This window comes from Pseudomonas citrullilanati, from assembly GCF_030580855.1.
GTDB classification, from domain to species: Bacteria; Pseudomonadota; Gammaproteobacteria; order Pseudomonadales; family Pseudomonadaceae; genus Aquipseudomonas; species Aquipseudomonas citrulli.
In genome coordinates, this window is record NZ_JAUQOP010000025.1 from 1 (window position 1) to 57,453 (window position 57,453).

Genomic DNA, 57,453 nt, shown 5'->3' on the forward strand with positions numbered 1-57,453 from the left:
TTTTTTTTTATTTTTTTTTTTTTTTTTTTTTTTTTATTTTTTTTTTTTTTTATTCCCCCCCACAAGGGGGGGGGGGGGGGGGGGGGGCCGCCCCCCCCCCCCCCCCCCCCCCCCCCCACGGGCGGTTCCTGAGCCATGGCTCGGGTTACATGAAAGCTCCCGCGCCACAGATTTGCTGGAGGCAAAAAAAACGGCCCGAAGGCCGTTTTTCGTTTACCGCGACCGCTTATCCACCCAGGTACGCCTCGCGCACTTTCGGATCGGTCAGCAGGGCTTCACCGCTGCCCTGCATCACCACGCGGCCGTTTTCCAGCACGTAGGCCCGGTCGGCGATTTTCAGGGCCTGGTTGGCGTTCTGCTCCACCAGGAACACCGTCACGCCATCCTTGCGCAGCTGTTCGATGATGTCGAAGATCTGCTGGATGATGATCGGCGCCAATCCCAGGGACGGTTCGTCGAGCAGCAGCAGCTTGGGCTTGCTCATCAGCGCACGACCGATGGCGAGCATCTGCTGTTCGCCGCCGGACATGGTGCCGCCACGTTGGGTAAAGCGCTCTTTCAGGCGTGGGAAAAGGTGCAGGACCTTGTCCATCTGTTCCTGATAGTCGCCCTTGTCGGTGAAGAATCCGCCCATGGCGAGGTTCTCTTCCACGGTCAGCCGGGCAAAGACCCGACGACCTTCCGGCACCACCGCGATGCTCTTGCGCATGATCTGCGAAGAGTCCTGGCCCACCAGTTCCTCGCCCATGTAGCGGATGCTGCCGCTACGGGCCTGGGGCGAACCGCAGAGGGTCATCAGCAGCGTGGACTTGCCGGCGCCGTTGGCCCCGATCAGCGTCACGATTTCGCCTTGGCGCACCTCGACGTTGACGCTGTGCAGGGCCTGGATCTTGCCGTAGAAGGTGGAAACGTTTTCGAACTGCAGCATTTACGCTTCCCCCAGGTAGGCTTTGATCACTTCAGGATTGTCGCGGATCTGTTCCGGCGTGCCGTCGGCCAGGGGAGTGCCCTGGTTGATCACGACGATGTGGTCGGAAATGCTCATGACCAGCTTCATGTCGTGCTCGATCAGCAGCACGGTGACGTTGTGCTCCTCGCGCAGGACGCTGATCAGCGCCTTCAGGTCTTCGGTTTCCTTGGGGTTCAGGCCGGCAGCCGGTTCGTCGAGCATGAGGATCCGCGGGCGGGTCATCATGCAGCGGGCGATTTCCAGGCGCCGTTGCTGGCCGTAGGCCAGGGTGCCGGCGGTCCGGTTGGCGAACTCCTTGAGGTTGACCTTCTCCAGCCAGTACTCGGCGTACTCCATGGCCTCGCGTTCGCTCTTGCGGAACGACGGGGTCTTGAACAGGCCGGCGAAGAAGTTGGTGTTCAGGTGACGGTGCTGGGCGATCAACAGGTTCTCGATCGCCGTCATGTCCTTGAACAGCCGCACGTTCTGGAAGGTACGCACCACGCCCTTGAGGGCGATCTTGTGCCCCGGCAGGCCCTGGATCGGCTCGCCGTCCAGCAGGATGCTGCCACCGGTCGGCTGGTAGAAGCCGGTCAGGCAGTTGAACACCGTGGTCTTGCCCGCGCCGTTCGGCCCGATCAGGGCAACCACCTGCTTCTCTTTCACGGTCAGGGCCACGCCATTGACCGCCAGCAGGCCGCCGAAGCGCATGCTCAGGTTCTCGACTTTCAGGATCTCGCGGCTCATTTGCGCAGCTCCATGTGTGGGCGTTGCATAGGCAGCAGACCTTGGGGACGCCAGATCATCATCAGCACCATCAGGGCGCCGAACATCAACATGCGGTATTCGCTGAATTCACGCATCATTTCAGGCAACAGGATCATCACGATGGCGGCCAGGATCACCCCCAGCTGCGAGCCCATCCCGCCCAGCACCACGATGGCGAGGATGATCGCCGACTCGATGAAGGTGAAGGACTCCGGCGTCACCAGGCCCTGGCGGGCGGCGAAGAAGCTGCCGGCGAAACCGGCGAACGCGGCGCCCAGGGTGAAGGCCGACAGCTTGATCACGGTCGGGTTGAGCCCCAGCGCACGGCAGGCGATCTCGTCTTCGCGCAGCGCTTCCCAGGCACGACCGATCGGCATGCGCAGCAGGCGGTTGATCACGAACAAGGCGGCCAGGGCCAGCAACAAGGCAACGAGGTAGAGGAAAATCACCTTGTTGATCGAGTTGTATTCCAGGCCGAAGTACTCATGGAACGTCTGCAGGCCCTCGGCGGCCTTGCGTTCGAACGTCAGGCCGAAGAAGGTCGGTTTCTCGATGTTGCTGATGCCGTTCGGACCGCCGGTGATGTCGGTCAGGTTGCGCAGGAACAGACGGATGATCTCGCCGAAGCCCAAGGTCACGATGGCCAGGTAGTCGCCCCGCAGGCGCAGCACGGGGAAGCCCAGCAGGAAGCCGAAGGTGGCGGCCATCAGCCCGGCGATCGGCAGGCAGATCCAGAAGCTCAGGCCGAAGTAATGGGACAGCAGCGCATAGCTGTAGGCCCCGACGGCGTAGAAGCCCACGTAGCCCAGGTCGAGCAAGCCCGCCAGGCCCACCACGATGTTCAGGCCGAGGCCGAGCATCACGTAGATCAGGATCAGTGTGGCGATGTCCACCGCGCCGCGGGAGCCGAAGAACGGCCACACCAGCGCGCCGACGATCAGGGCCAGGATGATCCAGCGCTGGGTGGTCGGCAGGGTCAGGAAGTTGCTGGCCTTGGCCGGGATCACCGGCAGGCCGGGCGAGGACTTCCAGGCCGCGCTGATCCGGGTGCTGAACAGCACGCGCAGGAACATCAACAGTGAGCACGCGGCGATGGTCATCAGGATGGCCGGACTGGTGCCATGCACTTCCAGGTTGATGCCGACGATGGTCAGTTTGAGACCGAGTACCGGGTAGGCCACGGCCCAGACCAGCAGGGCGCTGAAGAGCGCCGATTTGAGATGCCTAGTCATACTTTTTCAACCTCCGGGCGGCCCAGGATGCCGGTCGGCCGGAATAACAGGACCAGAACCAACAAGCCGAACGCCACGACGTCCTTGTACTGGTCGCCGAAGATGTCGGCGCCAAAGGCTTCCGCTACGCCCAGCACCAACCCGCCGAGCATGGCGCCGGGGATGCTGCCGATACCGCCCAGTACCGCGGCGGTGAAGGCCTTGAGGCCGACGAGGAAACCGGCGTTGGGGTTGATCACGCCGTATTGCATGCTCAACAGCACCGCCGCGACGGCCGCCAGGGCCGCACCGATGACGAAGGTCAGGGCGATGATGTTGTTGGTGTTGATGCCCAGCAGGTTGGCCATCTTGATGTCTTCGGCACAGGCGCGGCAGGCGCGGCCCAGGCGGGAGCGGGAGATGAACAGCGTGAGGCCGAGCATGGCGAGCAGGGTCACCACGAACACCACGATTTGCATGTAGGAAATCAGCACTTCATGTGCGCCACCTGGCCCGATGGCGAAGTTGCCCGGAATCAGGTTGGGAATGGATTTGTCCTTGGAGTCTTGCGAAAGCAGAACCGTGTTCTGCAGGAAGATCGACATGCCGATGGCGGAAATCAGCGGAATCAGACGGTTGCTGCCGCGCAAGGGGCGGTAGGCGATCCGTTCGATGCTGTAGCCATAGGAACTGGTGACCACGATGCTCGCGATGAAAGCCGCGGTCATCAACAGCGGGACACTGTCGAGTCCCATCATGCTCAGCCCGGCGATGGCGATGAACGCCACGTAGGAACCGATCATGTACACCTCGCCGTGGGCGAAGTTGATCATTCCAATGATGCCGTAGACCATCGTATAGCCGATGGCGATCAGGGCATACGTGCTGCCAACGGTCAGGCCGTTAACCAGCTGCTGGAAGAAGTGATAGATGTCAGGCATTACAGCGCTCCTAAAAACCTGATACGCATTTCACTGGTGGAGTCATTTTCCCGCCCGGCCCCGTGGATCTGCATCCACTTCGAGCACGAGGTTTGCCAGCGAACCGCTGATGACGGTTTTGAGATTTTCAGGTGGGGAGACTGGCGGATCACGCCAGCGCGGCCCAATACATTCAAGACAAAGCCCACGGCACGCCGTGGGCTTTGTGGGCAGTCAGTCAGGCCAGGCCTTACTGGGGCGAAACTTCGGTTTTAGGTTTGCCGAAGTGCCACTCGTAGACCACGAACTTGAAGTCCTTCAGGTCACCCTTGTCGTCGAAGCTCAGGTCGCCGGTAGGGGTCTTGAAGGTGCCTTTGTGGATGGCTTCAGCCACTTTGGCCGGGTCTTCGCTCTTGGTCTCGGTGATGGCCTGGGCAATCACCTGGACCGCCGAGTAGGACGGGAACACGAAGGGGCCGCTCGGGTCTTCTTTCTTGGCCTTGAAGGCGTCAGCCAGGGCGATGTTGGCCGGATCCTGGTCGAAGGACTTCGGCAGGGTCACCAGCAGGCCTTCGGACGATTCCTTGGCGATCTGCGAAATGGAGTCGTTACCCACGCCTTCCGGACCCATGAACTTGGCCTTCAGGCCTTTTTCCTGGGCTTGGCGCAGGATCAGGCCCAGCTCTGGGTGGTAGCCGCCGTAGTAGACGAAGTCGACGTTGGCTTGCTTGAGCTTGGCGATCATCGAGGAGAAGTCCTTGTCGCCGGCGTTCACGCCTTCGAAGACGGCGACTTTCACGCCTTTCTTCTCCAGGGTCGATTTCACCGCGCTGGCGATGCCTTCACCGTACTGCTGCTTGTCGTGCAGGACCGCGACGACCTTCGGCTTGACGTGGTCGGCGATGTAGTTGCCGGCCGCCGGGCCCTGGGCGCTGTCCAGGCCGATGGTGCGGAAGATCATCTTGTAGCCGCGGGCGGTGATGTCCGGGCTGGTCGCGGCCGGGGTGATCATGACCACGTGTTCGTCTTCGTAGATGTCCGAAGCCGGCTGGGTGGAGCTGGAGCACAGGTGCCCGACCACGAACTTGACGCCTTCGTTGACGACCTTGTTCGCCACGGCAACCGCTTGTTTTGGATCGCAGGCATCATCGTATTCAACGGCGACGAGTTGCTTGCCGTTCACACCACCCTTGGCGTTGATCTGCTCGATGGCCATTTTCGAGCCGCTGAACTGCATGTCGCCGTATTGGGCTACAGGACCGGTTTTAGGGCCGGCGATGCCGATCTTGATGGTGTCCGCGGCGAACGAATGGCTGGCAACCCCGGCCAGAACCATAGCGGCAAACAGTTTGGAAATCTGCTTAGTAGCCTTAGTCATAGTGCTCCACTCATGCTGTTGTAGTTTTTATAGTCCTGGCGCCGTAGCAGCAGAACCGGGTCAGATATCTTGGATATCCTCGCGGAAAATGCCCCCGGCAACTGTACCGGTACAGTGTAGAGCGCCGATTGTTGGCAAGGGAAGCTGGCGCTTGGGGGCAAATCCTGAGGGTGTCGCTTTATTGAAAGAAAAAGACAGAATGGCGGCGAGGGTTCTCCGGTCAAATCGGTATTCCCTGGCGCCTGCTGCACTTTTCAATCAGCCCTCCTATTACTACCGGGTTTTTCTGCCGGACCACCGACGTTATCATTCGCGCCGATTTCTTTTCCGGACAGGCCCATGAACCAAGAACCTAGCACCCTCTATGCCAAGCTGCTTGGTGAAACCGCATCCATCACCTGGAAAGAGCTCGAACCGTTCTTCGCCAAGGGTGCCCTATTATGGGTCGACCCGGCACTGGATTTGATCGCCGCCGCCGAAGCCGTGGCCCAGGACGAAGGCGAGAAAGTCGCCGCCTGGTTGGCCGCCGGGCAGCTCGCGAAACTGTCTGAAACGCGGGCGCTGGATTTCCTCGGGCGTGATCCGCAGCTGTGGGCGGTGGTGGTTTCACCCTGGATCATGATCCAGGAAAGGGCGTCGAAATGATCGATGCACCAACTTGGTTCGTTGTCGTGGCGGGCGAAAAGTGTGTAGGTGAGTAGCGTGATGGCATCCTGCCGTGGTGAAACGCCACAGGAGAGGGTGACGTATACGTAACGGGAACAGTTGATTGAGCAGCCTTTGGGCTGCTCAATTGTTTCTGGATGTTGTTCGGGTGCAGGCCTCAGGGCCGCTATCGCGAGCAAGCTCGCTCCCACAGGGTGCTGTGTATACAGACCCACTGTGGGAGCGAGCTTGCTCGCGATTGGAGGCAACACGGTGTTACGTCGGCCTCAGTAAGTCCGCCCAGTATGGTTATTGAGCGAAATGACCTTGGTCTTGCCAATGCGATGACGGTAGATCTCGCGCAGGTACTTGATGGCCTTCTTCACGCAGTCGCGGGACAGGCGGATGTCATTGATCGAGACGAACTTCTCCTTGTCGCTGATCAGCTCGCGGTACTTCTTCTCGTACATCGGCTTGATGGCGTACCAGTTGGTATCGAGGATCTTCGCCGGGTTTTCGAATTCGTTGAGCAGGTCGTCGATCCGTTGCTCGTCGAAATCCTCGTTGATGATGAAGTCCAGGATCGAGTTGTCCAGGGTGTCGTCGAAGCGATACGGAGTGCGGGCGAAGCAGCGCTTGATGAAGGCCACGATCAGGGTCAGGAAGTCATCCGACAGGCACGGGCTCTTGGCGATCAGGGTGGTCAGCGACAGGTTGGCCGAGGCGCCGATCACCAGGGCGTAGCGCTTGAGCGTGGTGTTGGGGAACAGGCTGTTGAGGTGGGTCTTGAGCCGGTTCAGGTCCATGTAGGACAGCTTGTAGTCCTTGGGCAACGACACGATCGACACCACCGACGAGCAATTCTTGAAGAAGTGCAGGTCGTGCAGGGCCGCGGCGTCGTAGCCGGAATTCTTGTACTGCTCCAGTGACGCCCGGTAGCGCTTGGACTCGATGGGCAACAGGCTGATGCCTTCGATGGCCTGGGTGACCTTGTTGAAATGCGGCAGGTCGATGGAGCGGAAGAACAGGTCATCGATGTTCAGGCGCGGTGGTTCTTTGTCGAACACCTTGAACTTGTCGCCGCTCGGCGCCGGGGTTTCCGGGACCACCGATTCGGCGTAGGCAATCGCCACCGGGCCGGCCAGGCTCATGAACAGGTCGTTGGCGTCCAGGCGAATGGTTTCGCCGATGTCGATGCCGGCCCGGCGGAAATAGTTCTGGTCGTAGTCGGTGGTGACTGCCTGGGCCGTCAGGATGTTGAAGATCTGCTGGGAGATGTACTGGTTGGCGTGCTTCTCCATGGCGTTGACGTCGATGTTCTGGATGTTGCCGTCGTCGCTTTCCTCGGCATAACGCATGATGTCGTTGGAGATCAGCATCATCGCGTTCCAGGGGCGGATCCGGCCCATGACGCTGGCTTCGCTGCTGTCTTCGTTGGCGAAGTTGTACGAGAAATCCCATTCTTCCGACAGGTACTTGCACAGCAGGCGTCCGGCGTTGATGTGCAGGGCCTCGGACATTTCGCTGCGGTGATCGGAAATGTTCGGCAGTACGCAGATGCCGCTGGTGAAGATCGGTTCGAAGACGAAGGAATGACCGCTCTTGCTGTCGTGTTCGTCCATCGGCTTGGTGTCGAACGTCTTGTTCATGTACGAGTACTGCTGGGCCAGGCCGAACTCCGAGGCCATGCCCGAACCGGTACCGCCGCCGGCGCTGAAAATCGAGAAGTACAGGCGCGACTGGTTGGCCTTGATGCCGCAGCTGTCGATCAGGTACGAGTGGATCATTTTCCAGTCGGGGCTGGAGAACCGCTGGGTGTCCTTGTTCAGGATGATCTTGGCCAGGTACTGGCCCAGGATCGGCGCGTTACCGGCGCCACCGGCGTGGACTTCAGACAGGTCCATGATCTTCATCTTGCTGTAGTCGCGCAAAAAGCCGCTTTTCTCGCCCTTGCGCGAGAAGCGGATGCGCCCGGCAATGTCCTTGTCCAGGTCGCCGAGCATGACCAGCGGCTCCACCAGGAACACCGGTTTGCTGGCCTTGCCGTTGCCCAGGCGCAGGTTCTGGCGGATCCACTGCGCAGGGCTGTAGCCCTTGTCGTAGTGCTTGTCTTCGGCGTTGAATTCGTTGAGGTAGAACTTGCGGGCGTTGTAGACCAGCTCCGCCACATCCAGGGCGATGTTGGAGCCGCAGCGTCCCAGGCCGATCAGGCACACCGAGGGGAATTCCTGCTGGTTGCGGTCGTAGTCGTCATCCACCAGGTGCGGCGGGCGCGGGAACACGGTGTCGCGCAGGCCGTCGAGGTTGTCGAGGATGCGGTCGGTGTTGGTTTCGGTGAAATACAGGTACTGCTGGGTCGACAGGGAGCGCGAGCTGCTCGAAAGGCTGGAGGTTTCAGGGCCGTTGGCGGCTGGGCTCAGCGTCAGATCGGATACCGCAGTGGCTGTTTTTTTTGAGGTCATTGTGCGCCATATGCCTGAACTGGTCGGCTCGACGACCCCGGTCATCGAACCATAGCGGATGGGAGCTCGCGTCCTTGATGGCGCGAATGTCGGCCCAAGCGGTCAGGGCTGCGACCTGAGCTGCGCTCGGGAGAATCTTTTTCCTGTCCCGTTGAATCGGCCACTGGCCGGCGTTCTTTAACCACGAATAGGCGAAATGATGGCATTTGTGACAGGAACTTGATCGCCATCAATAAACCCCTGTTCGCCATGGTCGGGTATCAGCCCGGCGAATGATCGGAGACAGCCCGCCCATGGCTGTCTAGATTGAGGTTCCGGGCTCGGATGCCTTGCCGTTGCCCCACGACAATAAAAGAGACGGACCCATGCAGAACTCGACCCAAGCGGCGAATGCCTGGCGCATTCTGTTCCTGCTGTTCCTCGCCAACCTGTTCAACTTCTTCGACCGCACCATCCCGGCGATCATCATCGAGCCGATCCGCATGGAATGGAGCCTCAGCGACTTCCAGATCGGCATCATCGGCACCGCCTTCACCATCGTCTACGCCGTGGCCGGGTTGCCGCTGGGGCGCATGGCCGACACCGGTTCGCGCAGCAAGCTGATGGGCTGGGGCCTGGCGACCTGGAGCGCGCTGACGGCGGTCAATGGCCTGGTGGGCAGTTTCTGGGCGTTCCTGGTGGTGCGCATGGGCATCGGCATTGGCGAGGCCAGCTACGCACCGGCGGCCAACTCGCTGATCGGCGACCTGTTCCCGGCCCATCGCCGGGCGCGAGCCATGGGCATCTTCATGCTGGGCCTGCCGCTCGGGCTGCTGCTGGCGTTCTTCACCATCGGCGCGATGGTCAAGGCCTTCGACAGCTGGCGCGCGCCGTTCTTCATCGCCGCCGTGCCAGGGCTGGTGCTGGCGGTGTTCATGTTCTTCATCAAGGAACCCAAGCGCGGCGCGGCGGAAACCGTCCAGGTCTCCCAGGAAAAGGTCGACCGGCCAATCCGGCGGGTGCTGGCCATTCCGACGTTCCTGTGGCTGGTACTGGCGGGGCTGTGCTTCAACTTCGCCACCTACGCCTGCAACTCCTTCCTGGTGCCGATGCTGCAGCGCTATTTCCTCATGCCGCTGCACGAGGCGGCCGTGGCCACCGGGATCATGGTCGGGGTGACCGGCCTGTTCGGCTTGACCCTGGGGGGTTGGGTCGCCGACAAGATCCATCAGCGGGTGGCCAGTGGTCGCCTGTTGTTCGCGGCGTTCAGCCTGGTCATCTCGACGGTCACCACCGCCTGGGCGTTGCACGCCGGGCGTATCGAAATCGGCGTGTTCGTCGCGGTGTTCAGTGTCGGCTGGCTGTTTGCCTATAACTTCTACACCTGCGTGTACACGGCGATCCAGGATGTGGTGGAGCCACGCTTGCGGGCCACGGCGATGGCGCTGTTCTTTGCCGGGCTCTACCTTCTCGGCGGCGGCCTGGGGCCCGTGGTGGTGGGCGGGCTGTCCGACTACTTCGCCCGTACCGCGATGGCCGCGGCTGGCGCCCCGCAGATGACCGAAGCGTTCAAGGCCATCGGCCTGCACGACGCGATGTACCTGATCCCGGTGGCCCTGTTCATGACCATGGTGTTCCTGTTCCTGGCTTCGCGCTGCTTTGTGCGCGACGCCAAGCGGATGAAAGACGGGATGAGCGCCGTGGTGGTGCCTGAAGGTGTCGTGGCGACTGCCTGATATCCATCTGTGGGAGCAAGGCTTGCCCGCGATGAAGGCGATGCGGTCTTTCGGAAAACCGAGGCGCCTGTTTCGCGAGCAAGCTTTGCTCCCACAAATTTCTCGCCACAGGTTCTTGGGCGTTCTGGCTAGCGAACCTTCTCATCACGCCCGCGCAACAGGCGATTGGGCATTGCCAGCGCGGCTGCCAACCCCAGCAGCGACACCGCCGCGCCGATCAGCAACAGGTGCCGGAACGTGACCTGCAATTCCCGGCGCAGGGCATCCTGCGCTGCGCCTGGCGCGGCGTTGAGGCCGTCCAGCAGGACGTTGCCGGAGTGCCCTTCGCCGATCAGCGAGGTCCCGGCGATTTGCGCGAAGCTGGAATCCTGCAACAGGGCCAGCAGCAACGCCGACATCAAGGCCACGCCCACCGCCCCGCCGAGGGAACGGAACAGGTTGGTGGTGCTGGTGGCGACACCGATGTCCTGTTGCTGCACCGAATTCTGCGACCCCACCAGGGACGTGGGAAATTGCATCCCCGAGGCGATGCCGCCGAGCAGCATGAACAGGCTGCTCAGCCAGAAGACGTCGGGCGGGGTGAATGCCATGCCGAGGATGGCGAACGGAAAGAGCAACGCACCGCTGAGGATCATCGGCTTGTAGCGCCCGGTCACCGAGGTCCGGCGCCCGGCGCAATACGCCCCGATCGGCAGCCCCATGGCCAGGGGCAGCAGGTGCAGCGCCGCGCTGTCGGCGCCGGCGCCGGTCACGCTCTGGAAGCGCAGCGGCACCAGCACCGTCAGGGAAATCGCCTGGAAACTGGTGAAGAACACCGTGCACCAGCACAGCACTGCGCTGCGGTTGGCGAACAGGTGCATCGGCAGCAACGGTTCTCGGGCTCGGCGCTCGTGCCAGACGAAGATCCCCAGGCCCACCACCGCGCAACTCAGCAAGCCCAGCACTTCGCGACTGTGCCAGGCGTGGCCCTGGCCGATCTGGGTGATGCCCAGCAACAGGGCGGTCAGGCCGATGATCAGCAACACCGTGCCCAAGTAGTCGATGATCGGCGTGCGTTGCGGCACCGGCAGCCCCACCAGGGTGCGCCGGGCCACCCACCAGGCCGCCAGGCCCAGGGGCAGGTTGATCAAGAACACCCAGCGCCACGACAGGTATTCGGTCATGTAGCCGCCCAGCACCGGCCCGGCGACGCTGGCCACGGCGTACATGCTGCTGAAGTAACCCTGGTAGCGACCACGTTCGCGGGGCGGAATGATGTCGCCGATGATCGCCTGGCTCACGGAAATCATGCCGCCGGCGCCGATGCCTTGGAAGATCCGCGCCAGCACCAGTTGCTCCATGTCCTGGGCCAGGCCACAGAACAGCGAGGCCAGGGTGAACAGGCCCATGCCGAACAGCATCAGTGGCCGGCGCCCGTAGAGGTCGCCGAGCTTGCCGTAGATCGGCACCGCCACGGTCATGGCGACCATGTAGCCGGAGATCACCCAGGCCAGCAGGCTGACGTCCTTGAATTGCGCGGAAATGGCCGGCATCGACACGGCGACGATGGTCTGGTCCAGGGCGCTGAGGAAAATCGCCAGCATCAGCGCGACCAGGATGCTGCGGATGGCGGGCTTCGGGGCGTGCGGGGTGTTGAGTTGGGTCACGGCAAAACCTGCGGGCGTCGCGCCGGGGGGCGAAGGGAACGGAGCCCGCAGTTTAAGTCGGTAGCCGGCTATTCGATAGCCTCGTAAGGAAGTCCGACGTAATTTTCCGCGATGGTCTGGCGCCCGGCCTCGGAATCGACGAAATATTCCAGCTCCGCTTCACTGATGCGCTGGTTGAAGGCGTCGTCGTCGAAACGGTGCAGCATCGAGGTCATCCACCAGGAAAACCGTTCGGCCTTCCAGACGCGCCGCAGGCAGATGGCGGAGTATCGCTCCAACAGATCCACCCGGGCGTCGCGATAGACCCTGAGCAGGATGTTGAACAGCGTGCTGACGTCGCTGGCCGCCAGGTTCAAGCCCTTGGCGCCGGTGGGCGGGACGATGTGCGCGGCATCCCCCACCAGGAACAGGCGCCCGTACTGCATAGGCTCGACGACGAAACTGCGCAGCGGCGCGATGCTTTTCTCGATGGACGGGCCAGTCACCAGGGCCTTGGCCAGGTCGGCGGGCAGGCGGTCCTTGAGTTCGGCCCAGAAGCGCGCGTCCGGCCAATCCGCCAGTTGCTCCTCGACGGGCACTTGCAGGTAATAACGGCTGCGGGTCGTGGAGCGCATGCTGCACAGGGCGAAGCCGCGGGCGTGGCGGGCGTAGACCAGTTCGTCGTGGACCGGCGGGGTGTCGGCCAGCACACCCAGCCAGCCGAACGGGTAGACCCGCTCGAAAACCTTTAGCTTGTCCGCCGGGATCGACTGGCGCGCCACCCCATGGAAGCCGTCGCAGCCGGCCACGTAGTCGCAGTCCAGGCGCCAGGTTTGCCCCTGGCATTCGAACGTCACGAACGGCTGGTCTGTCTGCAGGTCGTGGGGCCGGGCGTTGTCAGCCTGGTAGAACGTCCGGGCGCCGGCGGCGTGGCGGGCGGCCATCAGGTCGCGGGTCACCTCGGTCTGGCCGTAGATCATGACGTGCTTGCCGCCGGTCAGCGCCTTGAGATCGATGTGCACCCGGCGGCCATTGAGCGCCAGCTCGAAGCCGTCGTGGGGCAAGCCCTCGGCATCCATGCGCTGGTTGACCCCGGCCTGGCGCAACAGGTCGACCATGCCTTGCTCCAGCACCCCGGCGCGGATGCGGCCGAGCACATAATCCGGCGCCTGGCGCTCGATGATGACCGTGTCGATGCCGGCGTTGTGCAACAGCTGGCCGAGCAGCAGGCCAGAGGGGCCGGCACCGATAATGGCAACTTGGGTCTTGAGGGTTTTCATTGTTGTTATGACTCGCACGAAGCTCGACCCAGGGCCGGCATTGATTGTTATGAACCGAGTGCGTGCATTTTTCGCTTGCGGACCTGTCAATTGAAGGGGAAAACTGAGCCGATACCTGTTCTTTCTGCCAATTGGTGCGATTATCGCCCGCAACCCCAGGCCCCGGATCCGCGATATGAAAAAACCTGAGCTGCCTTCGATCCCGGTGTTCAAGCTCTATGGCGAGGGCCAGGATTGGCCGACACCGGACCTGCTGCACTGTGAAACCATTTCCAAGCGCAGCAGCGAACATCAATGGGAGATCAAGCCCCATCGGCATGCCGACCTGTGCCAGCTGTTGTTCGTGTACAAGGGGCGGGCGGAGCTGGAGATCGAAGGCCAGCGCACCCAGCTCGACGAGCCGACGGTGCAGATCCTGCCGCCGCTGTCGGTCCATGGGTTCCGGTTTTCCGAGGACGTGGACGGCTACGTGGTGACGTTGGCGGCGCCGCTGGTGACGCACCTGCAAGGGCAGCTGGGCCATTCGGTCAACGTCCTGGCCCAGGCCGAAAGCTACCCGGCCGGTGAAAATGCCGACTACCTGAACAGCCTGTTCAGCGCCTTGCAGAGCGAGTACATGGGCCATCAACCGGCCCGGGAAATGCTGATGCACGCGCTGGTCAGCGTGATCATGGTCTGGGTCAGCCGCCAGGTCATGCAGCGGCGCACCCAGACCCAGCGCCCGCAACGGGCCCGGGAATACCTGAACGGGTTCATCCAGCTGGTGGAAGAGACCTATCGCCAGCACGTCAAGGTCGAAGACCTGGCCCATCGCCTGGGCATCTCGGTGTCCCACCTCAACGGCACCTGCCGCGAACTGGCGGGACAACCGGCGCTGCAGATCATGCATGAGCGGCAGTTGCTGGAAGCCAAGCGGTTGCTGACCTACACCGGCATGACGATCTACGAGATTTCCGAAATGCTCGGGTTTTCCGACCCGACCAACTTCACCCGCCTGTTCCGCCGCCGCGTGGGTATCTCGCCCAAGGCGTTCCGGGACCGGCTCAAGACCGACCAGCAGGACGACTGAAGCGCCTCAGCGCAGGGCGTTCAGGGTCGCGTTGTGGGGGATGCAGCGCTCCAGGTTGCAACTGGCGAATTCGCGGGGCAGTTGCCGGGCCTGCTCCACCCGGTACGCCGCCGTGCCATAGAGCGCAAGCGTGGCGGCGCAGGTGACGAAGATGGCGAGGCGTCTTCTTGTTTTGATGTTCATGGCGGTGACCTCTGAACGAATACCCGGGGGTACTCCTTTCAGAATAGGTCAGCTATAGCGAGTTGCCAGCCAAGCAGGCCTTGTGTGTAACCCGATATTCAGAACACTGATAGCCCCTTGTGGGAGCAAGCTTGTGGGGGCAAGGCTTGCCCGCGACGGTATCGCCTCGGTCTATCTGCTACACCGAGGTGTTTGCATCGCGGGCAAGCCTTGCTCCCACAGGGGATGGGGGGGCTTTCGGGCGCTTACGCCAAATGCTCGGGCTTCATCGGGTCGCCTGGCTTGACGTCCAGTTGGTGGCGCACGTCTTCGAACATCTCGTCGTAGTACTTGTGCATCGAGCCGATGTTGGCGCTCTTGGGCAGGCCGTATTTCTGGGCGATGCGCGTGGCGTGGCGGGCGAAGTCGAAGGCCTGGTCCTTGGCCAGGAAAAAGGTCTCGTCCACGGCCTTGTCCTCCACCGTGCCGTGCAACCGGAACGACATGCCCTGGCCTTCCTTGGGGTCCTGGGCGAGCTCGTAGTCGATGCACAGGTTGTAGCTGTGGTCATCCTTGTTCAGCGCGTGGCGCTCCATATGCAGGTGACCGGGTTGGAACAGGGCCATGAGCGACTCTCCTTGGAAGGCGTAGAAGTAGGGCAGACCGCGGATCCGCCCCGGGAGTTTCCGATCATCGATAAGCGATGCCCGTTGTCGCCGTGCTGATGCGGGTGCCGGCGGTGCCTTGGACGATAGCATCGATGTCCGACAGCGACCCGATGACCGCGACCTTGCCGGTATTGCGCGCGAACTCGCAGGCGGCCTGCACCTTGGGGCCCATGGAACCGGCGGCGAAATCGAGTTGTTCCAGGTCGTCGGGGTGGGCGCTGGCGATGGCCTTGCAGGTCGGCTTGCCGAAGTCGATGCAGGCGGCCTCGACGTCGGTGGCGATCACCAGCAGATCGCTCTCCAGTTGTTCGGCCAGCAGCGCCGAGCACAGGTCCTTGTCGATGACCGCTTCAACGCCCTGCAGCTTGCCGTCGGCGCCGTACATCGTCGGGATGCCACCGCCGCCGGCGCAGATCACGACGCTGCCCTTTTCCAGCAGCCACTTGATCGGGCGGATTTCAAAGATGCGCCGGGGCCTGGGGCTGGCGACCACCCGGCGAAACCGGTCGCCGTCCGGGGCGATGGTCCAGCCTTTTTCCGCCGCCAGTGCCTGCGCCTCCTGCTGGCTGTAGACCGGGCCGATGGGCTTGGTGGGGTGTTGGAACGCCGGGTCGTTGGCGTCCACTTCCACCTGGGTCAGCAGCGTGGCGAACGGCACGTCGACGTCCAGCAGGTTGCCCAATTCCTGCTCGATGATGTAGCCGATCATGCCTTCGGTCTCGGCGCCCAGCACGTCCAGCGGATACGGGGTCACCGAGGTGTAGGCCGCCGCCTGCAACGACAGCAGGCCGACCTGCGGGCCGTTGCCGTGGGCAATTACCAGTTGGTTGCCGGGTTGAATCCGGGCGATTCGTTCGGCGGCGGTGCGGATATTGCCGCGTTGGTTGTCGGCGGTCATGGGTTCACCCCGACGCAGGAGGGCGTTACCGCCCAGGGCAACGACGATGCGCATGATGCTGTCCTTCTCACAAAGAGGTAATGGCAACCTGCTCACCTCTGGGATATGGCCTGTGGGAGCAAGGCTTGCCCGCGATACGGACACCTCGATGCAGCTGATAGACCGAGACGATGCCATCGCGGGCAAGCCTTGCTCCCACAGACCTCACCCCCAGAGATCTGCTTCTACAGAGAGCAAGCTGCGTTGGGTTCTAGATATCCGCCAACGCCGCCACCAGGATCGCCTTGATGGTGTGCATGCGGTTTTCCGCTTGCTCGAAGGCGATGTTGGCCGGCGACTCGAACACGTCCTCGGTCACCTCGACGCCATTGGCCAGGTTCGGGTAGCGGGCGGCGATGTCCTTGCCGACCTTGGTTTCACTGTTGTGGAATGCCGGCAGGCAGTGCATGAATTTCACCCGCGGGTTGCCCGCGGCCTTCATCAGTTGCGCGTTGACCTGGTAGGGCAGCAGTTGCTCGATGCGCTCGTCCCAGGCCTCCACCGGCTCGCCCATGGACACCCAGACATCGGTGTGGATGAAGTCCACGCCCTTGACCGCTTCATTGGGGGCTTCGGTGAGGGTGATGCGCGCGCCACTCTCGGCGGCGAAGGCCTGGCACTGGTCGATGAAATCCTGGTGCGGCCACAAGGCTTTCGGCGCGCCGATGCGCACGTCCATGCCCAGCTTGGCACCGATCATCAGCAGCGAATTGCCCATGTTGTAGCGGGCGTCGCCCAGGTAGGCGTAGCGGATGTCATGCAGCGGCTTGTCGCTGTGTTCGCGCATGGTCAGGGTGTCGGCGATCATTTGCGTGGGGTGGAATTCGGCGGTCAGGCCGTTGAACACCGGTACCCCGGCGAATTTGGCCAGTTCCTCGACGATCTCCTGCTCGAAGCCACGGTATTCGATGGCGTCGAACATCCGTCCCAGGACCCGGGCGGTGTCTTTCATGCTTTCCTTGTGGCCGATCTGCGACGACACCGGGTCGATGTAGGTGACGTGGGCGCCTTGGTCGTGGGCGGCGACTTCGAAGGCGCAGCGGGTACGGGTCGAGGTCTTCTCGAAGATCAACGCGATGTTCTTGCCCTTGAGGTGCTGCTGTTCGGTGCCGGTGTACTTGGCCCGCTTGAGGTCGCGGGACAGGTCCAGCAAAAAGTGCAGCTCGCGCTGGGTGTGGTGCATCAGACTCAGCAGGCTGCGGTTGCGCATGTTGAACGCCATGATGTGGATCTCCTCGGGTGTAGGGGCCCCGGGTGGCCTTGCGGTACCGATCCCGGGGGCTCGAAGGTCAGTAGTCGATCGGGTCGCGAATGATCGGGCAGGTCATGCAATGGCCGCCGCCGCGGCCCCGGCCCAGCTCGCTGGCGCTGATGGTGATGACTTCCACCCCGGCCTTGCGCAGCAGCGTGTTGGTGTAGGTGTTGCGGTCGTAGCCGATCACCACGCCCGGTTCGAGGGCCACCACGTTGTTGCCGTCGTCCCATTGTTCACGTTCGGCGGCGAAGCTGTTGCCGCCGGTTTCCACCACGCGCAGCGCCGGGAGCTTGAGGGCGGCAGCCACGGTGTCGATGAAGCTGCCCTGCTCGCGGCGCACGTCGATACCGCCGGGTTTGCTCTCGTCGGGGCGCAGGGAGAAAGCGACGATCTGGTTCACCACTTCCGGGAAAACCGTGACCAGGTCGCGGTCGCAGAAACTGAATACGGTGTCCAGGTGCATGGCCGCCCGGGACTTCGGCAGGCCGGCGACGATGACCCGCTCCACCGCCCCGTGCTTGAACAGGTTCAAAGCCAGTTGGCCGATGGCCTGGCGGGACGAGCGCTCGCCCATGCCGATCAGTACCACGCCGTTGCCGATGGGCATCACATCGCCGCCTTCGAGGGTGGCGCTGCCATGGCCCAGGTCCGGGTCGCCGTACCAGATCTGGAAGTCGGCCTGGGTGAACTCGGGGTGGAACTTGTAGAGGGCGGTGGCCAGCAGGGTCTCCTGGCGGCGCGCCGGCCAGTACATCGGGTTCAGGGTCACGCCGCCGTAGATCCAGCAGGTGGTGTCGCGGGTGAACTGGGTGTTGGGCAACGGCGGCAAGATGAAGCTGGAGTGGCCGAGGAAGTCGCGAAACATCTGCAGGGTCTTGCCACCGAAGCTGTCGGGCAGGTCATCGGCCGAGACGCCGCCGATCAGGAATTCGGCGATATGGCGCGGCTCCAGGCTGCGCAGCCAGGAATCGACTTCGTTCACCAGGCCCAGGCCCACCGAGTCGGCGGTCACCTTGCGTTGCAGGATCCAGTCCAGGGCTTCGGGGATGGCGACGACGTCGGTCAGTAGGTTGTGCATTTCCAGCACGTCGATGCCCCGTTCGCGCATCTTGGTGACGAAATCGAAATGGTCGCGCTTGGCCTGGTTGACCCACAGCACGTCATCGAACAGCAGTTCATCGCAATTGTTCGGGGTCAGCCGCTGATGGGCCAGGCCTGGGGAACACACCATGACTTTGCGCAATCTACCGGCTTCGGAATGAACGCCGTACTGCATTTTTCCCGTGGTCATTACACATCCTCCCGTTAAAACGTTCAGTGGTCACAAGGTCAGGAAGCCGTCGTAGAGCCCATAGGCCGCCACCAGGGCGCCTGCGACCACGGCGGTGAAAATCAGCTTCTCGACAGCGGTGAAAATCGGTTTGCCCAGCTCGTGCTTGGCCTTGGCGAACAGAATCGCTCCGGGGGCATAGAGCAGGGCGGAGAGCAGCAGGTACTTGATCCCGCCGGCATACAGCAGCCACACCGCATAGATCAGGGCGATGGCGCCTATGACCAGGTCCTTGCGGCGCTCGGCCAGGGCGTTCTCATAGGTCTCGCCGCGCACCGCCAACAGCACGGCGTAGGCCGCCGACCACAGGTACGGCACCAGGATCATCGAAGTGGCGAGGTAGATCAGTGACAGGTAAGTGCTGGCCGAGAACAGGGTGACGACCAGAAACAGCTGGACCATGGCGTTGGTCAACCACAGGGCGTTGGCCGGTACGTGGTTGGCGTTTTCCCGGCGCAGGAACTCGGGCATGGTGTGGTCTTTGGCGGCGGCGAACATGATCTCGGCGCACAGCAATACCCAGGAAAGCAGGGCGCCAAGCAGCGAAATGATCAGGCCGACGCTGATCAGCACCGCGCCCCAATGGCCCACGACGTGCTCCAGCACCGCCGCCATGGAAGGGTTCTGCAACTTCGCCAGTTCCGGCTGGGTCATGATGCCCAGGGACAGCACGTTCACCAGCACCAGGAACAGCAGCACGGTGATGAAACCCATCACGGTGGCCTTGCCCACGTCGGTGCGTTTCTCAGCGCGGGCGGAAAAGATACTCGCGCCCTCGATGCCGATGAACACCCACACGGTGACCAGCATCATGTGCCGAACCTGGGTCATCACGCTGCCCAGGTCCGGATTTCTCAGGCCCCAGATGTCGGCGGTGAAGATGTCGAGCTTGAAGGCGAACACCGCGATCAGCACGAACAGCACCAGCGGCACGACCTTGGCGACGGTGGTCACCAGGTTGATGAAAGCGGCCTCCTTGATGCCGCGCAGCACCAGCCAATGCACGGCCCACAGCAGCAGCGACGCACCGGCCACTGCGGCGACGGTGTTACCCTCGCCGAAGATGGGAAAGAAATAGCCCAGGGTGCTGAACAGCAGGACGAAGTAGCCGACGTTGCCCAGCCAGGCGCTGATCCAATAGCCCCAGGCCGATGAGAAACCCATGTAGTCGCCGAAGCCGGCCTTGGCGTAGGCGTACACACCGCCGTCCAGGTCGGGCTTGCGGTTGGCCAGGGTCTGGAACACGAAGGCCAGGGTCAGCATGCCCACCGCGGTAATCGCCCAGCCAATCAGCACGGCGCCGACGTCGGCACTGGCGGCCATGTTCTGCGGCAAGGAAAAGATCCCCCCGCCGATCATCGAGCCCACTACCAGCGCGACCAACGCACCCAAACGAAGTTTTCCGGGGGTATCAGACATTGCATGACTCCGAGGCAGCCGAGGAGAGTCACAGCGTATGTTGATTCACCGCGTCGAGAGCTGACCCAGGTCAGGTGGCGGGCTTTATGACCAGTGCGCTCGATGGGCGCCGAGCGGCGTCGCTGCGAGCGCCCACTGCCAGGGCGTGCCGGTGATTTTCAGCGGCACCTGCAACCGTCGCGCCGGGCCCCACGGCGTCTGTTCCACCAGCACGCCCAGGTCGTTGGCGTCTTCGGGCCGCAGGGCGGCCGAGTCGCCGGCACCACGCTCGATCAACAGTTTGGCCGTGCGCGCCAGCGACAGGCGTGCCGAGCCCCCGTGCCCGCTTGCCAGGCGCCGGGCCAGCAACACCACGGCGCTAGCCGCCATCAGGTAGCCGGTGCCATGGTCCAGGGCCTGGACGGGCAGCGGGGTCGGGATGTCGGCCTGTTTCCAGGCCATGCCGGCCGCGGCGATGCCGCTGCTCATCTGCACCAGGCTGTCGAAGCCGCGCCGGTTCTGCCACGGGCCGCTCCAGCCGTAGGCGTTGAGGCTGACATCGATCAGGCCCGGGGCGATCCGGTGCCGCTGTTCGGCGCCGTAGCCGAGGCCTTCGAGGGCGTCGGCGCGGTAGCCGTGCAACAGAATGTCGCTGTCCTTGAGCAAGGCTTCGAACACCGCGCGGTCGTCGGCCTGGTGCAGGTCGAGGCGTGCACAGCGTTTGCCCAGGGTGACTTCCGGCACCACGCCGGGCTCGTCCCAGGTCGGTGGGTCGATACGCAAGACGTCGGCCCCCAGGCCAGCAAGGAAGCGGCTGGCGACGGGGCCGGCCAGGACGCGGGTCAAATCCAGCACCTTGAGGCCGGCCAGTGGCTGGGCCACGGAGCCGAGCCAGGGTCTTGGCTGGGCCTCGACGCTTTCAGCGAAGTGCACCAGTGGCTCGGCATTCACCGCCTGGCCTTGTGGATGGGCTTGCCAGGCCTGCCACGAACGCATCTCGGCGGCGCAGCCACCGGCGTCCACGATGGCCTGTTCAAGTTCGGTCTTGTTCCAGCGGCCAACCCGGGTCGCCATGTCCGCGCGATCAGCGCAAGGGCCGAGGACTTTTTCCGCCGCCTGCCGATGGTGCGGTGCATTGGTGTGCAAGCGAATCCAGCCGTCGGCAGTGGCATAGTCGCCGGCCACCGGGTCCCACATCGGCGGCACGCGCCAGCCCACCGGGCGCAGGGACGTGGAAAACCAGAACGAGGCCAGGCGCCGGTCGACTTCGAGCGTGGGCAGGCGCCCGGTTTGCCGGTGGAGGAGTTCGGCGACCGCCTGGCCGGCTGCGGCGAGGCTGGCGCTGGCCAGCTCGGTGACCGCGAATGCCGAGGGCAGGGCGCCTTCGCCGGTGAAGGCGATGGGCGCCGTGGGCAAGCCGAGCGCGGCTTGGACGGTTGTGAGCAAGTCAGTCATCGCAGGCCCTCCCAAGTGAGAGGACGAGCATAGATCAAATGGATTTATTCGGGGGGCTGGAGGCCGAGGGCCTGGCCTGCTCGCCTGCGGGTGGCAGCACTGTCATCACGGGACGGGACCAGATCCACAGGTTGCCCAGGCCCATTCCGGCCAGGGCCAGGTACAGCGGCCAGCCATGATTGAGCATCGCCAGCATCAAGCCGGCGCACAGCAGCATGCTGGTCGTGGCGGCGACCTTGGCCCGGCGCGGGATGACCTTGCCATTGCGCCAGTTGTGCAGCATCGGCCCGAACAGCCGATGGCGCTCCAGCCAGGCGCTCAGGCGCGGCGAACTGCGGGTCGCGGCCCAGGCGGCGAGCAGGATGAACTCGGTGGTCGGCAAGCCGGGCACGACGAGGGCGACCAGGCCGATGGCCAGGCTGGTGTAGGCCAGCAGGCCGAAGAGCAGTTGGGCGAGTCTTGGACGTCTGTTCATCAATGTCTTTGAGTCATGCGCAGTTCTCGTGGGAGCGAGCCTGCTCGCGAAGGCTGCGTGTCAGTCAACAAGGATGTCGGCTGATACACCGACTTCGCGAGCAGGCTCGCTCCCACAGGGGGCAGTGGTGAGTTTTCAGGCCAACTCGGCCGCATAGGCCTGTTCCAGCAACACGGTGAACCGGTTGAATGCAGCCAGTGCGCCTTGGTCCGCCTCGGCTTCCTGCTGTTCGCTGAAGGCCAGGTCGTCGAGCAGGCGGGTGAAGGTTTTCCAGCCTTCGGCGCGGCCTCCGGTCGGCTCGGCCAGGTGCCGGGCGCCGAAGGTTTCGCTCAACCCCAGGCCCACGGCGCGTTTGACCAGGAACGCGGCACCGAGCTTGGAGCCTTCGGAGACGAACAGCCAGCCGAGGGCTTCGGCCCGGGTCGGGTTCTTCACCGCACCGGCCACGGGCGCCGGTACTGGCGTGTTCAGGTCCGCCAGGTCGGCCTTGGCCGCTTCGGCCCGGCAGCGGGCGGGCAGGTCGGGGATCAGGCGGGACAACCCGGCGTCGTTGTACAGCGCCACCAGTTCCGATTGGAACAGGTACTGGGCGACGACGAAGCGGGCGTAGCTGGCCGTGGTTTCGAACGGCGCGTGCGCCTTGACCAGGGCGTCGAGCCTGGCGTGGGGTTCGTGGGTGATCTGGTTCAGGCGTTGGGAGCGTGAAGCGGGACGTTGTGCGGTCATGAAAAAACTCCTTCGAGTGATAGCGTGTGGTGAGGGATATCTGCACCGTGCCGTGGGAGCAAAACGTGCTCGCGAAACAGACGCCTCGGCTTCTGAAAGACCGCATCGTCTTCATCGCGGGCAAGCCTTGCTCCCACATGACTCCCCTCGCCACAGTGCTTTGGAAACCGGGTCAGATATCCCAGATCAGGTTGACCGCGAAGTTGCGGCCGGGGGCCGTCAGGCGGTCGAGGTTGGCGGGGCTCAATACCGCCGCTTCGCCGACGCTGTCGTAGCCACGTACGTCGTCCCACAGCCAGTACTTCTTGTCGGTGAGGTTGTAGAGGCCGCCGCTGACAGTGATGTCCTGGGTCACCTTGTAGAAGCCGCTCAGGTCGAGGATGCCGAAGCCCGGGGTCTTGAACTGGCCGCTCACGCCATCGGGCGAATTGAAGTTGCTGTCGTCGACGCGGTCTTTTTTCTTCACCAGGGTCCAGCTGAGCAAGGTGCCGTACTGGTTTTGGTCATAGCCGAGGCCGAACACGCCGGTCAGCGGGTTGACGCTGTTGAGCGGCTGGCCGGTGTCGTTGTTGCGACCGTAGGCATACGCCACCGAGCCCTGGGTATACAGGCCTTTCGGTGCGCCCAGTACATCCAGGTCGAGGCGGCCCTTGATCTCCGCGCCCTTGATGGTGGCGTGCTTGATGTTGTTGCTCTGGAAGGTCAACTGGTCGGCGCCGGGGGTGATGGCGTCCTCGTTGATGAAGTCGCGGTACTTGTTGTAGAACACCGCCACGTCGAACGAGCCGGCGTCGAAGCGGCCACGCAGGCCAGTCTCGTAGCTCTGGCTTTTTTCCGGTTCCAGGTCGGGGTTGGGTGCCACGCTGTAGCCGACGCCCGCGTTGTCGAAGCGCCCGTACAAGGCCTTTGCGGTCGGGGTGCGGAAGCCTTCGGCGTACTGGCCGTAGCCGGTGTACTGGTCGGTAAAGGCATAGGTCAGGCCAAACTTGGGCGAGACCCGATGCCAGGTCTTGTCGCTGTCGCTCACATTGCCGGCGCCGGTGGGGTCGGCGGTGTTCAGGAACGCCTGGGTGACATGGGGCTTGAGCTGGGTGTAGTCGTAGCGCAGCCCCGGCGTGAAGGTCCACTTGTCCCAGCTGAGCTGGTCCTGGGCGAACACGCTGTAGGTGTTGATGGTCGGGTCCGGGAAGTCGCTGGCCTTGGCCAGCACATCCGCCGCGCTGATGGCGCCCACGGCGGTACAGCCACGGCCGACGGCCAGGCACACGCCATTGCCGCTGCGCGAGCCGGTGACCTTCTGTTGCTTGAGCGTGGTGCCGTAGGTCAGCACATGATCGGTGTCGGCGAGGCTGAAGGCCTTGTCCAGTTGCGCGTCGAAGACCCACTGTTTTTCTTCGTAGAGGGTGTCGCGGGTGCGCAGCACCTGGCGGGTGATCGGGAAGTAGAATTCCTCGGTGCTTTCGTTCGTCTTGGCGACCTGGTGGTTCAGACTCCACTTCATGTGGTCGGCGAGCGGGCTGTCGAGGGCGAAGCTGTGTTCCAGGCCGAAACGTTCGCGGGTAATGGTGTCGTTGCCGGTGCGCCATTGGTACATGCCGCCCGGCAGCACACTGGCGGGTATGGCCGGCCCGCCGTTGGAGTACGGGCCGCCGTAGGCGCTTTTCAGGTCGGTGTCGCGATCATCCTTGTACTTCTCGTAGACCAGGCCCAGGCGCGAATCATCGTTGTAGTTCCAGCCGAGCTTGGCGAGCACGTTGCTGGCGCGCACGTCTTCCGGGTTGGCGGCGGTGCGGTCCAGGCCGGTGCCGCTGTGGCTGCCATAGGATTCGGTTTCGTGGCCATCGCGCTGGCTGTAGTGCAACAGGCCGTCGAAGGCACCGCCGCGGCCGGCGACGGTGGCAGACTTGAGCCAACTGTCGTCGGCGGAACTGTAGCCGCTCTTCAGGCGTGCGCCGGCGGCCTGGCCCGGCTTGATGATGTCATCCGGGTCGAGGGTGAAATAGCTCACGGCGCCGCCAATGGCGTTGCTGCCGTACAGCACCGAGGCCGGGCCGCGGAGGATTTCCACGCGCTTGACGATTTCCGGGTCGAGGTAGTTGCGCTGGGTCTTGGCATAGGGGCCGTTGAAGAAACCGTCGGGTATGGCGACCCCGTCGACCTGGGTCAGGATCCGGTTGCCGTCGATGCCGCGGATGTTGTAGCCGCTGATGCCGCCGCGCTGGCCGGCGCCGCCCACCGAAACGCCCGGCTCGTAGCGCACCAGGTCCTTGAGGGTGTCGACGTTGCCGCGATCCAGCGCCTGGCGGTCATGGACGGTGACAGTGCTCGGCACCGCGGTGACGTCCTGTTCCTGGCGAGTGGCGCTGATGGTCACCTGGGGCAGGTTCATCGCGCTGGCGGGGCTGCGTTGTTCCAGGACGATGCTGTTCTCGCCCAGTTTGCGATAGTCCAGGTTCGTCCCCAGCAACAGTCGCTCCAGGGCCTTGTCCGCCGGCAGCGAGCCGTTCACCCCCGGCGAGGCGACGCCTTCGGCCAGTTCCGCCGGCAGGCCGACCTGCCAGCCGGTGACGGCGGTGAAGGCGTTCAGCGCCGAGACCAAGGGTTGCCGGGCGATGGCGAAGGTGTAGTCGCCCATGTTCCTGGCGGGTGCTTGCGCAGCGGTGGCCGCGATGGCGGGGACCGGGCCGGCCATCAGCAGGGCGGCGGTCAGCAGCGACAGCGTGCAAGAAGGGGCGAGGAACCGGCAAGTAAGGCGAGAGGACATCGATAGCGCTCCGTGTCGCATCTGTTATAGGGTGCAGATCGCATGGCTGGATGCGAATCAATTGCATTGGCTATAACGAGACGAACCAGCGAAGCCTATCGAGTAAAAATAATTCTCATTTAGTTGAAAATCACCAGCGCCGGGAATTCCTGCAGGCGCGCCGAGGTGATCTGGGCCAGGGAACGCACCACGTCCAGCGGCTGGTCGAGGCGATAGTTGCCGGTCACCGCGACGCCGGCCAACCGCTCGTTGGTGTTGATGATCCAACCGGGGTAATAGCGTTGCAGTTCCGCCAGTACCTGGCTCAACGGCCGGTTCTCGAACACCAGCCGGCCCTGGACCCAGGCCAGGTCCGTGGCGCTGTCGAGCCGGGCCGGGCGGTCGAAGCCGTTGGGGCCGATGCGGATGCTTTCCCCGGCCGACAGCCGCACATGGCTGTCGTTGCGACTGGCCCGCAGGTCGACATCGCCGCGTTGCACCTGGACCTGGGCCACGCCGTCGAGGTAGCGCACCGCGAAGGTGGTGTCGCTGACGCTGGCGGTGACCGGGCCGGCGTCGATTTCCAGTGGCAGGTTGCGGTTGGCGGGCACCTCGAAAAACGCTTCGCCCTTGTACAGGCGGGCCACGTGTCGCTGTTCGTTGAACGTGCTGGAGAACGCCGAGTCGGTGTTGAGCAGGACCTTGGAGCCATCTTCCAGTTGCAGGCGCTGGCGCTCACCGACCACGGTCAGGTGATCGGCCTGCAAGCGCAGGGGCAAATCGCCGAAGTTGAACAGGCCGAGGAACAGCACGGCGGCGGTCGCCAGGGGTTTCCAATGGGCACGCAGGCGTGAGCGGCGGCTGGCCTTGGGCACGGCGTCGAGCTGCCGGGCACTTTCCAGCACCTGCGGGCCTTCCCAGATCGCCTTCGCCCGGGCGAAGGCCTCGCCATGGCGCGGATCGGCCGCCAGCCAGACCTGGAACTGCCGGGTCTGTTCCTCGCTGGGGTGCTCCAGCAGGATCAGCCAGTCGAGCGCCTGTTCCATGGCATGGGCGGTGTGCGCCGCAGCGGTCTCGGGTGAGTGATGGTTGTCCGTCACGTTGGCTACTCGGTGTGAATGGCAGGTGGCAAGCTACAAGCGGCAGGCCGCGGATGGCAAGCCCAGCGCCACGGTGGGCGTGGCGCTCACGGCTGGCAACTCCCCACACAGATCGCCATGATCAGCTTCAGTTCCTTTTGCACCGTGCTGGACGATACGCCCAGTTGCGCGGCGATGTCCTGGTAACGCAGGCCATGCAGGCGGCTGAGGATGAAGATCCGCTGCTGGCGCGGGCTCAGCGCCTGCAGGCTGACATTCAGGCGTTCGAGCATCTGCCCGGCATGGACGGCGTCCTCGGCGCTGCCCTGGGGCGCGACCACATTGTGGACCACCTCCAGGGGGACATCGTCCAGCACGGTCCGCGAGCGCAGCCGGCGGGCGCGCAGGTGATCCCGCGCCAGGTTGCGAGCGGTCTGGAAGACAAAGGGTTCGAGGTGCTCGACCGGGCGTTCGGCCAATGCGCGGGAGACGCGCAGGTAGGTTTCCTGGAGCAGGTCCTCGGCGGTACTGGGGTTGTTGACCATGCGCTCGAGGGTGCGCAGCAGCGGCATGCGCTGGGCGAGGAAGACGTGGTGGAAGCGCGATTGACTCACGGTAAGGCCCGATCCGATTCGAGTAGATGATAATGCTTATCATCTGCTGAGCGGGTCAAGCCTGGAATTGTTACCACTGTCGAGCCTTTGTGGGAGCGGGCTTGCTCGCGATGGCGTCCGGTCAGCCTGCATCATCGATAGCTGATCCAGCGCTATCGCGAGCAAGCTCGCTCCCACAGGGAAGCTCAATACTACGGTGTCGGTTATTCGGCGTTACACAACGCCAGGCAGTTATCGAGCATGCGGTTGGAGAAGCCCCATTCGTTGTCATACCAGGCCAACACCTTGAGCAGCTTGCCGCTGGCCTTGGTGTGGTTGGCGTCGAAGATCGACGACAGCGGGTTATGGTTGAAGTCGCTCGAAACCAGCGGCAGGCTGTTGTAGCCGAGGATCTTCGAATGCTGGCTGGCCTGGCGCAGCAGTTCGTTGACCTCTTCGGCCGATGCCTCGCGCTTGAGCTGCACGGTGAGGTCCACCAGGGACACGTTGATCACCGGCACGCGCACGGCCATGCCGGTCAGCTTGCCGGCCAGTTCCGGCAGTACCAGGCCGACCGCTTCGGCGGCGCCGGTCTTGCTCGGGATCATGTTCTGGGTGGCCGACCGGGCGCGGTATGGGTCGGTGTGGTACACGTCGGTCAGGTTCTGGTCGTTGGTGTAGGCGTGGATGGTGGTCATCAGGCCACTCTCGATGCCCAGTTCGCGGTGCAGCACCTGGGCCACCGGGGCCAGGCAGTTGGTGGTGCACGACGCGTTGGAAATGATCTGGTGCGACTGGCGCAGGATGTCGTGGTTCACGCCATACACGACGGTGGCATCGGCACCCTTGGCCGGGGCCGAGATGATGACCTTGCGGGCGCCGGCGCTGATGTGGGCGGCAGCCTTGGCACGGTCGGTGAACAGGCCGGTGCATTCGAACACCACGTCGATCTTCTCGGCGGCCCAGGGCAGTTCGGCCGGGTTGCGGATGGCGCTGACCGAGATGCGGTCGCCATTGACCGTCAGGCTTTCATGATCGTGCTGTACATCGGCATCGAACGTGCCGTGGACGGTGTCGTACTTGAGCAGGTGGGCATTGATCGCGCTGTCGCCCAGGTCGTTGATGGCGACGATCTGCAAGTCGCGACGATAGCCTTGGGTATACAGTGCGCGTAGGACGTTGCGGCCGATGCGGCCAAAACCATTGATTGCGATTCGAAGAGTCATTAACTGCACCGCCGTCGATTTGTTGTTGGAATTACAAGATTATTCGCATAAAAATAGAAAACAAGCCTTTTTAATGGCAATATTTTGTTTTATCTACAACGAGTGACCTGAATCAACTGGTCCGAACGGTCAAGAAACCGCCTGTCGCCCAGCGCGCCGCGGCCTTTTGACCAGCATAGACAATCAGGTCGCCACATCCGTTAGCCTGGAGTTCTACACATGCATCCCCGCGTTCTTGAGGTCACCGAACGGCTTATCGCCCGCAGCCGCGCCACGCGTCAGGCTTACCTTGCATTGATCCGCGGTGCAGCCAGCGACGGTCCGATGCGCGGCAAATTGCAATGCGCCAACTTCGCCCACGGCGTCGCCGGGTGCGGCAGTGAAGACAAACACCACCTGCGGATGATGAACGCCGCCAACATCGCGATCGTGTCGTCCTATAACGACATGCTGTCGGCCCACCAGCCCTACGAAACCTTCCCGGAACAGATCAAGCAGGCGCTGCGCGAAATCGGCTCGGTCGGTCAGTTCGCCGGTGGCACGCCCGCCATGTGCGACGGCGTGACCCAGGGTGAGGCGGGGATGGAACTGAGCCTGCCGAGCCGCGAGGTGATCGCGTTGTCCACGGCGGTGGCGCTGTCCCATAACATGTTCGACGGGGCGCTGATGCTCGGTATCTGCGACAAGATCGTGCCCGGCCTGATGATGGGCGCGCTGCGCTTCGGTCACTTGCCGATGATCTTCGTGCCGGGCGGGCCGATGGTCTCGGGCATTTCCAACAAGGAAAAGGCCGACGTGCGCCAGCGCTACGCCGAAGGCAAGGCCACCCGCGAAGAGCTGCTGGAATCGGAGATGAAGTCCTACCACAGCCCGGGCACCTGCACCTTCTACGGCACCGCCAACACCAACCAACTGCTGATGGAAGTGATGGGCCTGCACCTGCCGGGCGCTTCGTTCGTCAACCCGAACACGCCACTGCGCGACGCCCTGACCCGCGAAGCGGCGTTCCAGGTCACGCGCATGACCAAGCAAAGCGGCAACTTCATGCCCATCGGCGAGATCGTCGACGAGCGCTCGCTGGTCAACTCCATCGTCGCCCTGCACGCCACCGGCGGCTCGACCAACCACACCCTGCACATGCCGGCCATCGCCATGGCGGCGGGCATCCAGCTGACCTGGCAGGACATGGCCGACCTATCCGAGGTGGTGCCGACCCTGAGCCACGTCTACCCGAACGGCAAGGCCGACATCAACCACTTCCAGGCGGCGGGCGGCATGTCGTTCCTGATCCGCGAACTGCTGGAGGCCGGCCTGCTCCACGAGAACGTCAACACCGTGCTGGGGCACGGCCTGAGTCGCTACACCCAGGAGCCATTCCTCGAGGACGGCAAGCTGGTGTGGCGCGACGGCCCGATCGAAAGCCTCGACGAAAACATCCTGCGCCCGGTGGCCCGCGCGTTTTCGCCGGAGGGCGGGTTGCGGGTCATGGAGGGCAACCTGGGCCGTGGCGTGATGAAAGTCTCGGCGGTGGCCCTGGAAAACCAGGTCGTCGAAGCGCCGGCCATGGTGTTCCAGGACCAACAGGACCTGGCCGACGCCTTCAAGGCCGGCTTGCTGGAGAAGGATTTCGTCGCGGTGATGCGCTTCCAGGGGCCGCGCTCCAACGGCATGCCCGAGCTGCACAAGATGACCCCGTTCCTCGGCTCGCTGCAGGACCGCGGCTTCAAGGTGGCACTGGTCACCGACGGACGGATGTCCGGCGCTTCGGGCAAGATCCCGGCGGCCATTCATGTCAGTCCCGAAGCCTATGTCGGTGGTGCATTGGCCCGGGTGCAGGAGGGCGATATCATCCGCGTCGATGGCGTCAAAGGCACCCTGGAACTGAAGGTGGACGCCGAGGAATTCGCCGCGCGCGAGCCGGCCAAGGGCCTGTTGGGCAACAACATCGGCACCGGTCGAGAGCTGTTCGGCTTCATGCGCATGGCCTTCAGCTCGGCAGAGCAGGGCGCCAGCGCCTTCACCGCTGCCCTGGAGACGATTAATTGAAACTGGCTTTGGTCGGTGACATCGGTGGGACCAACGCACGCTTCGCGTTGTGGAAGAACCACAACCTGGAAAACATCCAGGTGCTGGCCACCGCGGATTACGCCTGCCCGGAGGATGCCATCAAGGTTTACCTGGCCGGCCTGGGCATGGCGCCCGGGGCCATCGGCTCGGTGTGCCTGTCGGTGGCGGGACCGGTGGGGGGCGATACGTTCCGTTTCACCAACAACCACTGGCGCCTGAGCAACCTGGCGTTCTGCCAGACGCTGCAGGTGGAGAAGCTGTTGCTGGTCAATGACTTCTCGGCCATGGCCCTGGGCATGACCTGCCTGCGTCCCGATGAGTACCGCGTCGTGTGCGAAGGCACCCCGGAGCCGATGCGCCCGGCGGTGGTGATCGGGCCGGGTACCGGGCTCGGCGTGGGGACGTTGCTGGACCTGGGGGGCGGCCGGTTCGCGGCGTTGCCCGGGGAGGGTGGTCACGTCGACCTGCCGATGAGCAGTCCGCGGGAAACCCAGCTCTGGCAGCACATCTACAACGAGATCGGCCACGTCAGCGCCGAAACCGCCTTGAGCGGCAGCGGCTTGCCGCGGGTGTACCGGGCCATTTGTGCGGTGGACGGCCATGAGCCGGTGCTCGATACGCCCGAGTCCATCACCGCCGCCGGCCTGGCCGGCGACCCCATCGCCCTGGAAGTGCTCGAACAGTTCTGCCGCTGGCTGGGGCGCGTGGCCGGCAACAATGTGCTGACCGTTGGTGGGCGCGGTGGCGTCTTCATCGTCGGTGGGGTGGTCCCACGGTTTGCCGATTTCTTCCTGGAAAGCGGTTTCGCCCGATGCTTCGCCGACAAGGGTTGCATGAGCGATTACTTCAAGGGCATTCCGGTCTGGCTGGTCACGGCGCCGTACTCGGGCCTGATGGGCGCGGGCGTGGCGTTGGAGCAGTCGACCCCCGCTTAAAGTTTGAATGTGTCCCCTGTGGGAGCGAGCTTGCTCGCGATAGCGGAGTATCAGTCGCCATTGATGTTGGCTGATACACCGCTATCGCGAGCAAGCTCGCTCCCACAGAGTTTTTGTAGTGTATTTGTAGGCTGTATCCATCAGGCATAATCCGCCCTAATCCAAACAACAAGGACGCGGCCCTGTGAGTTCAGTGAACAAATCGATTTTGTTGGTCGACGACGACCAGGAGATTCGCGAGCTGCTGGACACCTACCTCAGCCGCGCGGGTTTCCAGGTGCGCACCACGCCGGACGGCGCCGGGTTTCGCCAGGCGTTCAACGAGGCGCCGAGCGACCTGGTGATCCTCGACGTGATGCTCCCGGATGAGGACGGCTTCAGCCTGTGCCGCTGGGTTCGCCAGCATCCGCGCCAAGCCCATGTGCCGATCATCATGCTGACGGCCAGTTCCGACGAGGCCGACCGGGTCATTGGCCTTGAGCTGGGCGCCGATGATTACCTGGGCAAGCCGTTCAGCCCGCGCGAATTGCAGGCGCGCATCAAGGCATTGCTGCGCCGGGCGCAATTCGGCCAGGAACGCTCCGGCGGCGACGTGCTGGCGTTCGATGAATGGCGGCTGGACATGGTCAGCCATCGGCTGTTCCACGCCGACGGCGAAGAAGTGATTCTCTCCGGCGCCGATTTCGCCCTGCTCAAGTTGTTCCTCGATCATCCCCAGGAAATCCTCGACCGCGACACCATCGGCAACGCGACCCGTGGGCGCGAGCTGATGCCCCTGGACCGGATCGTCGACATGGCCGTCAGTCGCCTGCGCCAGCGCTTGCGCGACACCGACAAGCCACCACGGCTGATCCGCACGGTGCGCGGCAGTGGTTATCAATTGGCGGCCAGTGTGGTTGCCAGCAATGGTCATTGATTGGGCCAGGAAAGTCGTCCGGCGGGTGCCGGTGCCGCGCTCGCTGCTCGGGCGAATGCTGTTGCTGACGTTGCTGGTGGTGTTGTTCGCCCAGACGCTGTCCAGCCTGATCTGGGTGTCGCAACTGCGCGCCACGCAGCTCGAAGGCCTGGTCACCAGCGCCCGCAGCCTCGCTCATTCGATGACCGCCAGCGTCAGCTACCTGCGCTCGTTGCCGGTGGCTTACCGGCCGCTGGTCCTCGACCAATTGCGCAGCATGGGCGGCACGCGGTTTGTCGTCACCCTCAACGACAAGCCCCTGGGCATGGACGTGCTGCCGGTCACCCCGCGCAAGCTGGCGGTGCTCAAGGCCGTGGACGAGGTGCTACGGCGGTCCCTGGGCAATAACGCCGACATCTCGGTGAAATTCGTCAGCCCCGAGGACCTGCGGATTTTCAACGGCGGCTTGAAACTCGACGAACTGCCACGTTCCTGGGCCCACTACGCCTTGACGCTCGAGCCGGTGAACCCGCCGGTGCTGGTCACGCAGATCCAGATGGCGCCGGGCGAATGGCTGTACATCGCCTCGTTGCTGCCCGAACCCTACACCAGTCTCGAAGAGCAGGACCTGCCCAAGCAGCAGGTCGGCTTCATCGTGCTCACCAGTAGCCTGCTGTTGCTGTTCATCGGCTTGCTGGTGCATTGGCAGAGCCGGCCCCTCAAGCGCTTGGCCCGGGCGGCGCGAGACATGTCCCTGGGCGCCGAAGTGGAACCGGTGGCGGAAGGCGGCGGCAGCGAAGTGGTGGAGGTGGGCCGGGCGTTCAACGCCATGCGAGAGCGCATCAGTCGCTACCTGACCGAACGCAGCCAGTTGTTCAGCGCGATCTCCCATGACCTGCGCACGCCGATCACCCGGTTGCGCCTGCGGGTCGAATTGCTCGAGGACGAAAACCTGCAGGCCAAGTTCGGCCGCGACCTCGATGAGCTGGAGCTGCTGGTCAAGGGGGCCTTGCAATGCGTGAAGGACACCGACATCCACGAGAACATCGAGCCGGTGGACCTCAACCACGTGCTCGATTGCCTGGTGGAACCCTATCTGGCGCCCAATGGCAACGGCCGGGTGACCCAGGACGGCCGGGCCCTGGCGCCGTATCACGGCAAGCCGCTGGCGCTCAAGCGCTGCATCGGCAACCTCATCGATAACGCCCTGAAATACGGACAGAACGCCCACCTGCACATCGAAGACGATGAAAACGCGTTCATCCTCCACGTCGATGACGAAGGGCCAGGCGTGCCGGAACAGCGCCTCGAGCAAGTCTTCGAGCCGCACTTCCGCCTGGCCGGGCAACAGCAAGGGTACGGCCTGGGGCTGGGCATCGCCCGCAACATCGCCCATAGCCATGGCGGCGAAGTGAGCCTGCAGAACCTGCGCGAGGGTGGGTTGCGGGTGACGTTGCAGTTGCCTCGCAGCGCCGATTAGTCAGGCCGCGTTATCGTTCTTCGCGAGCAGGCTCGCTCCCACAGGGGGCAGTGAACAGCTTGGGTCCAGTGTGGGAGCGAGCTTGCTCGCGATAGCGCCAGTGGCCTCAACCCATCCCTCAGGGAAATGTCACAAATCGGTGACATAACTCGCCCCTTTCGTTACCTACCGCCCGCCCTCCCTTGTTTAGACTCCCTGCGTCAAAACAACAAAAAAGGGACGCGCGATGGACACCTTCCTCCCGGCTTTCAGCAGTTGGCTGAACGCGCCTGCCCACCAGCACTGGCTCGCCGCCGAAGGCTTGCGCCTGCTGGCGTTCGCCAAGGCGTCGAAACTGCCGGACGGCTTCGGCAATCTCGACGACCAGGGCCGCCTTCCGGCCGGGGCGCTGGCCGAAACCATGAACACCGCCCGCATGACCCACAGTTTCGCCATGGCCCACATCCAGGGCCTGCCCGGCTATGCCGAGCTGGTGGACCACGGCATCCAGGCCCTCAGCGGTCCTTTGCGGGACGCCGAACACGGCGGCTGGTTCGCCAACGCGCAACCCCGTGACGAACACACCGGCAAGGCCGCCTACCTGCATGCCTTCGTGGCCCTGGCCGCCAGTTCCGCCGTGGTGGCCCAGCGTCCCGGCGCCCAGGCGTTGCTGGACGAAGCGGTCCGGGTCATCGACACGCATTTCTGGAGCGAAGAGGAGGGCGCCCTGCGCGAATCCTTCAGCCGCGACTGGCGCAATGAGGAGGCGTATCGCGGGGCCAACAGCAACATGCACGCCACCGAAGCCTTCCTCGCCCTGGCCGATGCCACCGAGGATCCGCGCTGGCTGGTGCGCGCCCTGCGCATCGTCGAGCGGGTGATCCACGGCCATGCCGCCGCCAACGACTACCTGGTGGTGGAGCACTTCGACCGCGACTGGCAGCCGCTGCGCGAATACAACCACGACAACCCCGCCGACGGGTTTCGCCCCTACGGCACCACCCCCGGCCATGGGTTCGAATGGGCACGGTTGCTGTTGCACCTCGAAGCGGCGCGGGTCCAGATCGGCATGTTGACGCCGGGCTGGCTGGCCCAGGATGCGCAGAAACTCTTCGACCAGAACTGCCGCCACGGCTGGGAGGTCGACGGTGCGCCTGGCCTTGTCTACACCCTCGACTGGGACAACCGCGCGGTGGTCCGCCACCGCCTGCATTGGGTCCACGCCGAGGCCGCGGCGGCCGCCAGCGCCTTGCTCAAGCGCACCGACGAGGCGAAGTACGAAGCCTGGTATCGAACGTTCTGGGCGTTCTGCGACAAGCACTTCATCGACCGCTGCGACGGCAGTTGGCACCACGAACTCGATCCGCAAAACCGGCCCAGCGCCGATATCTGGCCGGGCAAGCCAGACCTGTACCATGCGTGGCAAGCGGTGCTGATCCCGCGCCTGCCCCTGGCGCCGAGCATGGCGACGGCTCTGGCACGGCTCTCCAGCCCTGCACCTGTGTAACCATGTGGTGACATTTGCACGTCCCTTCGTTACCTGCGAAGGGATTCCCTCTGATTAGAATCCATGCAGCGCAAGCCCCGACTTGCATGCATAACAACAAGAAAGGTACTTCTAGATGAATGCGATTTCTCGCCTCGCTACTGTCATTTCTCTTGCTTCCCTGCTTCCCGTCGCAGCATTCCCTGTCAGCGCCCTGGCCGCCGAATCCAAAGGCACCGTGGAAGTCGTCCACTGGTGGACGTCGGGTGGTGAAAAAGCCGCGGTCGATGTGCTCAAGGCCCAGGTCGAGAAAGATGGCTTTACCTGGAAGGACGGCGCTGTCGCCGGGGGTGGCGGTTCCACGGCCATGACCGTGCTCAAGAGCCGCGCCGTGGCTGGCAACCCGCCAGGCGTGGCCCAGATCAAGGGCCCGGACATCCAGGAATGGGCTTCCACCGGCCTGCTCGACAGCGACGTGCTCAAGGACGTGGCCAAGGAAGAAAAGTGGGACAGCCTGCTCGACAAGAAAGTCTCCGATACCGTGAAGTACGACGGTGACTACGTGGCCGTGCCGGTGAACATCCACCGCGTCAACTGGCTGTGGATCAACCCGGAAGTCTTCAAGAAAGCCGGCATCACCAAGAACCCGACCACCCTCGAAGAATTCTACGCCGCCGGCGACAAGCTCAAGGCTGCGGGCTTCATCCCGCTCGCCCACGGCGGCCAGCCTTGGCAAGACAGCACCGTGTTCGAAGCCGTGGTGCTGTCGGTCATGGGTGCCGACGGCTACAAGAAGGCCCTGGTCGACCTGGACAACAAGGCCCTGACCGGCCCTGAAATGGTCAAGGCCCTGACCGAGCTGAAGAAAGTCGCGACCTACATGGACGTCGACGGCAAGGGCCAGGACTGGAACCTGGAAGCGGCCAAGGTCATCAACGGCAAGGCCGGCATGCAGATCATGGGCGACTGGGCCAAGAGTGAGTGGACCGCCGCCAAGAAAGTCGCCGGCAAGGACTACGAATGCGTAGCCTTCCCGGGCACCGACAAGGCCTTCACCTACAACATCGACTCCCTGGCGGTGTTCAAGCAGAAGGACAAGGGCACTGCGGCTGGCCAGCAGGATATCGCCAAGGTCGTGCTGGGTGAGAACTTCCAGAAAGTCTTCAGCATCAACAAGGGTTCGATCCCGGTGCGCAACGACATGCTGGGCGACATGGCCAAGTACGGCTTCGATTCCTGCGCCCAGACCGCGGCCAAGGACTTCCTGGCGGACGCCAAGTCCGGTGGCCTGCAGCCGAGCATGGCGCACAACATGGCGACCACGCTGGCGGTGCAGGGCGCGTTCTTCGATGTGGTGACCAACTACATCAACGACCCGAAAGCCGACCCGGCCGATGCCGCCAAGAAATTGGGCGCGGCGGTCCAGTCGGCCAAGTAATTAGCGTCGCTTCCCTTGTAGGAGTGAGCTTGCTCGCGATAGCGGAGTGTCAGGCAGCAGATGAGTCACTGACACACCGTCATCGCGAGCAAGCTCGCTCCCACAAAAGGGATGTCCTTGTAACCTTGTTTTGGATCTTCCCATGAGTTCTGTTGCTGTGTTCAGCAAGGCCTCGCCGTTCGATGCGCTGCAACGCTGGCTGCCAAAACTGGTGCTGGCGCCGAGCATGTTCATCGTCCTGGTGGGCTTCTACGGCTACATCCTGTGGACGTTCGTGCTGTCGTTCACCACCTCGACGTTCCTGCCGACCTACAAATGGGCCGGCCTGGCGCAGTACGCGCGGTTGATGGACAACGACCGTTGGTGGGTGGCGAGCAAGAACCTGGCGCTTTTCGGCGGCCTGTTCATTGGCATCACCCTGGTGATCGGCGTGCTGCTGGCGGTATTCCTCGACCAACGTATCCGTCGCGAAGGGTTCATCCGCACTATCTACCTGTACCCGATGGCCCTGTCGATGATCGTCACGGGTACGGCCTGGAAATGGCTGCTCAACCCGGGCATGGGCCTGGACAAATTGTTGCGTGACTGGGGCTGGGAAGGCTTCCGTCTCGATTGGCTGATCGACCCGGACCGCGTCGTGTACTGCCTGGTGATCGCCGCGGTCTGGCAGGCCTCGGGCTTCATCATGGCGATGTTTCTGGCCGGCCTGCGGGGTGTCGACCAGTCGATCATCCGCGCCGCGCAGATCGATGGCGCGAGCATGCCGCGCATCTACTGGAAAGTGGTGCTGCCAAGCCTGCGCCCGGTGTTCTTCAGCGCGGTGATGATCCTGGCGCACATCGCGATCAAGAGCTTCGACCTGGTGGCCGCGATGACCGCCGGTGGCCCGGGTTATTCCTCCGACCTGCCGGCCATGTTCATGTACTCCTTCACGTTCAGCCGCGGCCAGATGGGCATGGGCTCGGCCAGCGCGATCCTGATGCTCGGCGCGATTCTCGCAATCATCGTGCCTTACCTGTACTCCGAGCTGAGGACCAAGCGTCATGACTAGTTTCGCTGCCAAACCTGCCATCAGCCTGAGCCGCATCGCGATCTACGCGGTGCTGATCCTCGCCGTACTGCTTTACCTGGTGCCGCTGGTGGTGATGCTGCTGACCAGCTTCAAGACCCCGGAAGACATCAGCACCGGCAACCTGCTGAGCTGGCCGACCGTGGTCAGCGGCATCGGCTGGATCAAGGCCTGGGCGACGGTCAACGGCTACTTCTGGAACTCGATCAAGATCACCATCCCGGCCGTCCTGATCTCCACCGCCATCGGTGCATTGAACGGCTATGTGCTGTCGATGTGGCGCTTTCGCGGTTCGCAGCTGTTCTTCGGCCTGCTGCTGTTCGGTTGCTTCCTGCCGTTCCAGACCGTCCTGCTGCCGGCCTCGTTCACCCTCGGCAAGATGGGCCTGGCCAGCACCACCACGGGCCTGGTGTTCGTCCACGTGGTCTACGGCCTGGCCTTCACCACGCTGTTCTTCCGCAACTACTACGTCAGCATTCCCGATGCGCTGGTGAAGGCGGCGCGCCTGGATGGCGCGGGGTTCTTCACGATCTTCCGGCGGATCATCCTGCCGATGTCCACGCCGATCATCATGGTCTGCCTGATCTGGCAGTTCACGCAGATCTGGAACGACTTCCTGTTCGGCGTGGTGTTTTCCAGCGGGGACTCGCAGCCCATCACGGTGGCGCTGAACAACCTGGTCAACACCAGCACCGGGGCCAAGGAATACAACGTTGATATGGCGGCGGCGATGATCGCCGGGCTGCCGACCCTGCTGGTCTATGTAGTGGCAGGCAAGTATTTCGTGCGCGGCCTGACGGCCGGCGCAGTCAAGGGGTAATCATGGCAACGCTTGAACTTCGCAATGTGAACAAGACCTACGGGGCCGGGCTGCCGGACACCCTGAAGAACATCGAATTGTCGATCAAGGACGGTGAGTTCCTGATCCTCGTCGGCCCTTCGGGTTGCGGCAAGTCGACCCTGATGAACTGCATCGCCGGCCTCGAGACCATCACTGGCGGCGCGATCATGATCGGTGACCAGGACGTCAGCGGCATGAGCCCGAAGGACCGTGACATCGCCATGGTGTTCCAGTCCTACGCGCTGTACCCGACCATGAGCGTACGCGAGAACATCGAGTTCGGCCTGAAGATCCGCAAGATGCCCCAGGCGGACATCGACGCGGAGGTCAACCGCGTGGCCAAGCTGCTGCAGATCGAGCACCTGCTCAACCGCAAGCCCGGCCAACTTTCCGGTGGCCAGCAACAGCGCGTGGCCATGGGCCGGGCGTTGGCGCGGCGGCCGAAGATCTACCTGTTCGACGAACCGCTGTCCAACCTCGACGCCAAGCTGCGGGTCGAGATGCGCACCGAAATGAAGCTGATGCACCAGCGCCTGAAAACCACCACCGTCTACGTGACCCACGACCAGATCGAGGCCATGACCCTGGGCGACAAGGTGGCGGTGATGAAGGACGGGATCATCCAGCAGTTCGGCACGCCGAAGGACATCTACACCAACCCGGCCAACCTGTTCGTGGCGAGCTTCATCGGTTCGCCGCCGATGAACTTCATCCCCCTGCGCCTGCAACGCAAGGACGGACGCCTGCTGGCGCTGCTCGACAGCGGCCAGGCCCGTTGCGAACTGCCGCTGGGCATGCAGGACGCCGGCCTGGAAGACCGCGAAGTGATTCTCGGCATGCGCCCGGAGCAGATCGTGCTGGCCGGCAGCGAACCCAATGGCTTGCCGACCATCCGGGCGGAGGTCCAGGTCACCGAGCCGACCGGGCCGGATACCCTGGTATTTGTCAGTCTAAATGAAACCAAAGTCTGCTGCCGTTTGTCGCCGGACGTGGCTCCGCAGGCCGGTGAAACTTTAACGTTGCAATTCGACCCCTCAAAAGTATTACTATTTGATGCGCAGACAGGCGAACGCCTGGGTGTGGCAGGGCAAGCGCAAGCCGAAGGACGGGCGCCGAACGTGGCCCAGTTCAAGGGTCGTTGAGCGATCAGTGTGGAAGCGGGTTTGCCTGCTCCTACAGGGGAGTATGCGGTGGATGGGGGACCGTCCGCCGCAATCGTTGTAAACCGCGTTAGATAAAAACAGTTAATAACAATAAATAAAGACGAGGATGTAGGGATGAAAAAGAAAAACAATGCCCAGCTAATCTGCCAGTTGTCAGCCGTTGCGGCGATGATGCTGGCCGGTAGCGCACACGCAGACGACGCGTTCAGTGCCGAGTCGAAGTGGATGACGGGTGACTGGGGCGGCGAACGGACCAAGCTGATCGAGCAGGGTATCGACATCAAGGCTGACTATGTCGGTGAAGTGGGTGGCAACCTGCACGGTGGCTACAACAACGACAAGACAGCGCGCTACTCCGACCAGTTCGGCCTGGGCGTGGCGCTGGACCTGCAAAAGCTGTGGGGCTGGGATAACACCCAGGCCAAGATCCAGCTGACCAATCGTAACGGCCAGAACATCTCCAATGACCGGGTCGGCGACCCGCGTGCCGGCACCTTGAGTTCTTCCCAGGAAGTCTACGGCCGTGGCCACATGGTCCGCCTGACCCAATTGTGGATCAAGCACCAGTTCCTCGACGGCAAGCTGGACGTGAAGGCCGGTTACTTCGGCGAAGGCGAAGACTTCAACACCTTCCCGTGCGAATTCCAGAACCTGGCGTTCTGCGGCTCCCAGGTGGGCAACTGGGCGACCAACATCTGGTACAACTGGCCCGTCAGCCAAGCGGCGATCCGCGTGAAGTACAACCTCACGCCTGAGTTCTATGCGCAGATCGGCGCCTACAACCAGAACCCTTCGCAGCTCGAACACGGCAACGGCTTCAAGCTCAGCGGCAGCGGCACCAAGGGCACCGTCATCCCGGTCGAGCTGGTCTGGACGCCGAAGGTCAACAGCCTGCCTGGCGAATACCGCGTCGGTTACTACAAGAGCACGGCCGATGCCAATGACGTGCGCGAAGACGTCAACGGTGACGATGCCGCGACCACCGGCAACGCCTACCGCAGCCACGACAGCAAGCACGGCTACTGGTTCGTCGCGCAGCAACAGCTCACCACCCACAACGGTGATGCGTCCCGCGGCCTGAACATCGCCGCCAACGCGACCTTCCACGACAAGGACACCAACGTCGTCGACAACTACCAGTCGTTGATGTTCGTGTACAAGGGGCCGTTCGACGCGCGTCCCAAAGATGACATCGGGATCGGCTTCGCCCGCATCCATGTCAACGACGACGTGAAGAAAAATGCCGAGCTGACCAACGCTGCCAATGGCGTCAACGACTACAACGACCCGTTGTTCGCACCGCTGCGCAGCACCGAGTACAACTACGAGCTCAACTACGGCGTCCACGTCACCAACTGGCTGACCGTACGTCCCAACCTGCAGTACATCACCCACCCGGGTGGCGTGGATGAAGTCGACAACGCCCTGGTCGCCGGCCTGAAAATTCAGTCGGTGTTCTAACGTTGTTGCGATAAGCTCCTCTCTATGTGCGCATATTTGCGGACAGCCAAGGCTGTCCGCTTTTTTTTGGGGCACGCCGGCTGGCTAGCACAGAACTCGTGGGAGCAAGGCTTGCCCGCGATGAAGATGACGCGATCTCTCAGGGGAGCGAGGCGCTTGCATCGCGAGCAAGCTTTGCTCCCACAGCTCAATCTTCTCGCCACAAAAAATGAGCGGTACACAGTTGAGTATTGAATGATTTCCAGGACCGCGGCCCATGCATGAGCACCCACTGCAACGCTTTTTCAGATCCTTGCGCGAGCGCCCGGTGTTTGCCTGGGAGCGCTACCAGCAGCGCGACGTGCTGGTGATCGACCATCCGCTGTGCCAGGCGGTCTTCAGTCGCCAGGGCGCGCAGTTGCTGCACTTCCAGCCACGCGGCCAGAAACCCTGGTTGTGGTGCGCGGCCAAGTGGCCGCAAGTCGGGGCGATACGTGGCGGCGTGCCGGTGTGTTGGCCGTGGTATGGCCGCCACCCCAGTGAAAACGCCTGGCCGTCCCATGGCTGGGCACGCCTGATTGACTGGAAGCTGCTCGACAGCCGCAGCGATGACGACGGCGTGCACCTGCACTGGCAGTTGCAACTGTGCGACTGGCAGGTGGATTTGCATGCCGACCTGGGCGAACGCATGGAACTGCGCTTGAGCACCGAGCACCAGGACAGCCTGCCGTGCCAGTTGAGCCAGGCTTTGCATGCCTACTGGCGTATTGGCGATGTCGGTGAGATAGCGCTGTCTGGGCTGGAAGGTGCGCAAGGTTATGACCAGTTGAACCGCGAGGTTTGCCAGCAGGAAGGCGAGCTGCGGGTCGATGGCGGTTGCCAGCGGGTGTTCCAGCACGAGGGCGAGTTGCAGCTCAAGGACCACGCCTGGCAGCGCCAATTGTGCATCGACACCGGCGACAGTGCCGACACCGTGGTCTGGCACCCCGGAGCGCGGCCATTGCTGGGGGTGAGCTGGGATGAGATCAGCGAGTTCGTCTGCGTAGAGGCGGCCAGCGGCGGCACCGACAGCTTGTGCCTGGCGCCCGGGGAACGGGCTCACTTGAGCTTGCAGGCGCGGGTGGGGGCTTAGATTCAGGAGCTTTGGTGATGCCGTTGGCCCCTTCGCGAGCAAGCCCGCTCCCACAGGTGATTTATGCCAGGCACCACATTTGCGATCACGAGGTTATTGTGGGAGCGGGCTTGCTCGCGAAGGCGGTCCATCAGGCACTGAAGATTTGGATCGAGTCAGTTGAACTCATCCCCCACCGGATACCGGCTGGCATTGAGGCTTTCCTTGATCTTGCGCAGGTGCGGCTGGAAATCCACGCCACGGCGCAGGGTCATGCCGGTGGCGAGCACGTCCAGCACGGTGAGTTGGATGATCCGCGAGGTCATCGGCATGTAGATGTCGGTGTCTTCAGGCAGCGGGATGTTCAGGCTCAGGGTGCTGGCCTTCGCCAGGGGCGAGTTTTCCGCGGTCAGGCCGAGCACGGACGCACCGTTTTCCCGGGCGATGCGCGCCACTTCCACCAGTTCGCGGGTGCGCCCCGTGTAGGAAATGATCACGAACAGTTCGCCGGTATGGGCCACCGAGGCGATCATGCGCTGCATCAGCACGTCGGCGTGGGCGGTCACCGCCAGGTTGAAGCGGAAGAACTTGTGCTGGGCGTCCAGGGCCACCGGGGCCGAGGCACCGAGGCCGAAGAAGTGGATCTGGCGGGCCTGGATCAGCAGGTCCACGGCACGGCTGATCAAATTTGGATCAAGGGCCTGGCAGGCGCTGTCCAATGACGCAATGGCGCTGCCAAAGATCTTGCGGGTGTAGTCTTGTGGATTGTCGTCGGCTTCCACGGCACGGCTGACATACGCCGCGCCGCTCGCCAGGCTCTGGGCCAGTTGCAGCTTGAGTTCCGGGTAGCCGCTGACGCCGAACGAGCGGCAGAACCGGTTGACGGTCGGTTCGCTGACCGACGCGGCCTGGGCGAGGGCGGCGATGCTGAAGCGGGTTGCCTGCTGTGGGTTGAGCAGGATGATCTCGGCCACCTTGCGTTCGGCCTTGTTGAGGTCTTCAAGGCGAGTCTGGATCTGTTCCAGTAAATTTCGCACGCGGTCCATACAAGATTCCTAGGAAGACGGGTCTTTGATACGACCCTTTGCGGTGGCCTATCCTACTGTTGGCTCCGACGGACCACCACTCGGAAACGGTATTTTCGGAAAATGTTGTAGTTATTACTACATTTTTCCTTGAGTGATGCCTTGAAAAAAGGTATTTGTAGCTTAACTTGATAAAAGAACAAACATCATGCATTCGATTACGGTTGAACCGTGCACCTTTGCCTTGTTCGGCGCGTTGGGCGACCTGGCCCTGCGCAAGCTTTTCCCGGCCCTTTATCAACTCGATGGCGCGCAATTGCTGCACGAGGACACGCGAATCATCGCGCTGGCCCGTGAACCCGGCAGCGAGCAGCAGCACCTGGCATTCATCGCCGCCGAGTTGCGCCGCTACGTGGGCGACAAGGACCTGGACGAGGCCGTGGTCGAGCGCTTCCTGGCGCGGCTGACGTACCTGCATGTCGACTTCCTCAAGGCTGACGACTACGTGGCCCTGGCCGAGCAGGCCGGTTCGGCCCAGCAGGTCATTGCCTATTTCGCCACCCCGGCGGCGGTGTACGGCGCGATCTGCGAGAACCTGGCGAAGGTCGGCCTGAGCGAAAACACCCGCGTGGTGCTGGAAAAGCCCATCGGCTCGGACCTGGAATCGTCACGCAAGGTCAACGACGCGGTGGCGCAGTTCTTCCCCGAGAACCGCACCTATCGCATCGACCATTACCTGGGCAAGGAAACGGTCCAGAACCTGATTGCGTTGCGCTTCGCCAACAGCCTGTTCGAAACCCAGTGGAACCAGAACTACATCTCCCACGTGGAGATCACCGTGGCCGAGAAGGTCGGTATCGAAGGCCGCTGGGGCTATTTCGACAAGGCCGGCCAGTTGCGGGACATGATCCAGAACCACCTGCTCCAACTGCTGTGCCTGATCGCCATGGACCCGCCGGCCGACCTCTCGGCCGACAGCATCCGTGACGAGAAGGTCAAGGTGCTCAAGGCCCTGGCGCCGATCAGCCCGGAAGGCCTGACCACCCAGGTGGTGCGCGGCCAGTACATCGCCGGCCACAGCGAGGGCAAGGCGGTGCCGGGGTACCTCGAAGAACCCAACTCCAACACCCAGAGCGACACCGAGACCTTCGTCGCCCTGCGCGCCGACATCCGCAACTGGCGCTGGGCCGGGGTGCCGTTCTACCTGCGTACCGGCAAGCGCATGCCGCAAAAGCTGTCGCAGATCGTCATCCACTTCAAGGAACCGTCCCACTACATCTTCGCCCCCGAGCAGCGCTTGCAGATCAGCAACAAGCTGATCATCCGCCTGCAACCGGACGAAGGGATCTCCCTGCGGGTGATGACCAAGGAGCAGGGCCTGGACAAGGGCATGCAATTGCGCAGCGGCCCGCTGCAACTCAACTTCTCCGACACCTGGCGCAGCGCACGGATTCCCGATGCCTACGAGCGGTTGTTGCTGGAAGTCATGAATGGCAATCAGAACCTGTTTGTCCGTAAAGATGAAATTGAAGCCGCGTGGACGTGGTGTGACCAGTTGATCGCCGGATGGAAAAAATCCGGTGATGCGCCCAAGCCGTACGCGGCCGGGTCCTGGGGGCCGATGAGCTCCATCGCACTGATCACGCGGGATGGGAGGTCATGGTATGGCGATATCTGAAGTGAAACTGCCCCAGGGCGTCAGCGCCCTTGAATTCAAGAGCCCGGTGCTGCTGGCCGAAGGGTTGGCCCTGAAGGTGGCCGGGCAACTGCGCGAGGCGATCGACACGCGCGGCACGGCGGTCCTGGTGGTGTCGGGCGGTCGTAGCCCGGTGGCGTTTTTCCAGAGCCTGGCCAAGCAGGACCTGGACTGGTCGAAGGTACTGGTGAGCCTGGCGGATGAGCGCTGGGTGCCGGTCGAACATGCCGACAGCAATGCCGGCCTGCTCAAGCGCTACCTGTTGCAAGGCGCTGCGGCCAAGGCCCGGTTCCTGAGCCTCTACAGCCCCAGCGCCAACCTGGACGCAGCGGCCGAGCGGGCCGATCGCCTGCTGGGCGAACTGCCAGCCATCGACGTGCTGGTGCTGGGCATGGGGGATGACGGGCACACCGCCTCGCTGTTCCCCGACAGCCCGAACCTGGCCCAAGCCCTGGACGCCCAGGGCACTCGCCGCTGCTGGCCGATGCTGGCGCCGACGGTGCCGCATCAGCGCCTGACCATGAGCCGTGCGCTGCTGGCCTCTGCGAAACACAAAGTGCTGTCGATTTCCGGTCAGTCGAAATTGACCACCCTGAACGCCGCGGTGGCCGGTGACAACGTCGCCGAAATGCCGATCCGTGCGTTTTTGCAACCTACGTTAGAGATTTACTGGTGCCCATGAACCAAGGATCAGCCGCTATGACAAACCCATCCCCGACCGTTTCCATGGCGGACAAAGTTGCCCTGATCGACAGCCTCTGCGCCAAGGCGCGGATCCTGCCGGTGATCACCATCGCCCGCGAACAGGACATCCTGCCGCTGGCGGACGCCCTGGCCGCTGGCGGCCTGACGGCACTGGAAGTGACCTTGCGTTCCGAGCATGGCCTGAAGGCCATCCAGGTGCTGCGCGAGCAGCGTCCGGAACTGGTGACCGGCGCGGGCACCGTGCTGGACCGCCACATGCTGGAGGCCGCCGAGGCCGCCGGCTCGCAGTTCATCGTCACGCCCGGCATTACCCGTGACCTGCTCGAAGCCAGCGTGTACAGCTCGATCCCGTTGCTGCCGGGCATCAGCAACGCTTCGGGCATCATGGAAGGCTACGGCCTGGGTTATCGCCGCTTCAAGCTGTTCCCGGCGGAAGTCAGTGGCGGCGTCGCGGCCATCAAGGCCCTGGGCGGCCCGTTCGGCGAAGTGAAATTCTGCCCGACCGGCGGCGTCGGGCCGGCCAATATCAAGAGCTACATGGCTTTGAAGAACGTGATGTGCGTGGGTGGCAGTTGGATGCTTGATCCGCAGTGGATCAAGAACGGCGACTGGGCCCGCATTCAGGAATGCACCGCCGAAGCGTTGGCGCTGCTGGACTGATTCAACCAAACCTCGTTGGGTGCTCTACGGTTTTACGGTGCGCTTGGTCGGCGCACCGTTTTTTTTCGCCTGGATTTTAGCGGTTGTGGCTCAGCGCTATCAGTGCTTCGGTCAAGCGCTCGATATCACTGGCCAAGGTCAGCAACCCCGGCGTGATACGGATGCACGGCCCGACGCTGGTGTGGCGCACCACGGTGAAGATCCCGAATTCGTCGAGCAACCGGTCCGCCATCACCTGCTGGTCGGCGTGGGCAGTGAAGCGCATGGCGGTGATACCGCAGTAGAGTCGCGGGTCGTCCGGTGTCATGACTTCAATGCCCGGCAGGTCGCGCACCGCCGTCACCCACAGGTCGCGCAGGTAGCTCAGGCGCGCGCCCTTGGCCGACGCGCCGCCCAGGGCCCGGTGTTCCTCGAACACCAGGGGCAGGGTGAGCAAGGCCGGAATGTTGGGCGTGCTGTGGGGCGTGCGCGAGCGGACGTCGGTGGCGGGGTAGCTGGTTTCGTCCATGTCCGGATCGATGTCGGCCAGCCGATGGGGGGCGATGTACAGGAACCCCAGGGACAGCGGGCCGCCGATCCACTTCTGCAGGTTGAACCCGGCGAATTCGATCCCGAGCTTCTTCAGGTCGAAGTTGATCTGGCCCAGGGCATGGGCGCCGTCGAGGATGATATCGATGCCGAACTCCCGGGCCGTCTCGGCAATCGCCTGGACCGGCATGACCAGCCCGGTGAGGTGGTTGACGTAGGTCAGCGGCATCAGCTTGAGCCGGGGGTACTGGAGGAACGCCTGGCGGTAGGTGCCCACCAGGCTTTCGTAGCTGGCGGGGTGCCGATGGACGATCTCGATCACTTCCGCGCCGCGCTGGCGTGCCAGCCAGCGCATCGCGCTTTTCACCGAGGCATATTCCACGTCGCTGATCAGCACCTGGTCGCCGGGCTTCAGGCCGTTGTAGTTGCGAATCAGCGTCTGCAGGGCATCCACCGCGCTGGTGGCCAGGGCCACGGCCTGGGGCGACGCGTTGACCAACTGCGCCACCTGGCGACGGATGGCTTCGCCGTGTTCGCGGTCGAAATGCTGGCGTACGTACAGCGAGTTTGCGCGGTTGATGAATTCGATGTTGCGCTGGTATTCCTCGACCACCGTGCGGGACATGCGCCCGAAGTAGCCATTCTCCAGGTTGAGCGGTGCCTCGGGGTCGACATCGTAGCGACCGACAAAGGTCTGCCAGAAAGCTTCATCGTGGGCGCGCAGCGTATTTTCGGGCATGGGGCACTCGGTCAGTGGCGGGGCTTGGGTTTGCCGTGTTTGGCGCGCAACGGGTCGAGCAGGTCGGACAGGCCGTTGTGGTCGACTTCGTGCATCAACGCCAGCAGGCCACCCAGTTCGCCGTGGGGAAAACCTTCGCGGGCGAACCAGTTCAGGTAGTGGCCGGGCAGGTCGGCCAGGATGCGCCCCTTGTATTTACCGAAGGGCATCTGGCGGGTGACCAGCAGTTCAAGCATTTGCGGGTTCATGGCATTCGTCTTCGTTCAACCAGCCTGGAAAATACAGGCATTCTGCATGCAGGCCAATTGACAGATCATGCAAATAACGCGGATACAGATTTTGACTTGATGTGTAACCTGTTGATTTTATTGGTAATTGATTTGTTTTTTGGCCTGGCATGGCCGATGCAATAGTCCTTGCAGGTTTTTTATTCACCAGCAAAGGAACTGAAAAATGACTGACATCACCAAAGAATCCATCTCCGTCCTGAACAACCTGATCGAGACCAGCAAAGATGGCCAGGAAGGGTTCAAGACCTGCGCGGAAGACATCAAGCACCCTCAACTGAAAGCGTATTTCGTCGAGCGTGCGGCGGATTGCGCCTCGGCGGCCGCCGAGCTGCAAGCGGCTGTGCGCTCGCTGGGCGGTGACCCGGAAACTTCCACCAGCGTAGCCGGTGACCTGCACCGCCGCTGGGTCGACGTGAAGTCGATGTTCACCGGCAAGGATGAAGAAGCGGTCCTCAACGAAGCCGAGCGCGGTGAAGACCATGCCCTGAAGGCTTATCGCGAAGCCATCGAGAAAATCAACAAGGACAACCTGGTGGGCATCCGTGACCTGGTCGAGCGCCAGTACCACGGCGTGCAACGCAACCATGACAAGGTCAAGGTCCTGCGTAACGAAGCTAGCGCCGCCAGCTAAGCGACGCACCTGATTCAAGAAAACGCCAGCTTGCCTGGCGTTTTTTTGTGGGCGCCGCCCGGGCCTGCGGGGATCTGGGGTGGTGCTTCATGGGTCAGAGAAAGTGTGTTGTGAAATCGAGGGGTAATCGCCTCTGGACTGAGGTACTTAGCTAGCTAATAATTGCGCCCGCCGATCACCTTCATTCCATCTATCGTTACAACGTTCCCCAGAAGAGTTCTTCGCGTGCCCATTACCTTCCAGGCCCTGTTCGCTCCCGACCGCCTCGCACTTCAGTTCGCCATCAAGACCGTGCTCGGTGCTGGCCTGGCGCTGTGGCTGGCGCTGCGCTTCGGCCTGGAACAGCCGTCGTGGGCGTTGATGACGGCGATCATCGTCGCGCAGCCGTTGTCCGGCATGGTCGTCCAGAAAGGCTTGGCGCGCTTGCTCGGCACCTTGGTGGGCACGGTCATGTCGGTGGTGTTCATGGCCTTGTTCGCCCAGGCACCGTGGTTGTTCCTGTTGGCCCTGGCGGCGTGGCTGGGCGTTTGCACGGCCTGTTCGACGCTGCTGCGCAGCGCCTGGTCCTATTCATTCGTGCTGGCCGGGTACACCGTGGCGATCATCGCCCTGCCAGCCATCGCCCATCCGCTGAGCGTATTCGACCAGGCGGTGGCGCGTTGCACCGAGATCAGCCTGGGGATCATCTGCGCCACGGCGGCCAGCGCCTTGCTCTGGCCGCTGCGGGTCGAGCGGCAGTTGGCCGGCCAGGCCCACGCCGCCTGGCAGAGCGGCATGCACGCGGCCCGTGCCACCCTGGCCGGCGATGCCCAGGCCCGCAAGGGCTTGCTGGAAATCCTCGGCAAGATCGTCGCAGTGGATGCCCAGCGCGAGCATGCCTGGTTCGAGGGTCGCCTGGGCCGGCAGCGGGCCCGGGCCATCAGTGGCTTGAGCCAGAAACTGTTGATGCTGCTGCGCATTTCTCGCTCGGTGCGTCGCCAGTGGAAGCAACTCGATCCCGGCGAAGCCGAGGCGCTCCAGCCGTGGCTGGACGAGGTGCAGCAGGCCCTCGACGGCGACAGCGCCATGCTGCAAGCCTTGCGTCCCCGGGTGCTGGATGCGTCCCACGACCCGCAGATCAGTTCGGCGCAGAGTTATTGCCTGGCCCGGATCGCGCTGCTGCTCGACACCGCCCTGGCCGCCTGTGCCGCGCTGGCGGCAGTGCGGGAGGGCCGGGCGGCGGCGGACCCGCCGCGAACCCTGGCGCCCCACCGCGACCTGTCCCTGGCAATGGTGTTTGGTGCCCGCAGCGCCCTGGCCTTCCTCGCGGTGGCCAGTTTCTGGTTGGCGACCGCCTGGCCCGCCGCTTCGGGCGCGTTGGTGCTCACGTGCGTGGTCTGCAGCCTGTTCGCCAGCCGCGACAACGGTGCGCAGATCGGCATGGCCTTCTTGCGCGGCATTGCCCTGGCCGTGCCCGTAGCGTTTGTGATCGGCGAGATCGTGCTGCCGCAGTGGAGCAGTTTTGCCCTGCTCAGCCTGGCCATGGGCGTGCCGTTGTTTTTCGGCGCACTGGGCATGGCCAAGCCGCCGATCTTCGCCACCGCCACTTCCTTCTGCCTGCACTTCGTGGTGCTCGTGTCGCCGCTCAACACCATGAAGTACGACGTCGGGGCGTTCTTCAACAATGCCCAGGCGATGATGATTGGCGTGGGAGCGGCGGTGCTGGCGTTCAACCTGCTGATCCTGCGGGACCCGGCCTGGCACAGTCGGCGCCTGCTGGCGGCGACGCTCGACGACCTGGTGCGCCTGACCCATCGCGACCTGCGTGGCGCCGAGAGCTGGTTCGGTGGGCGCATGGCCGACCGATTGCTGCAATTGGCGCGGCATTACCCGGAATTGCCGGTGCAGGCGCGCAGCCGTTGGGACGACGGCCTGCTGGGCCTGGACATCGGCGATGAACTGCTGCACCTGCGCCTGAGCCTGGCCGTCGCCCAGGTTTCCGAGCGCCAGGCCCAGCAGCGTTATTTCGACGCGCTGGAGCGCATCCTCGAACGCGGACCGGCCGGTGACCGGGCCGAGGCCCTGGCTGCGGCGAGCACCGAGCTCCTGAAGGTGTTGGCGAGCCAACCCGCCAGTGATGCGCTGAAACTGGCCCAGGGCGCGGTGGTGCAATTGCAGAACAGCTGGCGCGCCTGGTGCCGCCAGCACGAACCTGAACGAGGGGAGCACAGCCATGGGCTTGCGTGAGTGGTCGATGGGCGGAGTGTTGCTCAGCCCCTTCCTGATTTACCTGGTGCTGGCGTTGCTGGTGACCGGTGCGCTGCGCCTGTTGCTCGGCCTGCTGCCGGTCGGGCGCTGGATCTGGCACGAAGCCTTGTTCGACTGCGCCCTGTATGTCTGTGTCCTGACTGTCATTACCGTGGTCCTCGGGCCGCTATAGGAGTTGAACATGCGTACCTCCGTACGTGTCGCCGTCACGCTGTGCGTGGTTGCCGTGGCGATCTTCGCCGGGTTTCATCTGTGGCAGTACTACATGCTCACGCCCTGGACCCGCGATGCGCGGATCCGCGCCGACGTGGTGGTGATCGCGCCCGACGTGTCGGGTTGGGTGCGTGAGCTCAAGGCGGTGGATAACCAGCAGGTCAAGGCCGGTGATCTGTTGCTGAGCATCGACCGCGAGCGTTTCGAGGCCGCGGTGGAGAAAGCCCGGGCGGTGGTCCAGACCCGCCAGCAGCAACTGAGCCTGCGCGAGCACGAAGCCAGTCGCCGTGCTGCCCTGGGCCCCCAGGCCATCAGCGCCGAATTGCGGGAAAACGCCCAGATCAACGCCGGCATCGCCCGTGGCGAACTGCGCGAAGCCCAGGCCGAAGCCAAGGTCGCCGAACTCAACCTGGCCCGCAGCCAGGTCCTGGCGCCACGCAGCGGCCACATCACCAACCTGCGCCTGGCCGAAGGCAACTACGTGAACGCCGGGCAACCGGTCATGGCCTTGATCGATGACTCGACCTTCTACGTGCAGGCTTATTTCGAGGAAACCAAGCTGCCGAGGATTCGTGTCGGCGATCCGGTCAAGGTCTGGCTGATGAGCGCCGACCACGCGCTGGAAGGCCACGTCGAAAGCATCAGCCGGGGCATCACCGACCGCAACACCAACCCCGATGCGCAATTGCTGGCGGAGGTCGAGCCGACGTTCAACTGGGTGCGCCTGGCCCAGCGGATCCCGGTGCGGATCAAGCTGGACAAGGTGCCGGAAGGGGTGAACCTGAGCGCGGGGATGACGGCGAGTGTGCAGGTGCGCGAAGACCAGCCATAACGTTGTGGCGAGGGGATTTATCCCCTTGCCACATCTCATTCACTTTGGAGGGTAATCAACCCACAGCAATCGCCGGCAACGTCGGCAAGGTCACGGTCTGTTGCTTGCGCGGGGCGAGGATCTCGGCCTCGCCATCCACCACCAGCTCATCGCGTTGGTTGAACACGCGGGTGGCGATGCGCACGCGGAATTTCGGCAGCTTCTCGAGAATCTCCAGGCGCACGGTCAGGGTGTCGCCGATCTTCACCGGTTTCTGGAAGCTCATCTGCTGGCCGATGTAGATGGTGCCCGGGCCAGGCAACTCGCACGCCACCGCCGCGCTGATCAGCGCACCGCTGAACATGCCGTGGGCGATGCGTTCCTTGAACATGCTCGCCGCGGCGAATTCGGCGTCCAGGTGCACCGGGTTATGGTCGCCCGACATCGCGGCGAACAGCTGGATATCACGTTCTTCGACGGTCTTGCTGTAGCTGGCGGTCTGGCCGACTTCGAGGGCTTCGTAAGGGATGTTGGTAACCTGGGTCATGTGTCTTGAATCCTGTGACTACTCGATAAAAGGAAAACGCTGGGAAACCTACTCGCTGCGCGGCGGCCGCTTGTGGCTCAGGGCCTGGGCAATCCAGGCGAGCACGTCGGCGGTCACCTCATCGCGGTTGGTTTCATTGAACAATTCGTGCCGGGCCTGCGGGTAGAGCGTCAATTGCAGGTGCTGGCTGCCAGCGGCGCGCAAGGCGTCGGCCAGATCCTTCAGACGCTTGCCCTGGCTCACCGGATCACATTCGCCGCCGATCACCAGCAAGGGCAGGTCCGGATCGATCTGGGCGAGATTGGACGCTTTGCTGATTTGCTGCAACCCGCCGAGCAGGTCGACCCACAACTGGTTGGTGCAGCGAAAACCGCACAGGGGGTCGCGGATGTACTTGTCGACTTCTGCCGGGTCGCGACTGAGCCAGTCGAAGGCGGTGCGCGTCGGTTTGAACGGCTTGTTGAAACTGCCGAACGACAGCCACTCGATCAACGCGCTGCGCCCGGTGGCGCCCTGGCGCCGGCGTTCGCAGCGCGCGATCAGGCGGGCGGCGCGGTAGAGCGCCACGGGCTGGAAGTTGGAGCCACTGAGGATCGCCCCGTGCAGGCTGGCGCTGTGGTGCAGCAGATAGCCCTGGGCGATGTAGCTGCCCATGCTGTGGCCGAGCAACACGATAGGTGTGTCGGGATGTTGCTGGCCAATGTGATGGTTGAGGGTCGCCAGGTCGCCCACGACCTTGGCCCAGCCCTCCTGGTCGGCGTAATGGCCGAGGGTCGCCCCGTCGGCGGTGCGTCCGTGGCCGCGCAGGTCCGGGGCATAGACGCCATGGCCCGCGTCGCACAGCGCCTGGGCCAGGCGCCCATAGCGGCCGCTGTGCTCGGCCATGCCGTGGGCCAGCAGGATGATCGCCTCCGGCGCGGTGTCGGGCAGCCACTGGTTGACGAACAGGCGGCTGTGGTCGGTTGCGGTCAGCCAGAACGTTTGGTGGATCATGGCGGTTCCTTGGCGCGAGATTGCTCAATGGTATAGCGCATCGGTTGCGTCTCGCCTGATCAGGCTACGCCGGGGCAGGAAGATTCACACAATCTATGACGCAGGTTGCCATATTTGCCGGATTGACCATAGCTGCTAGTGTCCCAGAAGCTCCGCCTCTGCAAGCGATACAGATGCGGCCCGGATACGCTCAGGTAAAGAGGACAAAAACAATGCAGCCTGATTTCTGGAATGACAAGCGCCCGGCCGGCGTGCCCCAGGACGTCGACCTCGGGGCCTACAAGTCGGTCATCGAGGTGTTCGAGCGTTCCTGCAAGAAATTCGCCGACCGTCCGGCGTTCAGCAACATGGGGGTGACCCTCACCTACGCCGAGCTGGAACGCTACAGCGCGGCCTTCGCCGGCTACCTGCAAGCCCATACCGACCTGGTGCCGGGCGACCGTATCGCGGTGCAGATGCCCAATGTCCTGCATTACCCGATTGCCGTGTTCGGTGCCTTGCGCGCCGGCCTGATCGTGGTCAACACCAACCCGCTGTACACCCCGCGGGAAATGCGCCACCAGTTCAAGGACTCCGGCGCCCGGGCGCTGGTGTACATGAACCTGTTCGGGCAGAAGGTCCAGGAAGTGCTGCCCGATACCGACCTGCAATACCTGATCGAAGCCAGGATGGGCGACCTGATGCCCGCCGCCAAGGGCTGGCTGGTGAACCTGATGGTGAGCAAGGTCAAGAAAATGGTCCCGGACTATTCGCTGCCCCAGGCCATTTCGTTCAAGAGCGCGTTGCGCCTGGGACGCGGCCAGCCGATCAAGCCGCTACAGGTCAGCCTCGATGACGTCGCCGTGTTGCAATACACCGGCGGCACCACCGGCCTGGCGAAAGGCGCGATGCTGACCCACGGCAACCTGGTGGCGAACATGCAACAGGCCCGGGCCTGCCTCGGGCAGTTCGGCGACGATGGCCAGCCGCTGATGCGCGAAGGCCAGGAGGTGATGATCGCGCCGTTGCCGCTGTACCACATCTATGCGTTCACGGCCAATTGCATGTGCATGATGGTCACCGGCAACCACAACGTGCTGATCACCAATCCGCGGGACATCGGTGGCTTCATCAAGGAGCTGAAGAACTGGCGATTCTCGGCGCTGCTGGGGCTCAACACGCTGTTCGTGGCGTTGATGGACCATCCGGATTTCAAGACCCTGGATTTCTCCCACCTCAAGGTCACCAACTCCGGCGGTACCGCGCTGGTCAAGGCCACCGCGGAACGGTGGGCGCAACTCACCGGTTGCCGCATCACCGAAGGCTATGGCCTGACCGAGACCTCGCCGGTGGCCTGCACCAACCCCTACGGCGACAAGTCGCGGCTGGGCACGGTGGGGTTGCCGGTGCCAGGCACGCTGATGAAGGTGATCAGCGACGACGGCGTCGAGCAGCCCCTGGGCGAGCGCGGCGAGCTGTGCATCAAGGGCCCGCAGATCATGAAGGGCTATTGGAACAAGCCTGAAGCCACGGCCGAAGTGCTGGACAGCGAGGGCTGGTTCAAGTCCGGCGACATTGCGGTGATCGACCCGGACGGGTTCGTGCGCATCGTCGACCGCAAGAAGGACATGATCATCGTCTCCGGTTTCAACGTGTACCCCAACGAGATCGAGGACGTGGTGATGGCCCATCCGAAGGTGGCCAACTGCGCGGTGATCGGCGTGCCGGACGAGCGTTCGGGAGAGGCGGTGAAACTGTTCGTGGTGGCGCGGGAAACGGGCGTCAGCCTCGAAGAGCTCAAGGCCTACTGCAAGGAGAACTTCACCGGCTACAAGATTCCCAAGCACATCGTGTTGCGCGAGTCGTTGCCGATGACGCCGGTGGGCAAGATCCTGCGTCGTGAGTTGCGCGACATCGCCTGAGGCGACTGCCTCATGGAAACCCTGTGGGAGCGAGCTTGCTCGCGATGGCGGTATGTCAGTGACAGAAATGTCGGCTGATACACCGCCATCGCGAACAGGCTCGCTCCCACGGTTTTTTGTGTGCAAGGCGATTAAAGGGTGTTTTGAATTTTTACTCTAAAAATGACCATTGAGTGGTCATGAGTCATGTTTGTGACTGTGGGGGCTGCTTTTGGCCCTAGGCGACCCTTGGCAAAGCTGCTACTCTCGGCGCGCTTTTGTGACTTCTCGGCCTTGATCCAAGCCAGATTCACCAATAAACACACACCAATAATAATCGCATCAAATGCGGTGAGAATTCGCGTTGCTGAGGAGTGGGCTTCCATGAACGAAGACTTTTGGAAGGATAAGTACCCAGCTGGGATTGCTGCCGACATCAATCCAGACGAGTATCCGAATATTCAGGCGGTGTTGAAGCAGTCCTGCCAACGCTTCGCCGACAAGCCGGCATTCAGCAACCTCGGCAAGACGATCACCTACGGTGAACTCTACGAGCTGTCCGGTGCCTTTGCCGCGTACCTGCAACAGCATACCGATTTGCAGCCCGGCGATCGAATCGCCGTGCAGTTGCCCAACGTCCTCCAGTACCCGGTGGCGGTATTCGGTGCGATCCGCGCCGGGCTCATCGTGGTCAATACCAACCCGCTGTACACCGCGCGGGAAATGGAGCACCAGTTCAATGACTCCGGCGCCAAGGCGCTGGTGTGCCTGGCGAACATGGCGCACCTGGCCGAGGCCGTGGTCCCCCGGACGAGCGTCAAGCACGTCATCGTCACCGAAGTGGCCGATCTGCTGCCGCCGCTCAAGCGCCTGTTGATCAACAGCGTGATCAAGTACGTCAAGAAGATGGTCCCGGCCTATCACTTGCCCAAGGCCGTCAAGTTCAACGATGTATTGGGCAAGGGCCATGGCCAGCCGGTGAGCGAGGCGAACCCGTCCAGCGACGAAGTCGCGGTGTTGCAATACACCGGCGGCACCACCGGCGTGGCCAAGGGCGCGATGCTGACCCACCGCAACCTGGTGGCGAACATGCTGCAATGCAAGGCGCTGATGGGCTCCAACCTCAATGAAGGTTGCGAAGTGCTGATCACGCCGCTGCCGCTGTACCACATCTACGCCTTCACCTTCCATTGCATGGCGATGATGCTGATCGGCAACCACAACATCCTGATCAGCAACCCGCGCGACCTTCCGGCGATGGTCAAGGAACTGTCGAAGTGGAAGTTCAGCGGTTTCGTCGGCCTCAATACCCTGTTCGTGGCCCTGTGCAACAACGAAGCGTTCCGCAAGCTGGATTTCTCGGCGCTGAAAGTCACCCTGTCTGGCGGCATGGCCCTGCAACTGGCCGCCGCCGAGCGCTGGAAAGCGGTGACCGGCTGCCCGATCTGCGAAGGCTACGGCATGACCGAGACCAGCCCGGTGGCCACGGTCAACCCGATCCAGCGCATCCAGGTCGGCACCATCGGTATCCCGGTGCCATCGACCTTGTGCAAGGTGGTCAACGACGCGGGGGTCGAACAGCCGTTGGGCGAAGTCGGCGAGTTGTGCGTGAAGGGGCCGCAGGTGATGAAAGGTTACTGGCAGCGCCAGGAAGCCACCGATGAAATCCTCGACAGCGAAGGTTGGCTCAAGACTGGCGACATCGGGGTGATCGAACCGGACGGTTTCATACGCATCGTCGATCGCAAGAAAGACATGATCCTGATCTCCGGTTTCAACGTGTACCCCAACGAACTGGAAGACGTGCTGGCGACGTTGCCGGGCGTGTTGCAATGCGCGGCCATCGGGGTCCCCGACGAGAAATCCGGCGAAGCGATCAAGATTTTCATCGTTGCACGGCCGGGCGTCACCTTGACCAAGGAGCAGGTCATGGAGCACATGCGCGCCAACGTCACCGGCTACAAGGTGCCCAAGGCCGTGGAGTTCCGCGATGCATTGCCGACCACCAACGTGGGCAAGATCCTGCGGCGCGAGCTGCGCGATGAGGAACTCAGGAAGCTGGGTGTGAAGAAGTAGGTTCGCGTGCCAACAAAAAGCCCCGCCTGAGCGGGGCTTTTTGTTGGCCAACGATGACGGGCGTCGGCGCTTTTGGTGGCGAGGGGATTTATCCCCCGCTGGGGCGCGAAGCGGCCCTCGCTTTGCAGGTCTGCTTCGCAGCCCAGCGGGGATAAATCCCCTCGCCACAGAGTGCTGCTCCGGCAGTGGGCTATACCCGAAACTGCGCAAAATCCAGGTTGGTGCCCCCTGGCCGCAGGTCTTGCAGGTACGAATCCTTGTCCGCGCTCAACTCCAGGCTCAGGGCCGCCTTGCGCTTGCCCTGGTTGCGTACTTCCAGGCCTTCCATCTTTTCGCGCAGGAACACCGTCGGCACCTTCAGGTGCAGCAACTCATCGGTGGCCGGGGTGTGCAGCAGCAAGTGGATCCATTCGTACTGCCCGATGGCCAGGCGCGTCAC

At 63.2% G+C, this 57,453-nt stretch carries 51 protein-coding genes (1 of these 51 only partly in view); 23 read left to right on the forward strand and 28 right to left on the reverse strand.

The window, feature by feature from the left end:
* Positions 1-226: 226 nt before the first annotated feature.
* The 5 genes from Q6A48_RS16740 to Q6A48_RS16760 form a co-directional block, all read right to left on the reverse strand.
* On the reverse strand, positions 227-928 hold the full coding sequence (locus tag Q6A48_RS16740) for an ABC transporter ATP-binding protein (protein WP_304555237.1): 702 nt from the start codon (positions 926-928) through the stop codon (positions 227-229).
* Entirely contained in the window at positions 929-1,696 is a 768-nt protein-coding gene (gene livG / locus Q6A48_RS16745; RefSeq protein WP_304555238.1) for a high-affinity branched-chain amino acid ABC transporter ATP-binding protein LivG, read from the reverse strand.
* Positions 1,693-2,949 carry a high-affinity branched-chain amino acid ABC transporter permease LivM gene (locus Q6A48_RS16750; RefSeq protein WP_304555239.1) on the reverse strand — a complete coding sequence of 419 codons (1,257 nt, stop codon included), beginning with the start codon at positions 2,947-2,949 and terminating at the stop codon, positions 1,693-1,695. The genes livG and Q6A48_RS16750 overlap by 4 nt, the downstream gene beginning before the upstream one ends.
* Complete coding sequence (gene livH / locus Q6A48_RS16755) at positions 2,946-3,869, reverse strand: high-affinity branched-chain amino acid ABC transporter permease LivH (protein WP_042730092.1); 924 nt, start codon at positions 3,867-3,869, stop codon at positions 2,946-2,948. Before livH ends, Q6A48_RS16750 begins: the two co-directional genes overlap by 4 nt.
* A gap of 229 nt (positions 3,870-4,098) precedes the next feature.
* Positions 4,099-5,226 carry a branched-chain amino acid ABC transporter substrate-binding protein gene (locus Q6A48_RS16760; RefSeq protein ID WP_304555241.1) on the reverse strand — a complete coding sequence of 376 codons (1,128 nt, stop codon included), beginning with the start codon at positions 5,224-5,226 and terminating at the stop codon, positions 4,099-4,101.
* 339 nt (positions 5,227-5,565) lie between these two features.
* Between Q6A48_RS16760 and Q6A48_RS16765 the strand changes: the two genes are divergently transcribed.
* Positions 5,566-5,871: a DUF2288 domain-containing protein gene (locus Q6A48_RS16765; RefSeq protein WP_304555242.1), complete on the forward strand. Its 306-nt coding sequence runs from the start codon at positions 5,566-5,568 to the stop codon at positions 5,869-5,871.
* A 287-nt stretch (positions 5,872-6,158) separates the two neighbouring features.
* Here the strand turns inward: Q6A48_RS16765 and Q6A48_RS16770 are convergent, their stop codons facing one another.
* Positions 6,159-8,333: a hypothetical protein gene (locus Q6A48_RS16770; RefSeq protein ID WP_304555243.1), complete on the reverse strand. Its 2,175-nt coding sequence runs from the start codon at positions 8,331-8,333 to the stop codon at positions 6,159-6,161.
* 365 nt (positions 8,334-8,698) lie between these two features.
* On the opposite strand from Q6A48_RS16770, the gene Q6A48_RS16775 reads away from it, so the two are divergent.
* Positions 8,699-10,048 (forward strand): spinster family MFS transporter, encoded by a 1,350-nt coding sequence (locus Q6A48_RS16775; RefSeq protein ID WP_304555244.1) that lies wholly within the window; start codon positions 8,699-8,701, stop codon positions 10,046-10,048.
* A 128-nt stretch (positions 10,049-10,176) separates the two neighbouring features.
* Here the strand turns inward: Q6A48_RS16775 and Q6A48_RS16780 are convergent, their stop codons facing one another.
* Together Q6A48_RS16780 and pobA are read right to left on the reverse strand one after the other, a co-directional pair.
* Positions 10,177-11,694, reverse strand: coding sequence for an MDR family MFS transporter (locus Q6A48_RS16780; RefSeq protein ID WP_304555245.1), 1,518 nt, complete (start codon positions 11,692-11,694; stop codon positions 10,177-10,179).
* A 68-nt stretch (positions 11,695-11,762) separates the two neighbouring features.
* A complete protein-coding gene (pobA, locus tag Q6A48_RS16785; RefSeq protein WP_304555246.1) occupies positions 11,763-12,953 on the reverse strand; it encodes a 4-hydroxybenzoate 3-monooxygenase in 1,191 nt (396 codons plus the stop codon).
* Positions 12,954-13,128: 175 nt separating this feature from the next.
* Between pobA and Q6A48_RS16790 the strand changes: the two genes are divergently transcribed.
* A complete protein-coding gene (locus Q6A48_RS16790) occupies positions 13,129-14,022 on the forward strand; it encodes a helix-turn-helix domain-containing protein (RefSeq protein WP_304555247.1) in 894 nt (297 codons plus the stop codon).
* A gap of 6 nt (positions 14,023-14,028) precedes the next feature.
* Here the strand turns inward: Q6A48_RS16790 and Q6A48_RS16795 are convergent, their stop codons facing one another.
* The 13 genes from Q6A48_RS16795 to gap all read right to left on the reverse strand — a co-directional run bounded on the left by Q6A48_RS16795 (position 14,029) and on the right by gap (position 28,069).
* Positions 14,029-14,205: a hypothetical protein gene (locus Q6A48_RS16795; RefSeq protein WP_304555248.1), complete on the reverse strand. Its 177-nt coding sequence runs from the start codon at positions 14,203-14,205 to the stop codon at positions 14,029-14,031.
* Between the two features lie 245 nt (positions 14,206-14,450).
* Complete coding sequence (locus tag Q6A48_RS16800) at positions 14,451-14,810, reverse strand: DUF5064 family protein (protein ID WP_304555249.1); 360 nt, start codon at positions 14,808-14,810, stop codon at positions 14,451-14,453.
* 64 nt (positions 14,811-14,874) lie between these two features.
* Entirely contained in the window at positions 14,875-15,804 is a 930-nt protein-coding gene (gene arcC, locus Q6A48_RS16805; protein WP_304555250.1) for a carbamate kinase, read from the reverse strand.
* Between the two features lie 196 nt (positions 15,805-16,000).
* Complete coding sequence (locus tag Q6A48_RS16810; protein ID WP_304555251.1) at positions 16,001-17,011, reverse strand: ornithine carbamoyltransferase; 1,011 nt, start codon at positions 17,009-17,011, stop codon at positions 16,001-16,003.
* 67 nt (positions 17,012-17,078) lie between these two features.
* Positions 17,079-18,335 (reverse strand): arginine deiminase, encoded by a 1,257-nt coding sequence (gene arcA / locus Q6A48_RS16815; RefSeq protein ID WP_304555252.1) that lies wholly within the window; start codon positions 18,333-18,335, stop codon positions 17,079-17,081.
* Between the two features lie 30 nt (positions 18,336-18,365).
* Positions 18,366-19,793 carry an arginine-ornithine antiporter gene (arcD, locus tag Q6A48_RS16820; RefSeq protein ID WP_304555253.1) on the reverse strand — a complete coding sequence of 476 codons (1,428 nt, stop codon included), beginning with the start codon at positions 19,791-19,793 and terminating at the stop codon, positions 18,366-18,368.
* A gap of 84 nt (positions 19,794-19,877) precedes the next feature.
* Positions 19,878-21,227 (reverse strand): CoA transferase, encoded by a 1,350-nt coding sequence (locus Q6A48_RS16825; RefSeq protein WP_304555255.1) that lies wholly within the window; start codon positions 21,225-21,227, stop codon positions 19,878-19,880.
* Between the two features lie 34 nt (positions 21,228-21,261).
* On the reverse strand, positions 21,262-21,702 hold the full coding sequence (locus tag Q6A48_RS16830; protein ID WP_304555256.1) for a YbaN family protein: 441 nt from the start codon (positions 21,700-21,702) through the stop codon (positions 21,262-21,264).
* A 135-nt stretch (positions 21,703-21,837) separates the two neighbouring features.
* Entirely contained in the window at positions 21,838-22,428 is a 591-nt protein-coding gene (locus Q6A48_RS16835) for a biliverdin-producing heme oxygenase (RefSeq protein WP_304555257.1), read from the reverse strand.
* A 172-nt stretch (positions 22,429-22,600) separates the two neighbouring features.
* Entirely contained in the window at positions 22,601-25,192 is a 2,592-nt protein-coding gene (locus Q6A48_RS16840) for a TonB-dependent receptor (protein ID WP_304555258.1), read from the reverse strand.
* A gap of 119 nt (positions 25,193-25,311) precedes the next feature.
* Positions 25,312-26,271: a FecR family protein gene (locus Q6A48_RS16845; protein WP_304555259.1), complete on the reverse strand. Its 960-nt coding sequence runs from the start codon at positions 26,269-26,271 to the stop codon at positions 25,312-25,314.
* A gap of 86 nt (positions 26,272-26,357) precedes the next feature.
* Positions 26,358-26,864 carry an RNA polymerase sigma factor gene (locus Q6A48_RS16850; protein WP_304555260.1) on the reverse strand — a complete coding sequence of 169 codons (507 nt, stop codon included), beginning with the start codon at positions 26,862-26,864 and terminating at the stop codon, positions 26,358-26,360.
* Between the two features lie 203 nt (positions 26,865-27,067).
* Complete coding sequence (gap, locus tag Q6A48_RS16855; protein ID WP_304555261.1) at positions 27,068-28,069, reverse strand: type I glyceraldehyde-3-phosphate dehydrogenase; 1,002 nt, start codon at positions 28,067-28,069, stop codon at positions 27,068-27,070.
* 219 nt (positions 28,070-28,288) lie between these two features.
* On the opposite strand from gap, the gene edd reads away from it, so the two are divergent.
* The 11 genes from edd (at position 28,289) to Q6A48_RS16910 (ending at position 41,994) form a co-directional block, all read left to right on the forward strand.
* A complete protein-coding gene (gene edd / locus Q6A48_RS16860) occupies positions 28,289-30,115 on the forward strand; it encodes a phosphogluconate dehydratase (RefSeq protein WP_304555262.1) in 1,827 nt (608 codons plus the stop codon).
* Positions 30,112-31,071 carry a glucokinase gene (locus Q6A48_RS16865; RefSeq protein WP_304555263.1) on the forward strand — a complete coding sequence of 320 codons (960 nt, stop codon included), beginning with the start codon at positions 30,112-30,114 and terminating at the stop codon, positions 31,069-31,071. Before edd ends, Q6A48_RS16865 begins: the two co-directional genes overlap by 4 nt.
* Positions 31,072-31,255: 184 nt before the next feature.
* Positions 31,256-31,987, forward strand: coding sequence for a response regulator (locus Q6A48_RS16870; RefSeq protein WP_304555264.1), 732 nt, complete (start codon positions 31,256-31,258; stop codon positions 31,985-31,987).
* On the forward strand, positions 31,977-33,446 hold the full coding sequence (locus tag Q6A48_RS16875; RefSeq protein WP_304555265.1) for an ATP-binding protein: 1,470 nt from the start codon (positions 31,977-31,979) through the stop codon (positions 33,444-33,446). The genes Q6A48_RS16870 and Q6A48_RS16875 overlap by 11 nt, the downstream gene beginning before the upstream one ends.
* A gap of 226 nt (positions 33,447-33,672) precedes the next feature.
* Positions 33,673-34,932, forward strand: a complete 1,260-nt coding sequence (locus Q6A48_RS16880; RefSeq protein WP_304555266.1) for a D-mannose isomerase — start codon at positions 33,673-33,675, stop codon at positions 34,930-34,932.
* 115 nt (positions 34,933-35,047) lie between these two features.
* Complete coding sequence (locus Q6A48_RS16885; RefSeq protein WP_304555267.1) at positions 35,048-36,349, forward strand: ABC transporter substrate-binding protein; 1,302 nt, start codon at positions 35,048-35,050, stop codon at positions 36,347-36,349.
* 142 nt (positions 36,350-36,491) lie between these two features.
* Complete coding sequence (locus tag Q6A48_RS16890) at positions 36,492-37,400, forward strand: carbohydrate ABC transporter permease (protein WP_304555268.1); 909 nt, start codon at positions 36,492-36,494, stop codon at positions 37,398-37,400.
* Positions 37,393-38,238 (forward strand): carbohydrate ABC transporter permease, encoded by an 846-nt coding sequence (locus Q6A48_RS16895; protein WP_304555269.1) that lies wholly within the window; start codon positions 37,393-37,395, stop codon positions 38,236-38,238. The genes Q6A48_RS16890 and Q6A48_RS16895 overlap by 8 nt, the downstream gene beginning before the upstream one ends.
* A gap of 2 nt (positions 38,239-38,240) precedes the next feature.
* On the forward strand, positions 38,241-39,401 hold the full coding sequence (locus Q6A48_RS16900) for an ABC transporter ATP-binding protein (protein ID WP_304555272.1): 1,161 nt from the start codon (positions 38,241-38,243) through the stop codon (positions 39,399-39,401).
* A gap of 135 nt (positions 39,402-39,536) precedes the next feature.
* On the forward strand, positions 39,537-40,883 hold the full coding sequence (locus Q6A48_RS16905; RefSeq protein ID WP_304555273.1) for a carbohydrate porin: 1,347 nt from the start codon (positions 39,537-39,539) through the stop codon (positions 40,881-40,883).
* A 256-nt stretch (positions 40,884-41,139) separates the two neighbouring features.
* Entirely contained in the window at positions 41,140-41,994 is an 855-nt protein-coding gene (locus tag Q6A48_RS16910; protein ID WP_304555274.1) for a D-hexose-6-phosphate mutarotase, read from the forward strand.
* Positions 41,995-42,149: 155 nt separating this feature from the next.
* Here the strand turns inward: Q6A48_RS16910 and Q6A48_RS16915 are convergent, their stop codons facing one another.
* Positions 42,150-43,010 (reverse strand): MurR/RpiR family transcriptional regulator, encoded by an 861-nt coding sequence (locus Q6A48_RS16915; protein WP_304555327.1) that lies wholly within the window; start codon positions 43,008-43,010, stop codon positions 42,150-42,152.
* Positions 43,011-43,206: 196 nt separating this feature from the next.
* Between Q6A48_RS16915 and zwf the strand changes: the two genes are divergently transcribed.
* Genes zwf through Q6A48_RS16930 form a run of 3 tightly spaced genes read left to right on the forward strand, consistent with a single transcriptional unit; the run spans position 43,207 to position 46,059 of the window.
* Positions 43,207-44,676: a glucose-6-phosphate dehydrogenase gene (gene zwf, locus Q6A48_RS16920; RefSeq protein ID WP_304555275.1), complete on the forward strand. Its 1,470-nt coding sequence runs from the start codon at positions 43,207-43,209 to the stop codon at positions 44,674-44,676.
* Positions 44,663-45,376 (forward strand): 6-phosphogluconolactonase, encoded by a 714-nt coding sequence (gene pgl / locus Q6A48_RS16925; protein WP_304555276.1) that lies wholly within the window; start codon positions 44,663-44,665, stop codon positions 45,374-45,376. The genes zwf and pgl overlap by 14 nt, the downstream gene beginning before the upstream one ends.
* A 17-nt stretch (positions 45,377-45,393) precedes the next feature.
* On the forward strand, positions 45,394-46,059 hold the full coding sequence (locus Q6A48_RS16930; RefSeq protein ID WP_304555277.1) for a bifunctional 4-hydroxy-2-oxoglutarate aldolase/2-dehydro-3-deoxy-phosphogluconate aldolase: 666 nt from the start codon (positions 45,394-45,396) through the stop codon (positions 46,057-46,059).
* A gap of 76 nt (positions 46,060-46,135) precedes the next feature.
* On the opposite strand, the gene Q6A48_RS16935 is transcribed toward Q6A48_RS16930, so the two are convergent.
* Positions 46,136-47,326, reverse strand: coding sequence for an aminotransferase class V-fold PLP-dependent enzyme (locus Q6A48_RS16935; protein ID WP_304555278.1), 1,191 nt, complete (start codon positions 47,324-47,326; stop codon positions 46,136-46,138).
* An 11-nt stretch (positions 47,327-47,337) separates the two neighbouring features.
* Positions 47,338-47,574, reverse strand: a complete 237-nt coding sequence (locus Q6A48_RS16940) for a DUF3820 family protein (protein WP_304555279.1) — start codon at positions 47,572-47,574, stop codon at positions 47,338-47,340.
* A 205-nt stretch (positions 47,575-47,779) separates the two neighbouring features.
* Here Q6A48_RS16940 and Q6A48_RS16945 point away from each other — a divergent pair, with 205 nt between their 5' ends.
* From Q6A48_RS16945 to Q6A48_RS16960, 4 genes are all read left to right on the forward strand, one after another.
* On the forward strand, positions 47,780-48,247 hold the full coding sequence (locus tag Q6A48_RS16945) for a ferritin-like domain-containing protein (protein WP_304555280.1): 468 nt from the start codon (positions 47,780-47,782) through the stop codon (positions 48,245-48,247).
* A gap of 225 nt (positions 48,248-48,472) precedes the next feature.
* A complete protein-coding gene (locus Q6A48_RS16950; protein ID WP_304555281.1) occupies positions 48,473-50,473 on the forward strand; it encodes an FUSC family protein in 2,001 nt (666 codons plus the stop codon).
* Entirely contained in the window at positions 50,460-50,666 is a 207-nt protein-coding gene (locus Q6A48_RS16955; protein WP_304555282.1) for a DUF1656 domain-containing protein, read from the forward strand. Before Q6A48_RS16950 ends, Q6A48_RS16955 begins: the two co-directional genes overlap by 14 nt.
* 9 nt (positions 50,667-50,675) lie before the next feature.
* Positions 50,676-51,539, forward strand: a complete 864-nt coding sequence (locus tag Q6A48_RS16960; protein ID WP_304555284.1) for an efflux RND transporter periplasmic adaptor subunit — start codon at positions 50,676-50,678, stop codon at positions 51,537-51,539.
* 55 nt (positions 51,540-51,594) lie between these two features.
* On the opposite strand, the gene Q6A48_RS16965 is transcribed toward Q6A48_RS16960, so the two are convergent.
* Entirely contained in the window at positions 51,595-52,065 is a 471-nt protein-coding gene (locus Q6A48_RS16965; protein WP_304555285.1) for a MaoC family dehydratase, read from the reverse strand.
* A gap of 48 nt (positions 52,066-52,113) precedes the next feature.
* Entirely contained in the window at positions 52,114-53,058 is a 945-nt protein-coding gene (locus Q6A48_RS16970; protein ID WP_304555287.1) for an alpha/beta hydrolase, read from the reverse strand.
* A 212-nt stretch (positions 53,059-53,270) separates the two neighbouring features.
* Here Q6A48_RS16970 and fadD2 point away from each other — a divergent pair, with 212 nt between their 5' ends.
* Positions 53,271-54,959 carry a long-chain-fatty-acid--CoA ligase FadD2 gene (gene fadD2 / locus Q6A48_RS16975; RefSeq protein WP_304555288.1) on the forward strand — a complete coding sequence of 563 codons (1,689 nt, stop codon included), beginning with the start codon at positions 53,271-53,273 and terminating at the stop codon, positions 54,957-54,959.
* Positions 54,960-55,090: 131 nt separating this feature from the next.
* Here fadD2 and Q6A48_RS16980 read toward each other — a convergent pair whose 3' ends face one another.
* Positions 55,091-55,324 carry a hypothetical protein gene (locus Q6A48_RS16980; protein WP_304555289.1) on the reverse strand — a complete coding sequence of 78 codons (234 nt, stop codon included), beginning with the start codon at positions 55,322-55,324 and terminating at the stop codon, positions 55,091-55,093.
* Between Q6A48_RS16980 and fadD1 the strand changes: the two genes are divergently transcribed.
* Positions 55,323-57,014: a long-chain-fatty-acid--CoA ligase FadD1 gene (gene fadD1, locus Q6A48_RS16985; RefSeq protein WP_304555290.1), complete on the forward strand. Its 1,692-nt coding sequence runs from the start codon at positions 55,323-55,325 to the stop codon at positions 57,012-57,014. The two genes, Q6A48_RS16980 and fadD1, sit on opposite strands and share 2 nt — an antisense overlap.
* A 190-nt stretch (positions 57,015-57,204) precedes the next feature.
* Here the strand turns inward: fadD1 and Q6A48_RS16990 are convergent, their stop codons facing one another.
* A protein-coding gene (locus tag Q6A48_RS16990; protein WP_304555291.1) for a hypothetical protein crosses the window boundary here: on the reverse strand, positions 57,205-57,453 show its 3' portion. 129 nt of this gene lie beyond the right edge of the window; only the last 249 of its 378 coding nucleotides appear in the window; the start codon falls outside the window, past its right edge; the stop codon is at positions 57,205-57,207.

Bases quoted from the DNA above. Each gene is read 5' to 3' on its own strand.
- Q6A48_RS16740 (WP_304555237.1), bottom strand. From the start codon at position 928: ATGCTGCAGTTCGAAAACGTTTCCACCTTCTACGGCAAGATCCAGGCC.
- livG (WP_304555238.1), bottom strand. From the start codon at position 1,696: ATGAGCCGCGAGATCCTGAAAGTCGAGAACCTGAGCATGCGCTTCGGC.
- Q6A48_RS16750 (WP_304555239.1), bottom strand. From the start codon at position 2,949: ATGACTAGGCATCTCAAATCGGCGCTCTTCAGCGCCCTGCTGGTCTGG.
- livH (WP_042730092.1), bottom strand. From the start codon at position 3,869: ATGCCTGACATCTATCACTTCTTCCAGCAGCTGGTTAACGGCCTGACC.
- Q6A48_RS16760 (WP_304555241.1), bottom strand. From the start codon at position 5,226: ATGACTAAGGCTACTAAGCAGATTTCCAAACTGTTTGCCGCTATGGTT.
- Q6A48_RS16765 (WP_304555242.1), top strand. From the start codon at position 5,566: ATGAACCAAGAACCTAGCACCCTCTATGCCAAGCTGCTTGGTGAAACC.
- Q6A48_RS16770 (WP_304555243.1), bottom strand. From the start codon at position 8,333: ATGACCTCAAAAAAAACAGCCACTGCGGTATCCGATCTGACGCTGAGC.
- Q6A48_RS16775 (WP_304555244.1), top strand. From the start codon at position 8,699: ATGCAGAACTCGACCCAAGCGGCGAATGCCTGGCGCATTCTGTTCCTG.
- pobA (WP_304555246.1), bottom strand. From the start codon at position 12,953: ATGAAAACCCTCAAGACCCAAGTTGCCATTATCGGTGCCGGCCCCTCT.
- Q6A48_RS16790 (WP_304555247.1), top strand. From the start codon at position 13,129: ATGAAAAAACCTGAGCTGCCTTCGATCCCGGTGTTCAAGCTCTATGGC.
- Q6A48_RS16795 (WP_304555248.1), bottom strand. From the start codon at position 14,205: ATGAACATCAAAACAAGAAGACGCCTCGCCATCTTCGTCACCTGCGCC.
- Q6A48_RS16800 (WP_304555249.1), bottom strand. From the start codon at position 14,810: ATGGCCCTGTTCCAACCCGGTCACCTGCATATGGAGCGCCACGCGCTG.
- arcC (WP_304555250.1), bottom strand. From the start codon at position 15,804: ATGCGCATCGTCGTTGCCCTGGGCGGTAACGCCCTCCTGCGTCGGGGT.
- Q6A48_RS16810 (WP_304555251.1), bottom strand. From the start codon at position 17,011: ATGGCGTTCAACATGCGCAACCGCAGCCTGCTGAGTCTGATGCACCAC.
- arcA (WP_304555252.1), bottom strand. From the start codon at position 18,335: ATGACCACGGGAAAAATGCAGTACGGCGTTCATTCCGAAGCCGGTAGA.
- arcD (WP_304555253.1), bottom strand. From the start codon at position 19,793: ATGTCTGATACCCCCGGAAAACTTCGTTTGGGTGCGTTGGTCGCGCTG.
- Q6A48_RS16825 (WP_304555255.1), bottom strand. From the start codon at position 21,227: ATGACTGACTTGCTCACAACCGTCCAAGCCGCGCTCGGCTTGCCCACG.
- Q6A48_RS16830 (WP_304555256.1), bottom strand. From the start codon at position 21,702: ATGAACAGACGTCCAAGACTCGCCCAACTGCTCTTCGGCCTGCTGGCC.
- Q6A48_RS16835 (WP_304555257.1), bottom strand. From the start codon at position 22,428: ATGACCGCACAACGTCCCGCTTCACGCTCCCAACGCCTGAACCAGATC.
- Q6A48_RS16840 (WP_304555258.1), bottom strand. From the start codon at position 25,192: ATGTCCTCTCGCCTTACTTGCCGGTTCCTCGCCCCTTCTTGCACGCTG.
- gap (WP_304555261.1), bottom strand. From the start codon at position 28,069: ATGACTCTTCGAATCGCAATCAATGGTTTTGGCCGCATCGGCCGCAAC.
- edd (WP_304555262.1), top strand. From the start codon at position 28,289: ATGCATCCCCGCGTTCTTGAGGTCACCGAACGGCTTATCGCCCGCAGC.
- Q6A48_RS16875 (WP_304555265.1), top strand. From the start codon at position 31,977: ATGGTCATTGATTGGGCCAGGAAAGTCGTCCGGCGGGTGCCGGTGCCG.
- Q6A48_RS16880 (WP_304555266.1), top strand. From the start codon at position 33,673: ATGGACACCTTCCTCCCGGCTTTCAGCAGTTGGCTGAACGCGCCTGCC.
- Q6A48_RS16885 (WP_304555267.1), top strand. From the start codon at position 35,048: ATGAATGCGATTTCTCGCCTCGCTACTGTCATTTCTCTTGCTTCCCTG.
- Q6A48_RS16890 (WP_304555268.1), top strand. From the start codon at position 36,492: ATGAGTTCTGTTGCTGTGTTCAGCAAGGCCTCGCCGTTCGATGCGCTG.
- Q6A48_RS16895 (WP_304555269.1), top strand. From the start codon at position 37,393: ATGACTAGTTTCGCTGCCAAACCTGCCATCAGCCTGAGCCGCATCGCG.
- Q6A48_RS16900 (WP_304555272.1), top strand. From the start codon at position 38,241: ATGGCAACGCTTGAACTTCGCAATGTGAACAAGACCTACGGGGCCGGG.
- Q6A48_RS16905 (WP_304555273.1), top strand. From the start codon at position 39,537: ATGAAAAAGAAAAACAATGCCCAGCTAATCTGCCAGTTGTCAGCCGTT.
- Q6A48_RS16910 (WP_304555274.1), top strand. From the start codon at position 41,140: ATGCATGAGCACCCACTGCAACGCTTTTTCAGATCCTTGCGCGAGCGC.
- zwf (WP_304555275.1), top strand. From the start codon at position 43,207: ATGCATTCGATTACGGTTGAACCGTGCACCTTTGCCTTGTTCGGCGCG.
- pgl (WP_304555276.1), top strand. From the start codon at position 44,663: ATGGCGATATCTGAAGTGAAACTGCCCCAGGGCGTCAGCGCCCTTGAA.
- Q6A48_RS16930 (WP_304555277.1), top strand. From the start codon at position 45,394: ATGACAAACCCATCCCCGACCGTTTCCATGGCGGACAAAGTTGCCCTG.
- Q6A48_RS16935 (WP_304555278.1), bottom strand. From the start codon at position 47,326: ATGCCCGAAAATACGCTGCGCGCCCACGATGAAGCTTTCTGGCAGACC.
- Q6A48_RS16940 (WP_304555279.1), bottom strand. From the start codon at position 47,574: ATGAACCCGCAAATGCTTGAACTGCTGGTCACCCGCCAGATGCCCTTC.
- Q6A48_RS16945 (WP_304555280.1), top strand. From the start codon at position 47,780: ATGACTGACATCACCAAAGAATCCATCTCCGTCCTGAACAACCTGATC.
- Q6A48_RS16955 (WP_304555282.1), top strand. From the start codon at position 50,460: ATGGGCTTGCGTGAGTGGTCGATGGGCGGAGTGTTGCTCAGCCCCTTC.
- Q6A48_RS16960 (WP_304555284.1), top strand. From the start codon at position 50,676: ATGCGTACCTCCGTACGTGTCGCCGTCACGCTGTGCGTGGTTGCCGTG.
- Q6A48_RS16965 (WP_304555285.1), bottom strand. From the start codon at position 52,065: ATGACCCAGGTTACCAACATCCCTTACGAAGCCCTCGAAGTCGGCCAG.
- Q6A48_RS16970 (WP_304555287.1), bottom strand. From the start codon at position 53,058: ATGATCCACCAAACGTTCTGGCTGACCGCAACCGACCACAGCCGCCTG.
- fadD2 (WP_304555288.1), top strand. From the start codon at position 53,271: ATGCAGCCTGATTTCTGGAATGACAAGCGCCCGGCCGGCGTGCCCCAG.
- fadD1 (WP_304555290.1), top strand. From the start codon at position 55,323: ATGAACGAAGACTTTTGGAAGGATAAGTACCCAGCTGGGATTGCTGCC.
- Q6A48_RS16980 (WP_304555289.1), bottom strand. From the start codon at position 55,324: ATGGAAGCCCACTCCTCAGCAACGCGAATTCTCACCGCATTTGATGCG.